Below are 57,671 nucleotides of genomic sequence, written 5' to 3' on the forward strand. Positions count from 1 at the left end.
CGGCGGAGGCAGCAGCGGCGCCACACGCTGCCAGAAGGCGTCGGGAACGAGTTCGCGGACCATGCACTCAAGCTGGGGATGCCCTTCGTCGGTGGCCACCCCAGCCCTGACTTTTGTTAGGTCCTCTAAACCAGAGTTCGTGATTGACGTTCAGGCTGGGGAGCAGGCGGACGAGGCGGGAAGAGGAGTTCGCCTGTGAGGGCGAAGTGGTGCGGCACGTCGACTCCGCGCACGCCCGCACCTGGGACGTCTCAGCGGGCATCGACGTGCAACTGCTGCCCCTCACCCCGGCTGCGGGACTTCCTCGCGCGGGCACGCGCCTCGCGTCACGAGCACGGCCCGACCTCCGAGCCACTCACCGCACGGTGAAGGCGCGCGATGCGCCGTAGTACGGGCGCACGCGCCCATCCCAGCCCGACTTCCATTCGCCTTCATGCAGGATGCGATAGGTGCCTGGCGAGGCATCGCGAGGAATGCGCCACTCCACGAGGACGTGCGAGCACCCCAGCGTGGGCAGACAGTTCTCCCGCTCCCACCGGTAACGCGTCTCCCAATCACTGTCATCCGCCACGTCCACCCAGGCGCCGATGGAGCCCTTGCGCTGCACGCGCAGGTACGAGTCCTCCAGGCGCAGGTCGTTCTTCGGATGCGCACCCCAGAACGTGACGCGCACCGTGTCGCCGCGCGCGTAGGCCGGGCGAGCGTCGGTGAGCACCTCACCGAACTCCACCCAGAGCAGCTTGTCGTCGAACACCACGCCGGGCTGGAGGCTGGCCTGGATGTAGCGCAGGTCCGGAGGCGTGGGGCCGGGTGACACGGGCTGCCCGTCGCGCAGCGCCACGGCGAGCCCGTCGAAGCCCTGCTGGAGCGCGGCGAGCGTCCAGGGCCCAAAGTGCGTGGACGCGCCTTCATAGGACTGGCGGGCATACTCCTCGCGCGTGGCCACATAGCCCGCGTAGTCGTTGGCGAGCCCCGCGATGACGACCTCGGTGACGCCGACGGGCCCCAGCCGCTCCAGCACCGTCTGACGCAGGCGGCGCCCGGCCATCGTCGTCACCTCGAAGGGCACGGCCACCAGCGCGAGCGAGCCCACGGTGACGAGCTGGAGGGGCAGCACGTTGGGCGTCCACGGGTGCGGCAGCATGCTGCCCATCTCCAGGACGATGGGCTTCTCACCCTGGCAGGGCGTGGTGGTGAGCGCGCAGGTGAACTGACTCCAGAGGTCATGGAGGGTGGAGCACGACGCTCCCTCCACCCCATAGCCGGGCCCGTCCTCCGCGCCCGCCAGCATCGACACACCGATGGCGGCGGGACACGTGCGGCGCGGCTGACCATCCGTGTACGCGGGCGCCACGTCCACCGCGTCCATCTTCACGAAGGTGCGTCGGGAGTCCACGCCCCCGGTGAGCGGCGTCGTGGCGAGCGTCCACAGGTGCGCGGCGAAGTCGTGCTGGCGCCGCGCGGACAGCTCCGTGTCCTCGAAGTCGTTGGCCCCGCCGCCATTCGTCCCGCCGAGCACGTTGGGCGTGACGTCCCCTTCGTTGGACTGGGCGAACGCGGCGACGAAGGTGTCACCCGCGTCGTGCGCCTTCTCGAAGAGATAGGAGGCAAGGCCCTTGTTGTCGCCGCTGATGAGGTGGTTGTCGTTGCCCATCGACGTGGCATGGACGGCGAACCAGTTGATGAGCCCCACGTCGCGTCCATCCGTTCGTGTCAGGCGCACCAGCGTCATCCGCGTGTCCACGTCGTGGGCGTAGCGGGCACGCTCGGCGGAGGGGTTGAACCGGTAGGCCTCCGGCGAGCGATTGCGACTGGCGCCAAGCAACTCTCCCGTGGCCAGGCGCAGCGTGCCCGCTCCCAGCCGGGAGTGCGCGCGGGCAATGGAGGTGACGATGCCGGAGACGATGGCGTCGAAGCTCTGCGGCACGAAGCCGAAGGTGCTCAGGTTGTAGAAGGTGTGGTGCGAGAAGCCGCCCGGCCCCGAGTGCGTGTGCGTGGCGCTGATGAGAACGTTCTCGTCGGAGTAGACGTCGCCGAAGCGGGCGCGCAGCTTCTCCACCACCTGCGTCTTCACCGCCTGGAAGACCATGCCCAGGTCCGCGCTCACGAAGGCCACACGCCGCCCGTTGCACGGCGAGACGATGACGAAGGCCCGCGAGCGCAGGCGCTGGTGGATGCCCGCTGTCTGCTGCGAGAGCTGTCCGTAACCCATCATCCCCACCTCGGCGGCGGGGCCGGTGATGTCCCCCATGCCCGCACCGATGAGGAAGCGCGTGTTGCCCGCACAGGTGTCCCCGGACGCACCGCGCAGCGGAGCGACAGCCCCCTGGGCCACCGTCCCCAGGACGAAGCTCAGCGCCAGGACGAGCCGGAACAGATGTGCGCGCATGCCTTCCTCCAAGGCGCATGGGACGCGCCGCTCCAGGATGGAGCCCCTCATAAAGACTCTGCTGGCCCCCCGCACCCGTCCCGTCATCGCTCGTCAGCAGGCCCACACTCCCACCAGGCCCCAGGCACGCACGAAACACACCAGGAGTGCGTCCTCCCTGGGACATCACAGAGCCCCACCAGACGCACTCAAAACCGCCAATGACTGACGCGGTGAGCAGTCCTCGCGGGCCGCGAACCCGGGGCACGTCCTCCACCCAACCCACGGAGTTCGCTGTGATTTTTGAACCAGAACGGGCCTCCAGTGCCACCTTCGTCACGGTCTGGATTACCCGTGTTCACAGCAAATCAATTGCACCCAACATTTCAGTCAGGGATTCCCACTAGATGTCGATTTACACTTTACCCAGAGTGAACCCGGGTATATCCAGTTTCCTCGCAAAACAAAGCACTCCCATCAGCCTTCCGGAGCAAGCCATGAAGCGACTGTCGTATCTGGTTGTCCTTGCGTGCGCGGTGCTTTCCACGACGGCGTCGGCGCAGTTGTCCACGCGTTGCTTCACGGATGATCAACTCACCACCTACACGCTGTCGCAGGGGCGCAACAACTGGGCCTACAACTGCGGCTACATCACCGCGGCGAAGCGCGACTTCCTGAACTCCGAAGGCGAGTACCAGGTGTTCTCCGGCGGCTGTTTCTCCTTCACCGCGACGGGGCCCACCGCCACCTGCACCTTCTACATTCCCGCCGACACCGCCGCGCCCTGCATCCCCAACCTGGTCAAGCTCGGCACCTGCGTGACGGGCTGCTACACGGCGAAGGAGAAGGTCTCCTTCGGCGGTGAGTACTGGCCCATCTCGGACGCCTACGCCGCGGGCGTGCGCACGGTGACGGCGCTCACCCAGGACGCGTCGCTCGTCGCTCCGACGACGGGAGAGCAGACCATCCGCGCCTTCGTGGCCGGAGACACCGTGGAGGACGTGTTCGCGCTCGAGACGGTGGACGGCCGCCGCGTCGAAGTCACGTCCGAGCACCCCATGGTCACCGCCTCCGGTGAAATGGTGAAGGCCAAGACGCTGCAGAAGGGCGACCTGCTGCTGGGCACCACGGGCGAGAAGGTGGAACTGCGCGACGTCACCGTGTTCCGATACGAGGGGAAGACCTGGAACGTGCAGCCGGTCAGCCACGAGAAGATTGAGAACGTGCTCGACGTGGAGGGCCTGTTGACGGGCTCGGTGCGCTTCCAGAACGAGTGGGCGGACGACCACTACCGCCTGTCGCTGCGTGACGAGGCCAGCGTCGACGGCCTCTAAAGCAGCCTGCTTGAACCGACGCGAGAGCCCGCAGGGGGCATGGGCTCTCGCGTCCCACCGCGCTCGTCACTTCACGACAAGGACGCCATGCGAAGCATCCCAGGATGGTTTGCGAAGAAGGTGGCACGCGGTCTCGCGGTGGTGGCGCTGACCTGGAGTCCCCTGGTGCTCACGGGGACCGGGTGCGGCCCGACGGAGGACGCCTCCGAGCAGGAGGCGCCGCTCGACACCCGGGCGCACTCCTTCACGCCGATGGCGCCCTCGGGCGACTTCACCGCCCAGGTGACGCGCTACGAATACGAATTCGCGACGCAGACGGGCGCGGCGAAGTCCACGCTGTTGATGGACGTCTACCCCCCGGGCGGTGACTGCTTCGTGGTGAAGGCCCCCCAGGGCCTCACCGAGGTCCACTGGAATGGGAACCCCCCGCTGCGGTCCGAGTCCGTCGAGGACGGCATCCGCGTGTGTGGGCCGGGACTCTTCGCGGGCCAGGTGAAGCTGGAGGCGCGCTTCACCGTGCCCCTCCAGACGTATGACTTCACGCAGGTCGGCTTCTCCCGCCGCACGGACAAGGCGGGCAACACGTTCTCCTACCTGCTCAACTGGGTGGAGGGCTGCGACAGGTTCGGCCCCTGTGACGACCGCACGGACCAGCTCGCGCAGTATGTCTTCACCATCAAGCACGCGCAGAACGAGCGCGTGGTGTGCCCGGGCCAGCGCACCCGTCCGGACAACACCACGACGAAGTGCACGCTGACCGGGCTCACCAAGGCGCCCACGTACTCGTCCTTCGCCGTGGCATCCAACCCCGCCTGGGTCCCCAGCACGTTCACGGAGGTGTCCAACAAGTTCAAGCTGGTGTTCTACGAGGTGCCCGGCGGGAAGCTGGCGGCCTCGCTCAACGCCAACGACGTGAAGGCGTACCTGCACTGGATTATCGGTGAGTTGGGGCCACTGCCCTACGGCACGGAACTGCGCGTCGCGGGCGCGCCCACCGAGTGGCTGGGCGTGGAGCACCCCGCCAACCTCATCCTCCGCGAGGACCTGCCGGACCTGCGGCGCGACTACGCGAACATGACGATGCACACGCTGATGCACGAGGTCGTGCACCAGTGGGCGGGCAATCGCACCACGCTGTCGCGGCCCTTCGACTTCGTGTGGAAGGAAGCCATCGCCGAATACCTCACGTACCTGTACGAGCTGCGCGCGCGCCCCTCGGGCGAGGCGGAGCAGACGCGCGCGTACTGGGACCGGCTGGCGCGCACCGCGGCGTACTACCCGCAGCCGCAAGACGACCCGCCGCCCGTCTTCCTCTCGCTCGCGTCGGACGTCTACGGCACCGGGCCCATGATTCTCTTCCTCCAGTTGGAGCCGCTGCTCGGCCAGGACGCCGTCCTCCGGGGCATCAAGGGCTTCCTCGCCCAGCCCGGGGACCGGAGCGTCGACGACCTGCGCGCCGCGCTGGAGCAGGCATCAGGCAAGAACCTGGGCCCGTACTTCGACGCCTGGGTCCACGGCGCGGGTGACCCGGACTGGCCCTACTTCGAGGTGAGCACCGAGGAGGACGACGGCGACGTCACCCTCACCGCCATCCAACGCTCGGTCTCCGGAACGCACTACCCGGTCTCCGTGGACGTGCTGCTCGAGGGCGCCACGCAATCCAAGCTCGTCACGCTCAACTACGGCCTGGAGCCCGAGTCGGACACCCTCCACGTGACGGTGCCCTTCCCCGAGCCCGTGCTGCAGGTGACGGTGGACCCGGAGAACCGGGTGGTCAACCGCAGGTTCCTCGGAGTCTCCGACGAGCCGCCTCCGCCGCGCTGGCTGTTCTAACCCCTCTCATCGAATCGCGTCGTCATCGACAAGGAGCGCAGGCCCCATGAACGGACATCCCCCCGAGAGCGCCAAGCCAAAGCCTCCCAGACGCTGGCGGATGATGGGACCCGGGCTCGCGTTGCTCGTCCTCGGAGGCACGGGACTCTACGGACTCGTCACCCTGAAGGGCGCCGACACACCCTCCACCCCGCCGCCTCCCGCCGACACGGCGTCCCAGGCGCACAAGCCCACGAGTTCTCCACAGCCCACCGCGGCGCTCCCGCGACGCCCGGGCGCGCCCGCTCCCACGCCATCCGAGGCCGCGCCAGCCACCGACGAGGCCCGGGTGGCGAAGGAGCAGCGAGAGGCCGCGCGGGTGTCCGCGAGGGAGTACCGGGCCGGACGCTTCAACGCGTTCTTCCGCAAGGAGGTCTTCGTCGAGGAGCTCACGCGGGAAGGCGGCGCGCGCATCATCGGCTTGAGGAACGAGCTGGCGGACCCCACGGCGCTCCAGCAACTGCCGGCCGGCGCCCAGTTCCTGGAGACCAAGCCCGAGCCGGTGCTGGAGCGCATGGCGATGATTGACCTGCTCTTCGAGCTGGCACCCCAGGAGCCCACCGCCCGCGAGGCGATGACGTCGCTGGCGCTGTCGCCCATCGACAGCGCGCTGCCGGACTCGGTGAAGAAGGGGCTCGTCGGAGAGAAGTACGACCTGCTGTTCCGGCTCGCGCAGGTGGACCGGCAGCTGGCCGTCGACACGTACTCGAAGCTGGAGAACCCCCGGCTCAAGAACCTGCTGCGCGAGGCGCTCGTCGCCGGACTGGCGGAGTCGGGGGCAAGCCCCGACGAAGTCCAGCGGATGACAGCACACCTCTAATCCGCGGCCGTGATGGGCCCAGGAGCACCCTGTCCGCCGAGGGCGGAGGGGGCCTCGTGTGTCCCGAAGTGCCAGCGAGGAGGGCTCGCCCACCCATCCGGAGCCGGGTGGTCGCGCCCGCGCTGGAGCCGTGAAGCAACACCCACCAGAAGACAGGAGCGCGTCGTGACTCGGACTTGGAAACAGGGATTGATTGGAGCGTGCTGTGCCGTCGTGGGCGTCGCGTGCGGCGACGTCCCGGCGGACCCGGCCGAGGCGCGGGACAGCACCCGGCAAGCTCGGCAGACTCGGCAGGACGCCCTCGCCGCGCTGGGCCGCGTGGAAGTGGTCGACGTGGGGAAGGACGGCACCCCCAGCTTCATCCGGGGCCGGTTGGGCACGGCGGACACCGCGCTCGCGGCGCTCAGGGCCGGTGACGCGCTCGGGCCCGCGCTGCGCGCCATCGCCCCGGTGTTCGGGCTGCGCGCGGAGGAGCTGACGGTGCGCTCCAGCCGCGTGGATGACCTGGGCTTCACGCACATCCGCTATGACCAGACGCGCCAGGGCATCCGCGTCGTGGGGGGCGAGCTGGTGCTGCACGTCAACACGGCGGGCCTGGTGTACGCGGCCAATGGCTCGGCCCGAGGCGCTGGTGAGCCCGCGACGCTCGCGCGGTTCCCCATCGACGACGTGAAGCGCGCGGCGCTGGAGGGGCTCGACACGCTCGTCGTCGAGGGCGAGCCCCGCTTCGTCTACTTCCTGGGCGCCGAGGGCTCGCTGGCCTCCGCCTGGGAGGTGACGCGCGCGGGCACTCGCGAGGACTCGCCCGCCAGGGACCGCGTCTACGTGGACGCGGCGTCGGGCCGGGTGCTCGACGTGCAGCCGCTCATCCACTCCGCCCAGAATCGTCGAATCCACTCGGCCAACAACCAGTGGACCACGCCCGGCACCCTGCGCCGCATCGAGCTCGGCGCGGCCACGGGCGACAACCATGTCGACGTGAACTACGACCACGTCGGCACGACGTACGCCTGCTACGAGACGATTTTCGGTCGCGACTCGTTCGATGACCGGGGCGCCACCATCACCAGCACCGTGCACTACGGCGCCTCGTACGTGAATGCGTACTGGGACGGCATTCAAATCGTGTTCGGCGATGGCGACGGAGTGAACTCCGGTCAGCTCGGCCTGGATTTGGACGTGGTGTCCCACGAAATCACCCACGCCGTGACGCAGTACGAGTCGGGGCTCGTGTACCGCAACGAGTCCGGCGCGCTCAACGAGAGCCTGTCGGACATCGCCGCCGCCATCTGCGAGAGCTGGGCTCGCGGCGGCGCCATCGACGCGGACGTCTGGAAGATTGGCGAGGACATCTGGACGCCGAACATCGGCGGGGATGCGCTCCGCTACATGGACAACCCCACGCGGGACGGCTCGTCCAAGGACTACTACCCCGAGCGCTACACGGGCACCGCGGACAACGGCGGTGTGCACTGGAACTCGGGCATCCAGAACCTGGTCTTCAAGCTGCTCGTGACGGGCGGCACGCACCCGCGCGGCAAGACCCCCATCAACGTGGCGGGCGTGGGCATGAACCGCGCGGCGCAGACCTTCTACTTCGCCGCGACGAACTACTACACGTCCACCACGACGATGTCCCAGGCCAAGGCCTACACCGTCCAGGCCGCCCAGGACCGCTACGACGCCTCCGTCGTGAACGCGGTGCGCGACGCCTGGGGCGCCGCGGGCGTGCCGTAGGCGACTCCAAGCGCAGTCCATTCCCAATCACCTCAAGGAGAACCCATGAAGAATGCCTTCATCGCCGTCGCAGTCTTCTCTGTCTGTCTTTCGAGCACCGCCCTGGCGCAGCTGTCCACGCGCTGCTTCCAGGATGACCAGCTCACCACGATTGACCTCGCGCGGGGCCGCAACGCCTGGGCCCGCAGGTGCGGCCTCATCACCGCCACGCGCGAGGCGTACCTGAACACGGAGAACGAGTACCAGGTCTTCACCAACGGCTGCTTCGCGTACCCGGCCGTGCCCGCGGGCTCGTCCTGTACGTTCTTCGTCCCCGCCGTCGAGTCCGCGGAGTGCATCACCGGCCTGAACAAGCTGGGCACCTGCGTCGCCGGCTGCACCACGCCCAGCCAGAAGGTCGCCTTCGGTGGGCGGATGCTGCCGGTGCCGGAGGCGTACGCGTCCGGCCTCACCACCGTGACGGCCCTGAGCCCTGACTCAGAGGCGGGCTTCCTGCGTTATGGCGAGCAGACCATCCGCAGCTTCGTCGCGGGCGACACGCAGGAGGACATCTTCACCCTGGAGACCCAGGAGGGTCGCCGCCTGGAAGTGACGGCGGAGCACCCGATGGTCCTGGAGGACGGGACGATGGTGAAGGCCCGCACGCTGCAGGCCGGCGACACGCTGCTGGGCGCCGACGGCGTGAAGCTGCACCTGAGCCGCGTCACCGTCTTCAACTTCAAGGGCCAGGTCTGGAACGTCCGGCCGGAGAGCCAGGTGAAGCTCGAGAACGTGATGAACGCGGAGGGCTTCCTCACCGGCTCCGTGCGCTTCCAGAACGAGTGGGCCCAGGACGACTACCGCCTGTCCCTGCGTGACGACGTGGACGTCAGCGGCCTGTAGGCCCGCGCGTTGAGCCCTCGGGTTGGGACTCCGGCTGTGTGAATCGCCGGAGTCCCAGCCTCCCCTCAGCGGGGCGCGTCGGGGGTGAGCGGCTGAAGGGGGCACTGCTCGACGGGCAGGAGGCACGGGTAGGAGTAGCCGCAGTCCTGGCTGCACGAGTAGCGCGTCTCCGAGCCGGCGCAGTAGCCGTCACCGCAGTAACCGCAGTCCGCGGCGCAGCTGTACACGCTCTCCGTCCCATTGCAGGCGCCGTCTCCACACGCCGAGCCGCAATCTCCGGGACAGGTGGCCGTGGACTCGCCCGCGCCGCACGTCCCGTTGCCGCAGGGATTGGGGCAGCCGCAGTCGACCGGGCACGAGTAGACCGACTCGCCATTGCACCAGCCGTCTCCGCAGTAGCAGTCGGCGGGACACGTCCCCTCGCTCTCGCCGAAGTCACACGTGCCGTTTCCGCACACGGTGGGCGCGCCGCAGTCCCAGGAGCAGCTCCACGAGTCCTCGAGCGGGCCGCAGTACCCGTCGCCGCAGGAGTTCTCGCACTCGTAATAGGGGCACTGGGGCTGCAGCGGATCCACCACCTCGCCCGGCCGGAGGTACTGCAACGGGCACTGGCAGATAGGGAGCGCCTGGGAGGACTCACCGAGCGCTTCGCGCGAGTCCTCGGGGTCCACGGGATTGCAGGCCACCCACGTCAGGCAGGCCACGACCACCGAGAGACGCTGGACGAAGCGGCCAGGGGCCGCCGCGCTCATGTAGGGCCCGCCGTGTCACGCGGGGCGTGCTGGAGCCACGTGGGCCACGCGGGCTCGGAGTCGTCCAGGTACGCCAGCACGGAGTCCCGCGGGAGCGACACGGTGCTCGCCGCCACACACGAGCCGAGCATGACGAGCCCCGCCACACAGGGCGCGCTCGCGGAGACGGGCACGAAGAACTGACAGCTGTTCGTGGAGCACGGGTACTGGAAACAGCCGTTGGCGAAGACCTGGTACTCGCTGTCCGCGTTGAGGATGGCCTCCTTCGCGGCGGAGATGTAGCCGCACTTGCGCGCCCACGCGTTGCGCCCCGGGACTTGCTGCGGCGTGAGGTTGTCATCCCCGCCGCACCGGCCGCTGAGCTGCGCCCAGGAGGGGCTCGCGAAGCCGACAAAGACCAGACCAACGACGAGCCAGAGCTGCTTCATGCCAACCTCCACGAGGGGTGCATCTCAAGGTGCCGCGAAAAACCGACGTCGCTCCCGAGTGCCGCGCGGCTAGGGCTCACCACGAGTCGTGGAGCCCAGGAGGACCTCCACGGAGTCCGGCGTCGTCCACGCCAGGTCGGGGAAGCCATCCGCGTCCAGGTCCTCGGCGACCAGGGACGTGGGCGTCACACTGGACGCCACGCGCATCGGAGCCCCCAGCTGTCCGTCCGCCGCTCCGAGCAGCAGGTAGACGCCCCCGGACATCCCGGCGTGGGCGATGTCGCTGCGCCCGTCCTGGTTGAAGTCCGCGACCACCACCTCTCCTGGCTCGTTGGCGAGGATGGATTGGGTGGAGGTGAAGCCGCCCTTGCCGTCGCCCAGGTGCAGGGAGAGGTAGCCGCTGTCCGACAGGCCATGGGTGATGACGAGGTCCAGCTTGCCGTCGCCATTCACCTCCACGGGAGCGAGCCGGAAGGGCTCGTCGTCCGCGGACCCGCTGAGCTTGAGCGGAGGGACGGCGGTCAGCTTCTCGTCCTTCCTGGCGAGCAGGATGTCCACGGTGAAGCTGTTGGTGTTGAGCACCAGGACGTCGGGCAGCGCGTCGTCGTTCACGTCCGCGACCACCAAATCCCGGGGCAGTCCGGTGACGGAATGCGGCACGGCCTCACCGAAGGAGCCGTCGCCCCGGCCCTTGAGGGAGGTGATGTTCCAGAAGCCCGCCGAGCCCGCGTTCTTGGTTATCGCGTCGAGGTGCCCGTCCCCATCCAGGTCCGCCACCCGCACCTGCTGCGAGTGATTGCCCAGCGAGTAGGGGATTCCCGCCAGGAACGCGCCATCCGCTGTGCCCAGGCGCACCGTGAGGGCGTTGGAGAAGTGGCCGACGATGAGCAGGTCCTGGCGGCCGTCACCATTCACGTCGCTGACGGCCACGTCCATGGGCGTGGTCCCCGCGGCGAGGCACCGGGGCGCCGCGAAGCCTCCCCTCCCCACACCCTGGTGGATGCAGACCTGCTCCTCCTGCGAGGCCACGAGGACCAGGTCCTTCACGCCGTCGCCGTCCACGTCCGCGACGTGCAGCCCTCTCGCCTTGGAGCCTCCCGCCGACAGCGTCACGCGGGCCTCCGGGAAGCCGAGCCATTGGGCTTCCGCGAGGACTCTCGGGGAGATGGTGGAGGACGTACACGCCAGCCCCGCGCAGCAACCCAGCAGGAGGTGGTGAAAGCGGAACATGGTGCGTCCTAGGGCTGGAGGAGGGGAACCGCGAAGGGGTCCCCAAGGGCGCGGGAACATGAAGGGTCCGACGATGGACAGGCCGCGGTGAGCCCACCGGGACACCCACAGTCCACGGGGCAGGTGTTCACCGTCTCCGCGGTGCAGATTCCGTCACCGCACCAGCAGTCGCCCGGACAGGTGGCCTCCGTCTCCGCGCCCGCCTGACAGAAGCCGTCCCCGCACCCCAGATGGCAGGAGCCCATGCAGGAGTCGGACAGCGAGGAGACCTGGGCGACAGGGCACGTGCGGACGGCCTGGCCTTGCGTGCCGAGCGCGCCAGGCGGCGGGAGGTCTTCCCTAGCGCCACAGGCCGCGAGCAACGCCAGCGAGAACCCCACCAGCCAGCGCCACGGCCCCGGATGCGAAGCACGTCGAGCCTCGCACACTCCGGGTATGAGATGACGAAAGCGGAGTCGATTCAGCATGTCAGCCCCACGATAAGGGGTTTCGCTATATTCTCGGAACGCTGGCGTTCCCAGTCATTCAATGACAAGCGTGGTTTGGGACACACACCCCTGTCAAGGAAGCGTCCTCGGGAGACTCCATGCGCCGCAAGCGGCTGCACGTTGTCGGGTTGGCTGCGTTCCTGCTCCTGTTGGGGCTGGGAGCCGTGTGGTGGAAGCAAGCGGGGGAAGCATCTTCCGCCCCGGTGGGAAACGCGGCGCCGATGGTGCGGGCTTCCACGAGCCCACCACCCGCCGAGACCGTCCCGGACGCGCGCGACGAGGCCGGAAGACGCGCCTGGGTGCCGGGCACGCTCCACCGTCACGCGTTGAGCCTGGGGCTGACAGTGTCCTTTGGCCAACAGAAGACCCCGGCCGTGGCCACGGCGCAGGGCATGCGCTTCGCCCTCCAGGGTGAGTGGGACGTGGGCATCGTCTCCGCCGAGGCAGACACCGTCCTCGTCCGCCTCCACCTGAGACCGGCGAGCTTCGGGCTGGAGGTGGAAGGGCAAGGGGCGCTGTCGCCCGAGACACGGCAGGCGATGGTGGCGGCGCTGTCGCTGCCCTTCTTCGCGACGCTGGACAGGACGGGCGCGGTGTCGCTGACACACTTCGAGCAGGGCGTGGACGAGCTGGCGCGCGGGCTGCTGCGCTCGGTGTTGGCGTCCTCCCAGTTCGTGGTGAACGGCGTCCCCGGGACGACGTGGCGAACCGAGGAGCAGGACACCTCCGGCCAGTACGTCGCGGAGTACCAGCGCCAGGGGACGAGCCGCTTCGACAAGCGCAAGCGGGCCTATACCTTCGTGGCCACGCCGCAGGGACTCCAGCCGCCAGGCACGGAGCTGCGCATGAGCGTCAGCGGCGGCTCCACGTTCGAGCTGGGCGAGGGCGCGTGGCTCCAGAGCCTCCAGACGCGCGAGCAGCTCACGGTGGAGCCGGGCGAGGGACTGCCCACGGTGACGAACGCGACGGAGCTGACGTTGCGCCTGATGGAGCGTCGGCAGGAGCCCTCATTGCGCGACGCCTTCGCCGCGCGAGCGGGCTTCTTGAACACCGCCGCGCTGGCCACCTTCCAGGGGCAGGCGACGGACCCGCTCGCCCATCATCGACAGGTGCTCGGCTCGCGTCGCTTCGAGGACATCCTCGCGGACCTGCTCGCGCTGCCCACCGACGAGAAGGCCCGCGACGACGCACGGACGCGGGCCCTGGAGCAACTGCGCGCCCTGCTGCTGCTCCACCCCGAGGAGGCCGCGCGAATCCCCGCGCTGCTGCGCTCGAAGGACCTGTCCCCATTGGCCGCGAGCGCCATGCTGGGCGCGCTCTCCGCGGCGAGCACGCCCGAGTCCCTGCGCGCCCTGGCGTCGGCCACCGTCGACGCCGCGCTGACGACGGACGTGCGCATGGACGCGGTCTCCGCGCTGGGCATGGCGGACAACCCCATCCGCGAAGGCGTGGACACGCTGCGCCAGTTGTCGCGGAGCGAGGACCCGAGGCTGCGGGGCACGGCGACGCTGGCCCTGGGCAACTCCGCGCTCCAGCTGAACGACACCGACGCGCGCGGCTCGGAGGCGCTGGTGCAGGAGTTGAAGAACGACTACCGCGCCGCGACGAACGCGGAGCAGCGGGCCCTGTTGCTGCGCTCGCTGGGCAACACGCGGGCTCCGGGCGCGCTCGAGTCCATCGCGGACGCGCTGCGCTCCGACTCCGTGAAGGTCCGCGAGGCGGCCATGGTGGCGCTGCGGGGGATTCCCGGCCCGGAGGCGGACCGCCTGCTGCTGGAGCGTCTGGTGAACGACCCTGTCTCGGAGGTTCGCCGGGGCGCGGTCTTCGCCTGCGGCTTCCGTCCCCTGGAGCCCCTGCTGCTGCCCGTGCTGGGACAGGCGCTGCGCGAGGACGTGTCCGACGGCGTGCGCTCCGATATCATCCAGCTTCTGGGCCAGCACCGGGGCAACACACCCGGCGCCCTGGCCCTGCTGCGCTGGGCAAGCCAGCATGAGCGCAATCCCGACATCCGTCGCATGGCCACCACGTACGTGGAAACCCCCACCACACCTGTTCCCTCTCAGTCAGCGCCCTGAAGTTGACGCGACGGACCGTGGAAAGTCAGACATACCGACCCGGCTCGCACCGTGTTTTCACGAACCAATCACATCCAACGACTTCACCCGGAGTAAATAATCGGCCTTCCACCCATCCCCCGGAGGCCCACATGAACAGGGCACTGTCGCGCTTCGTCGCGATGATGCTGGCCGTGGTTCCAGGACTCGGCGCAGCGCAGAGCTACGTCGACCCGAACCCCTACGTCGTCCAGCCCTCGAAGTATCCCTTCGCCGTCTACGCCCCGGGCTACACGCTCAACAACAAGGTGGCGTGGGAGTCGCAGGTCGCGCCGTTCGTCCCGGGTGCCAGCTACACGACGACCCAGGAGTACGCCATCCTCCAGGACGAGACGAACCGGACGGGAGGCCAGCTCCAGTACGACGCGTCGGATTTCACGCACAACATCGACGTCCAGCAGGCGGTCATCCCGGAGGCGTTCCAGCACCAGGTCCCTCCTCCGACGGAAATCATGCCGTGGACCAACCCGTCGCAGACGTTCAACAAGTCCTATGTGCGCACGGAGAAGTTCGGCAACAGCCTCTTCGGCGCGGGCTACCACCTCAACGCGCTGCTCACGGCCGAGACGGCGACCATCAACGCGGACAAGAAAGTCGTGGCGGTGGCGGACGGCAGGCTCTTCGCCGCAGTGTTCTCCTCGGAGCACGACGTGGTGCGCGGGCGCGCCCAGGTGGTGGGGCAGAACGGCGGCGACAACAGCGGCACGGCGGCGCTCTACGTGCTGGGCCAGGAGGTCTGGTCCACCAGCCTCTACGCCACGTACTCCCCGCCTCCCATCAACTGGAGCCGGACGTTCTTCTCCGCCTCCAAGACGTTCATGGTGGGGCCGGTGCCCATCACCGTGAAGGCGTCGCTCTCCGGCGGCGTGAAGCTGGCGGTGCAGGGGCTCATCGGCCCCACGGTGGCGCGGCTGTCGGCGATACCGGGCGGCTGGTCCAACGTCGCCGCGTCCGCGTCGGTGGACGTCATCATCGTCGCCTTCGGCGTGGAGGGCAGCCTGGCGCTCATCAACGCCACCCTGCCCGCCTCGGGCGAGGTGTTCTGGCCCGTCTGCACGCTCGACTGGAAGCTGAAGACGGACCTGGACCTGAACACGCTCTCGGGGACCCTGAAGGCCTTCGCCCGCGTCCGCATCCTCTTCTTCAAGAAGACCTGGTGGGTGACGATTGCCCAGTGGGCCGGCATCACCCACAAACGGACGCTGCTGGGAGTCGAGGGCTCACAGCCCCTGGGCATCTGTAGCTGACGCGCTGAAAGAAGACGCTCCACCTCGCGGGCCAGTCACGCGCGCGAGGTGGAGTCAGTCGCCGCCCGGGCTCACAGGCCGTGACGGGCGACGGTGTCCAGCGGGGACGAGGCGTGCAGGGCCACGCGGAAGGTGGTGCCCACGCCCACGGACGACTCCACGGAGATGTGGCCGCCCAGCGCGGTGACGATGGTGTCGCAGATGGACAGGCCCAGGCCCGTGCCCAGGCCCGCGGACTTGGTGGTGAAGAACGGGTCGAAGATGCGGCGCAGGTGCTCCGGAGGGATGCCGCCCCCCGTGTCGCGCACCTCCACCAGGACACGGTCGCCGTCTTCCGGCCGCGTGGTGATGCGAATCTCGTTCGTCTCCGACTGGCCTTCTTCAATCGCGTGCGCGGCGTTGATGACCAGGTTGAGGAACACCTGGAACAGCTTGCCCTCGTTGCCACGCACCGGAGGCACCACGCCGTAGCTCTTCACCAGCCGCGCCCGGGGACGCACCTCGCTGGCCGCCATCTGCGCCACCGAGTCGAGCACCCGGTGCACGTCCACCGGCTCCTCGCGGTTGTCCTCCACGCGGGAGAAGACGCGCAGCTGGCGGACAATCTGCCGCATCCGCTCGGCGCCCTCGCGTGCGTCGTCCAGCACCTGGCGGCACTCCACCAGGTCATCGGGCGTCAGCGGACGCGCGCGCGGGCCCACCGTGGCGTGCAGGAAGTCCAGGTTGGAGAGCACGTAGGCCAGCGGGTTGTTCAGCTCGTGCGCGATGCCGGCGGCGAGCAGGCCCATGGAGGCCATGCGGTCGGCGAGGATGAGCTGCGCCTGGGAGCGCTTCCGCTCCGTGAAGTCGCGCGCCATCGTCACCCAGGCGGGAGCCCCGTCGAAGACGACGGCCAGCGTCACCAGGTCCGCCACCACCGTCTCGCCGTCGCGGCGCACCAGCGGCACCTCCACCGCGCGCGCCGCCCGTTTTCCCTCCAGCGCCTGGCCCAGGTAGAGCTGCGCCGCGCTCCGGTCCTCCTCGCGCACCAGCTCCAATACGTGCCGGCCCACCAGCTCCGACGCGTCCCGGTAACCCAGGTACTGCACCAGCGCCGGGTTCACCGACAGCAGCACGCCGTCCCCCACGTGCACCATGACGGGGTCCGGGAAGGCTTCGATGAGCAGGTGGACGCCGGCCTCGGTGCGCCGCAGCGTCGTCTCCGTGCGCACGCGCAGCGCCTTGTCCGTGCGCTGCTCCAGCGCGAGCGACAGCGTGCCCGCGGCGCCCGACAGGAGGTTGACCTCGATGGGCCCCCAGGGCCGCGCCTCGCGACAGTTGTCGAAGCCGATGACACCGAAGAGCTGCCCATGCACGTGCAGCGGCAGGAGCAGCACCGAGCGCACGCCCTGCGCCTCCAGCATCGGCCTCAGCACGGGCGTGAAGCTCCAGGGCAGGCCCTGCACCGGCTCGCCGCGAATCAGCGCGGAGGCCTGCTCGGGCAGCAGCGCCTCCAGGAGCGGCAGGCCGTGCATGTTCGGGTCCTCCAGGTTGGGAGGAATCCCCGGCTCGCACCACTCCGCGCGCTGCGAGGCGAGCGGCGCGCCTTCCGCGCTGCGGTGCATCTCGAAGACGTAGACGCGGCTGGCGGCGGACACGCGGCCCAGCGGCTCCACCACGGAGGCGTACAGGTCCACGGGGAGCTGGTGCGGCATCATCCGCCGCTGCACCTCCACCATCGTCTCCAGGTAGCGCTCGCGCGTGGCGACGGCCTCCTCGGCCCGACGGCGGGAGTCGATGTCCAGCAGCGTGCCCACCACCTCGCCAGGCAGGCCCGGCACGCTCCGGGCGGCCAGCACCACCCACCGCGCCTCATCGCCCACGGACAGGCGCAGCTCCTGGCGCGCGTCGGGCAACCGCTGCGTGGCCACCGCCTCCAGCAGGGTCCTCGCCGCCTCGCGGTCCGGGGGGTGTACGGCCTCCAGCAGCGGATGGCCCTGGAACACCGCGCCGAGCGTCCCGGTCAGCTTCTCCCAACCGGGCCCCAGGTAGGCGACGCGGCCGTGGGCGTCGAGCTGGAACACCACCTCGCTGAGCAGCCCCTCCAGCACCTGGAGACGCCGCGCCATCGCGGCCCCGCTGTCTGGGGATGACGAGGGTGCTCGGGAGGAATGGCCACCCGCGCTCGCCTCGGGAACCGGTACCGGGGCCTCGACACGCCCCACGTCCCGCCGCTCGTCTGCCACTTCGGCCTCCTGCGCCCTCGGCGGGGGTCCAGCGTCCAGGCAGCGCACATGGCTGCCAGAAGCCTGTCCAACACCCTGTGCCCCTCCCGGTGGCGACGTCTTCTCCAGCATAGAGCCGGCGAATGTCGGGAAGTCAATGAAGGCGGAGAAGGTTCACTCCTGGTCGCCCGGTTCCCACCCGCCCGGAGCCCCCGAGCGGTGGCGCTGGCGACGGTCCCCGAGCACACGGGCGGGCACCCCACCGACGACGGCCCAGGCAGGCACGTCGCGAGTGACGACGGCGCCCATGGCCACCACGGCGTGGTCCCCCACCGTGACGCCATCCGTCACGCCCGCGTTGGCACCTATCCACACATCCGCGCCCAGGGTGATGCCCTGGGAGGTGACGGGCTGGTCTCGCACGGGGCGGTCCGGGGCGAGGCCGTGGTCGAAGGCATAGAGGGTGGCGCCGGTGGCGATGCGGGTGCCCTCGCCGATGCGGATGCCGCCGGCGCCGCCGTCCAGGCTCACGCGGGCGTTGAGGCTCACCCGGGGCCCGAGGACGACGGGGCCGTGGACGAAGGCATCCGCGGCGATGCTGCACCCGGGGCCGATGACGACCGCGCGGCCGGGCTCGGCGAAGATGCGCGCCTCCGGGGCGATGAAGCAGCCCTCGGCGATTTCGACGGTCTCCAGCTCACGCAGGCGCTCCTGCACCTCGCGCTGCCACGCGTCCGCCCACTCGCGGTGGCGCGGCTTGAGGGAGAAATAGAGCCACGGCATCCACGAGAGCCGGAGCTTGTGCTGCTCACGGCGGAGCGCGTCCAGGTCCACGCCCCCTGCCTACCATGAGCCCCGGGGGTTCGGGGTGGGCGAGCAGGCGGGGGCTCAACCGTGCCGGGACTCCACGGTGAAGTGGCAGCGCTCGCGCTCGGCGGCGATGACGTCGGTGTCGACGGGGACGGGCTCCAGGCGCAGGACGACGTCATCCGGCTCCCAGCGGTAGGGCTCGCCGTTGAGCGACACGCGGCCCTCGGCCACGGCGCGCGTGGCTTCGAGCAGGGGCAGGTGGGCCAAGTCTCTCATCATCGCCTCGAAGCGGCCCTGACGCGCGGGGTCCACGAAGCGGAAGCGGGCCCGGGCGACCACGGCGAGGTGGTACCACATGGGCCGTGAGGCCACGCCGGCGAGGCCGAGTCGTTTGGCCATCAGCACGAACATCTCGGTGGCCTCGCGCGCGAGGCCGAGGCCGGGGACGTCCTGGCCTGGGAGCTGGGGGCGACGCTCGCTGAAGCGCGCGCGGGGATGGCGCAGGCTCAGCCAGTTGACGAAGAAGAAGGGCTCGCCCGCGATGGTGCGCCGCTCCACGACGGCGTCGACGAGCAGGTGCTCCTGTCCGCCCGCGCGGCCCAGGACCTTGATGCGGTCTCCGACGCCGGTGGAGCCCACCTCGACACGCGGCCGGCTGTAGCCCAGGCGCTCCACCTGCCACAGCAGGCCATAGCGGAAGAGGGCGTACTCCAGTGACTGCGCGGTGTAGTAGCCGAGCACGCGGGGCTGCAACGTGCCGCCCAGGCCGAGCGAGCCCTCCAGGTCCTCCAGCGTGAGCGGCTCATCGAGCGGCTCGCCTTCCTGCGAGAGCAACCGGGAGATGCGCTGATAGCGGGCGCTCAGCGGGTCATAGCGCGCCTTGATGCGGCGGCCGCCCATGCCGGACAGCACGAGCACGGTGCCAGCGAAGACCTTCCAGGACTCGGCATGGTAGCCGCCGCCGGGGAGCCACACGCTGGGCACACCGCGCAGCGTGCGCGCCAGGAGCTGGTCTCGTCGTCGCGCGCCTTGCACGGTGAGGCCCACGCGTCCGAAGCGATCACCCGCGAGCACGTCGCAGCCGGCGATGACGAAGGCGAGGTCGGGCTTGGGCATGCGCGACAGCGTGGCCTCGAGCAGCGCGAGGTAGCCGTCGTCGGTGATGCCCTCGGGCACGCGCGTCTCGTCGACGCCTTCGGGCAGCGAGCCCCAGTCGCTGCCGGACAGCGAGCCAATCCAGACCTTCGGATGTCCGGCCAGACATTCCGCCGTGCCGTCGGGAGGGTGGGCGTCGAGGTCGAGGACGACAGTCTGCCCTTCGTAGCCATCCGCGTTGAGGGAGGCGAGCGCGATGGCGATGTCGTTGACGGCGCAGAAGCCGCCGCCGCGACTGGGGGCGGCGTGGTGGAAGCCGCCGGACATGTTCACCACGGGGCCACGGCGGCCGAAGGCGAGGCGCGCGGCGCCGAGGGTGCCGCCACAGACGAGACGCACGTTGGACAGGAGGGTGTCCACGGGCACTTCGGACGGGTCCACGGCGTAGATGCGAGCCAGGGTCTCCGGGAGGCTGAGTGACTCCAGGTAGGTCGCGTCGTGGACGCGGGACATCTCCGCGTAGCTCACGGGCCTGGGCCGGTAGACGTCCGAGGGGCGGACGACGTGCTTCTCCAGCAGGTACCAGGTGGTGAAGTCGACGCCGCGGGGTTCGACGCCGACGGTGGACTCGATGCCGGTGAGGGGGAGTCGGTAGTCCTCTTCGTAGAAGATGGGGACGTGCTCGCTGCGCAGCGAGGGGAACCACCGACCCAGCCAACTCCAGACGCTCATGCCGCGAACCTCGCGGAAGAGGGGAACGGTCGCGGTGGGGAGGGACGGGAGAGACAGCGCACGGGGCCGTGACTTTCGCCCAGAGGGCGCCTCGTGGGGGCTTTTTCGTGAGGCACAGGGTGGGGCGCGTTCATGCCCGACGCTGGGACCGACGCCCTCTCGGTCTCCTGGAGGCCGAGCAGCCCCGCTGGACGAGTCGTTGGCCTACTTCTGCACGGAGAGGATGAGCCACCGGCCGACATCCACGGCGTAGACGATGGGCGTGTCCGAGAGGCTGGGTCCTTGAAGGTCGCGACACGCATCCGCGCGAACCGCGAAGCTGACGAAGACGATCTTCTCAGGACCAGGAACAGCGGTCACGTCGTAGGACTCACGGCGCAAGGCGCAAAGCTCGGTGGGGGTCGCGTCTCGCGGAGGCTTGGTTCCCAGGGGAAGAAAGTCCTCCATGGCGAAGGCAATGGCCGCCGCGATGGGACCAGGGAGCACGTGTTGCCCTTCCGTGGGCAGGACGACGGGGAACTTGTAGTGCGCTGCTTCCTCAGGCGTGACCTTCGCGGGTCGAGGGCTTGAGCGAAACAGCGCGCACCCCGACAACAGAATCAGCCCGAGCGATACCAGCGACATGCGACCCATGCGTCCACCACTACAACATCTGCGCCCTTCGAGGACTCAATTACCTGTCATTCCACCTCGCGCCGCGTCTCTTCACGCAAGGCCGGGCTGCGGCGGCGCAGTCCGCGCGCCACGAGCGCCGTCAGCAGCGCCCACGCGAGCCCCGCCACCCAGCCGCCCAGCACGTCCGTGGGGTAGTGCACCCCCAAGTACACCCGTGTCAGCCCCACCAGCAGCGGGAGCAGCAGCGCCACCATGAGGATGTATGCCTTCACGCGCCTGCTCTCCGCGAGCTGCGCCAGCAGCGCTCCCAGCGTGAGGTACACGATGGCCGACAACATCGTGTGTCCGCTCGGGAAGCTCGTGGTCATCACCTGCTTCAGGTGCGGCACCACCGAGGGTCGCGGCCGGGAGAAGAACTGCTTCAGCGCCCCGTTCAGCAGCGTCCCACCCACCGTCGCCACGAGCACCAGCAGCAACGTCCGATAGCGCCGCACCAACACCAGGAAGCCGCACACCGCCAGCGTCACCAGGAACAACACCGGCGCGCCCCCCAGTGACGTCACGTCCTCCGCCGTGAGCCGCAACCACCACGGCCCCCTCGGCACCAGCGGGTCCTCCGGACTTCGCAGCGCACGCAACACCCGCTCGTCGAAGTCCTGCGTCTCCCCCTCCGACACCTCGTCCGACAACGCGATGAACCCGAGGCAGCACACGCCCAGCAACAGCAGCATCCCGAAGAGCCGCGTCACCGCCACGTTCTGCTGGGACATCCTCGCCCACAAGCCACGCCACATATCCGTGGCACTATGCCTGGGCTCACGCACGGAGGCCCGCGTGACTTACGGACTGTCGTCTCGTGGGCTCCGGCCCCATCACCGGAACCCACGGACACGCATCAGGGCTCCAACGGAAACGGCATACCGGAACTCGCCTCTCCCTCGGGCTTCACCACCGCGAGCGACACCCGCTCCGCTCCGGAGCCCTTCGCCAGTTGCATCACCTTCTTCACGTCCCCATACGTGAGCGACTGGTCCGCCTTGAGCAGCAGGCGCCGCCCAGGTTCCTGCCGCAGCACAGCCTTGAGCTTCTCCTGGAAGACACGCTCGTCCGGATAGGCGTCGGACTCCACGAACAGCTTCCGGTCCGGCGTCACCGAGAGGACCAACGGGTCGGGCCCGTCCTCTTTCTCGATGTGCTCCGCCTGCGGAAGCACCACGTCCTTGCCTCGCGTCATCATGGGCGTCACCACCATGAAGATGATGAGGAGGACGAGCACCACGTCGACGAGGGGCGTGACGTTGATGTCACTCTTCACTCCACCCCGGCCACCACCGATGGACATGCCCATGCGCGACTGCTCCTTGCAGGAAGGGACAGCCTCATGGGTACACGGGCACGAAGACCCGTTGGCGGGCGGACGTCCCGCGTCGGGTCATCGTTCCGTCACGACATGGGAGAACTTCTACCTGCCCAGCCGGAGCCGGTCCTGCCCCGCGCTGCCCAGGGCCGCGCCGAACACGCAGAAGAAGTGCAGCACGAGGCCCGGAAAGATGAAGAACCAGTACCCCGCGCCGACGAAGCAGAACCACAGGATGGCCCGGAACAACTGGCCCTTGTAGAGCTGGCCCAGGCCCGGGATGAAGAACGACAACACCCCGGCAATCAGGGAGTTGAAGCGGCGCTCGCGGATGATGTCGGTGGTCATGACGGCCTCCAGTCCTCCGCTCTTAAAAGCGGGCTCCCCGAAACGAAAATCCCGCCCGTCCCTCAGGGCACCGGGCGAGCAGACGGGGCCGGCGTCAACACCATCCCATCCAGGACACCATACGCATACGCCGCCGCGAAGACATAGGCCCCCACCAGGTACGTCACGTTGAGCGTCCGCGCCGTCCCCGCGTCACTCGCGCTGTAGCGTCCGTCCGCCCCCCGCATCGAGAGCGAGGTCCCCAGCGAGACTCCCGCCACCACGAGCCCCAACCCCTGCGTCACCGCCAGCGCCGCCCCCATCCCCGAGCGCCCGTGCTTGAAGTGCCCCACACCAAAGGGCGCCAGATACCAGGCGCGAGTCAGCGTCGGCGAGGCAGGCACCTCGACCCGTTGCACGGCCTCGACGATGGGTGTCGGCGGCGGGAGCAGCCGAGGACGCCGCTCCGCGCTCAGCTCCGCGATGCGCGTCTGGTGCTGAGCACGCGCGTGCTCCACGAACGCAAGGAAGTCCGGCGGATACAGCAACGGGTCCAGCACCGAGTCACCGTGCACGGCCAACCCTCGCACCACCTCATCCTCCGCGCGGGCGAGCTCTTCTTGCGCGTGGAAGGTGGCCGCGAGCAGCAGGTGCGCCTCCGCCTCCAGCACGTCCCCATCGAGCCGCAGCGGATAGAGCAGGGACTCCAGCTCGGCACGGGCCCGCGGCAGCTCGCCGGACTGGTAGGCACCGCGCGCGCCGTCGAGCGGGGACGCCGCGAGCACCATCATCACCAGGGCCGCGCTCATCACGGCGTCACGTCCAGCGCCACTTCGAGACGACGACCCGCGACCACGTCCACCTCTCGCTGCAAGGGCAGCGCACCCGCGCGGCGCGCCGTCACCGTGTGTCGCCCATGCTCGACCGGCACCGGACCCGAGAGAGGCGCGACGCCCACCTCCCGGCCGTCCACGAAGAGTCGCGCACCCTCGGGAGCGAGGATGAACACCTCCGCCTTGCGCAATGACAACACCACGTCACGCGTCACCGTCTCCCCGGGAGCGAGCGTCACCTCCACGTCGACCTCGTCACACAGGGAGTTGACGAAGCGCAACTGGTAGGTCCCCGCTGGCAGCGAGAGTTCACGCACGCGAGGCGTGTAGCCCCGACTCTCGCCGTTCACGAACACCTCCGCCCACGGGCGCGCCGTCACCTTCAGCACCGCGGGACGCGCGGGGACCGAGGTTCCCACGCCAGGACCTGTTGTCGTCGGCACCGGCGACGGAGAGGCTTCAGCGCCGAGGGGTCCCTCGTCCGGGCTTTTCGTCGGCACTGGGGACTGGGAGGCATCAACGGCCTCCCTTCTCGTCGAACGTCTCGTCGGCGCGGGCTTCGCGGAAGCCACTTCCCCCGAACGACCCCGTGCTCGCCAGGCCTCTCGTATCTGGCGCTCTGAGTTCGGAGCAGGCACCTCATCGTCCGTAGGCGCGCCAGGCAGCGTGGCGGCGGAAGTGGAGGAGGCATCAACGGGCCGCTGCTCTGGAGCCACCTGCCCTGACGGAGACTCCGCTCCACGCGACGGCGTCTCACCTTCGACTCCCTGGGGCGCCCCCGTCGCGATGGGGTCATCATCGGCCCGAGGCGCAGACCTCGCGCGCTCGCCAGGCACGGTGACGCCCGCCACCTCCACACCGAAGGGCTCAACCCCGCTCCGTCGAGCGAGCGTCCATCCACCCCACCCCACCGTCGCGCAGAGCACGAGCCCCACGCCCACGGCACCAGTCCTCCACCCGGAGCGCCTCGGCCGCTCGCGCAGCAACGCCACCACCTCGGCGGAAGTCGGCTCCAGCACCAGCGCGGCGTTGAGCACCTTCGCGGCCCGCGCACCCTCGCCGCGCGCCAGCAGTCCGCGCCCTTCCCCCAGCAACCGCTCGAAGCGCGCCCGGCGCCACTTCGTGACACCTGCCACCGGATTCCCGAAGAACTCCCGAGCCACATCCGCGGGAGGTCCCACCCTTCGCTGGAGCAACTCCTCCAACTCCGACGCCAGCACAGCCCCGTCACGAGGCCTGTCCCGCACGTCCTTCGCCAGACACCGTGCCACCAGTGACGCCAGCGGCTCGGGCGTTCCCGGCACCACCTCCGTCAACGACGGCGCCTCCTTCGTCATCACCGACGCGGCCAGGTGCGCCGCGCCCTTGCCCGCGTGCGGCGTCGTGCCCGAGCACAGCTCGAACAGGATGACACCCACCGCATACACATCCGAGGCGGGCGAGTACGCGCCCGTGTCGATGCGCTCGGGCGCCATGTACGGCAGCGAGCCCGTCACCGCGCCGGTACTCGTGAGTCGCTCCTGGTCCTCCAGCGCGGCGAGGCCGAAGTCCGCCAGCTTCAGCGGCCCTCCCTCCGCCACCAGCACGTTGTCCGGCTTCACGTCGCGGTGGACGATGCCGTGCGCGTGCGCCGCCGCCAGCGCCCGGGCGAGCTCCCAGCCCAGCACCATCACCGCCTCGGGCGGCACCGGCGAAAGCCTCCCCGCCAGCGCGCGCAGGTCCTCGCCCCGCACCCACTCGCAGACGAGGAACGGACCATGGGCGCCATCCTCGCCGTAGTCGTGGACCTCCAGGACGTTGGGATGGTGGAGGGAAGCCGCAAGCTCCGCTTCCCTGCGGAAGCGCTCCGCGCGACCCGTGCCGCCTCCCGGATGCATCCGCTTCAATGCCACCGGGCGCGACAGCCGCAGGTCCGTGGCCAGGAAGACCGTGGCCATTCCCCCACGCCCCAACTCCCGATCGAGTCGGTAGCGGCCCGCAAGCACCTCACCCGTCATCACCCGGGCATTCTCGGGGAGCGGGCCCCCGCGAGCAACTCGGGGATCACAGCGACAGCCGACAGGCCTTCGTGTCCCCCGCCTGCTCGCAGGCCCCCACCGCGCCCCCAGGACAATCCCGGTCCAGCCGGCAGGGCTGCCGACACCGCAAGGCCGCCCCCGACGACAGGCACACTCTACACGGCGAGCAGTCCATCGAGTTCTCGCAGACCTCCCCCACCGACGCCGGCGCGCCCGAGCACGCCTGCACGCACAGCCCGTCCGGAGCGCACTGGTAGCCCGGCTCGCAGAGGCCGCCACCTGCATTCGGGTTGCACTTCTCCTCGCACCGCAGCCGCTCCCTGGGACACCCCGCGAAGGTGGGACATTCGAGCGAGTCCACGCACGCCTCCCCCAGTCGAGGCCCCACGACACACTCCTCGTTCGCGCACCGTCGCCCAGCCCGACACGTGAAGTCCGACGCACACGTCAGGGTGCACTTCGAGTCCTCGCAGGCCGCGGCCGAATCCGCGCACTCACACGCCCGCGAGCACGCACCGCCCACCGCCACCGTGCTCGAACACCCCGCGTCCGGCGTCCCACACCCCGTGCCCGTGCAGCCCGCGTCCGGCACCTCGCACCCCGTGCCCGTGCAGCCTCCGTCTCCGGACGTCGTCACCGGCACACAAGCAGTCAGCGGCTCGGCAGCCTGGGGCACCGCGCCACAGCCGTACCCCGGACGAGCACAGTCCTCGCCACAGGCCCGCAGGCACTGCCCCAGCTCCGTCGCGCACACGGTGCCTCGCGGACAGTCCCGCGCCTCGGAGCACTCCCGCAGGCAATACCCGCCCGGAAAGCCCAGGCCACAGGACAGCCCGTCGCCACACTCCGAATCCGCGCCACAGGCCTCCCCCACCCGCTCCGAGTCCACGGGCTCACAGCCACCCCGCACACAGACCTGTCCCTGGGAACAACCCTGGGACTCGTCGCAGCGGATGCGGATGTCGAGCGGACAGCCCGGCGCGACGAGCAACACGAGCGCGGGCAGCAATAAGAGCAGGAGGAGGCGGCGCATCACCAAGGCCCGGTCGACTCTACGCGGAGGGAGGCTCGAAGCGCAGCCCCCCACACCGAAGGGCCCCGTGCTCCCGACGCGGGAACACAGGGCCGCTTCCGCTCACTACATGCAGGTACCGAGGACGCCCGGCGCGGAGAAGCACTGGCCGCTCTTGCAGTGCGCGTTCTCCGAGCACGGGAAGCCAAAGGCACCCGGGCTGCAGAAACCGAGGACCGCGCCCGTGAAGGGCTTCACGCAGCTCCACGACGAGGGGCAGTTCGAGTTGTCACGGCAAATCCCCTGCATGCAGAAGCGGCCCTTGTTGGCCAGGTAGCCGTCGTTGCACACCGCGCCGCCCAGGCCCGTGGGGCACGCACCGTCCTCGGCGCACGGCGCGAAGCTGGCGCAGTACGGCTGCCGCGAGCCGTCGTCATCCGGGTCCAGACAGACGGAGTAGTTGTCGCAGCCATCCTTGAAGTCGCTCGTCTCCGGGTTGCACGAAGGCGGGTTGGCCGGAGGCGCCAGACTGCACAGGCCCTCGATGCAGACCTGGTTGCTCAGGCACTGGCTGTTGGAGGTGCACGTCGGCACGTTCTTGCTCTTGCAGTAGGAGGCCAGGGTGCCCGTGTCCTCGGCGTCGCAGTACTGGTCCGCCGCGCAGTTGGCGTTCGACTGACAGCCAAGCGCACACAGGCCGTTGAAGCAGAACTGCCCGGAGGGACAGGACTTGCTCGCGCTGCACAGCGCGCCACTCTGCTCGCTGGGGTTCTCGTCGGGCCCCCCGCCGTCATCGTCCTTCGTGCTGCCACAGCCCACGACCGCCAACGCCAGGAACAGCCCCATCACGAAATGCTTCATGTTCGTCTCCCCGAGGTTCGGTTGCACCGTGGCGGCCCTCCGCCAGCGTGCGATGACGACCCCCATCGCAACGGGCGTGCCGCGGCCTCGCGAGACACCGAATCGCCCCGATTCCACGGGGTTGCATGACGGCCCCGGCCCTCGGAGGACCCGGCGCCGGGGGAAACGTGCCAGGACTGGCACGCGGACAGGGCCTCCCGAGGAGGCGGCCTGTCAGTCCCCCTCGCCCAGGTAGCGGAACAGCGAGCGCAGGCCGATGCCCAGCGCCGCCGCGGCGTCCTTCTTGCTGCCGCCACAGCGGGCAATCGCCTCGCGCACGTAGCGCTGGACGAACGCCTCCCGCGCGTCCTCCAGGGGAACCATCGGCGTGGCGTCACCGCCCAGCTCCAGGTCCTCGGGCCTCAGCAGTTCGTCCGTCGCCAGCACCGCCGCGCGACGCACCCGGGACGCCAGCTCCCGCACGTTGCCGGGAAAGGGATGCCCACGCAGCGCCTCCGTGGCCTTCTGCGTGAAGCCTCGCGCCTTGCGCGACTCCTGCGTCAGCACGTGGTGGGCGATGAGCAACACGTCGTCACCGCGCTCTCGCAGCGGCGGCACATCCACTCGCACTTCCTCCAGCCGGAACCGCAGGTCCGCGCGGAAGCCGCCGCGTCGCACCGCCTCCTCCAGCGCCACGTGCGTCGCCGACACCACGCGCACGTCCACCTTGCGCGGCTGGTGCTCACCCAACCTCGTCACCTCGCGCTCCTGCACCACGCGCAAGAGGCGCGTCTGGAGCGACAGCGGCATGTCCCCAATCTCATCCAGGAAGAGGGTGCCTCCGTCGGCCGCCTCCACCAGTCCCGCCCGCTCCGAGCCCGCGCCGGTGAAGGCGCCACGCGCATGGCCGAACAGCTCGCGCTCGATGAGGCTCTCCGGCAGCGCCGCGCAGTTGATGGCCACCAGCCGTCCGCGCCGCCCGCTGCGCCGATGGAGCGCCCGCGCCACCAGCTCCTTGCCTGTCCCCGTCTCGCCTTCGATGAGGACGTTGAGCGGGGTGGGCCCCAGTCGCTCCACCTGACGGTACAGCGCGCGCATCGCCGGGGACTCGCCGATGAGCCCTTCGAACGTCGCGGCTTCGATGCGACGGGTGAGGCCGTCCACTTGCGCGCGCAGCTCCGTCAATTCGCGCCGGGTCGACAGGAGCAGCGCCGTCAGCGAGCAGAGCGCCATGGCCTCCTCCAGCTCCACCGACGAGAAGGCCGGCGCACCGAGTCGTCGCCCCAGGTACACCACCGACAGCGGCACCGACTCCACGCGCAGCGGCACCACCAGCGCGGAGCCCAGCCGCAGGGCCTCCAGGCTCGGCGCCCTCGCCAGCGCCGCGTCCGCTTCCACGTCCGCCACCCGCACCGGCGCGCCCGACGTCAGCACCCGGTCCACCAGGCTGTCCACCACCGCCGCATCGGGGCTGGTGCCCGTGGCGCACAGCACGCGCCGGGGCCCCTCGCGAGAGTCCGCGGTGACGAGGAAGCCCACGTCCGCGCCCACCACGTCGGCGAGCCCCCGCATCGCCACCTCCAGCAGCTCCAGAGGAGGGCGCTGCACGAGCAGCCGCGAGGACAGCTCCGCCAGCACCGCCACCAGCCGGCCGTCCCGCCGAGGTGCCACCTCCACCGCGTCGCGTGCGACGGGCTCCACCGCGTCGACGAGTTCCAGCTCCACCGTGCCCACGCGGAAGCGGTCCCCGGGTTCCAGCGGCGCCAGGTCCACGCGCTTGCCTCGGACCTTGATGTCGCAGCCCTTGCCCGCCGGGGACACGCTCCAACCTCGCGCGTCGCGGAACAGCAGCGCGTGGCTCGGCTTCACGCCGGGCGCGCTGAGCACGGCGTCGCAGGTGGCATCAGAGCCCACGGAGACGACGGGCTTGTCCAGCGGGAGACGGCGGCCGTCGGGGAGGACCAGGAGCTGGGGCATGGCGGGAGCGGAGCGACTCTGTCGCATATCAGGAATGTGGGAGGCGGGCGCGTGCGGGGCCTGACGCTCCCTCCAGCGAGGCATTGTCCGGACGCATCCGGCTGCTATCACAGGGCCCCCGGAAGGAGCTTCCCATGGCCATCGCCACCATCGACCCGACGACGGGCAAGACGCTGCGCACGTTCAACGCCCTCACCCCGGCCGAGCTGGAGTTGAAGCTCCAGCTGTCCGCGGACACGTTCCGCGACTATCGCCAGACGTCCTTCGCCGAGCGCGCCCGATGGATGCGCCGCGCCGCGGAGTTGCTGGACGCGGAGGCGGAGCGCTTCGGCCGCATCATGACGGAGGAGATGGGCAAGCCGCTGGAGGCCGCGAAGGCCGAGGCTCGCAAGTGCGCCACCGCCTGCCGCTACTACGTGGCCAAGGCGGAGGGGCTGCTCAAGGACCGGCCCATCGAAGTGGGCGGCGACACCGCCTTCGTCCGCTACCAGCCGCTGGGCCCGGTGCTGGCCATCATGCCGTGGAACTTCCCCTTCTGGCAGGTGGTGCGCTTCGCCGCCCCCGCGCTGATGGCGGGCAACGTGGGCCTGCTCAAGCACGCGCACAACGTCCCCCAATGCGCGCTCGCGCTGGAGGAGGTCTTCCTGCAGGCGGGCTTCCCGGCCGGCTCCTTCCAGACACTGCTCATCGAGACGGCGGACGTGAATCGCGTCATCGAGGACCCGCGCGTGCGAGCCGTGACGCTCACCGGCAGCGAGGCCGCGGGCCGCTCGGTGGGGGCGTCCGCGGGCAGGTCCCTCAAGAAGGTGGTGCTGGAGCTGGGCGGCAGCGACCCGTTCGTCGTCATGCCCAGCGCGGACCTGGACAAGGCCGTGGAGACCGCGGTGTCCGCGCGCCTCATCAACAACGGCCAGTCCTGCATCGCCGCCAAGCGCTTCATCGTCGCCGAGCCCATCGCCGCCGAGTTCGAGCGCCGCTTCGTGGAGCGCATGAAGCGCGTCACCGTGGGCGACCCCACGGACCCGAAGACGGACGTGGGTCCCCTGGCGACGGAGGGCATCCTCAAGGGCCTGCACGCGCAGGTGGAGCAGAGCGTGAAGGCCGGGGCGCGCCTGCTGCTCGGCGGCAAGCCGCTGGAGCGTCCGGGGAACTTCTACCCGCCCACCGTGCTCGCGGACCCGCCCCCCAACGCGCCCGCCTTCCATGACGAGCTGTTCGGCCCGGTGGCCACGTTGCTGCGAGCGCGCGACGTGAAACACGCCATCGAGCTGGCCAACGCGACGCCCTTCGGCCTGGGCGCCAGCGTGTGGACGAAGGACGCGGCGGAGCAGCGCCAGTTCATCGACGGCGTCGAGGCGGGCATGGTGTTCGTCAACGAGATGGTCGTCTCGGACGCGCGGCTGCCCTTCGGCGGCGTGAAGAACTCCGGCCACGGGCGCGAGCTGGCCGACCTGGGCATCCACGAGTTCCTCAACGCCAAGACGGTGCGCGTGGCCAGCACGTCCGGAGGCGAGTCGTCGCCCAGGGGCCGCGCCCTCAGCGAGTAACCCTCAGCGCGTGCGCACCCGGTCATCGGGCGGGCGGTGGACCTCCTCCAGCGCCTGCGTCACGGCCTCCACTTCAGAGCCCAGTTGCTCCACGCTCTGGCGCAGGCCCAACCCGGCGATGTCCTCGCCGGCCGCGTCCGCCGAGCGCACCCGCAGCACCTGCGCGTACAGCCCCTCCAGCGTGTAGTAGAGCCGCGTGTGCTCGGCCTCCAGGCGGTCCGCCGCCGTGGCCAGCTCCGCGCGCTGTTCCCGCTGGGCGTCGAGCGCCGTCAGCGCGCCTCGCAGCCGCTCGCGCACCACCGCGTCCTTCTCCGCCTCCATCCGCGCCGCCAGGGCCTGCCGCTCCTCCTCCAGCCGACGCGCCTCCTCTGGCGTCGCGAGCGCTCGCAGCTCCCGCTCCCGGCGCGCCAGCGCGTGACACCCCTGGCGCAGCGCCTCCACCGTGCGCTCCGGCGCATGCACCACCTCGCGCAGCACCGCGGGCCCCTGGCCCAACTCCGCGAGCAGTCGCGAACACAACGCGTCCACCCGGGCCGTCCTCGGGTCCTCGGGGGCTCCTGAGACCTCGGCCTGCTTCTCCGGTGCCTGCTCCGGCAGCCGGGGCCCCTGCTCATCCGAAGGGCGCTTCAGGTACTTCGCCGCGACGAGGAAGAAGCCCAGCGCCACGAAGACGAGCCACCACAACCGCCGGGGCTGCCCCATCGCCAGGAACAGGCACGTGGTCGCCACCGCGATGAAGGCCGCGGCCTTCCCCGGGTCCCTGGAGCGCTGGGAGGAACGCCGGGTCCGCACCGCGTTGCTCGCGGCCCGCCGGGCCTCCTTCCGCCACTGCTTCTCCCACTGCCGTCGCACCTTGCGAGGAGGCAGGCGACCCGTCTTCCGGACCCACGCCTCCACGGCCGCATCCTCGCGTGCACGCCCTTCCGACAGGGCACCCTCCAACCTGCGCAGGCGCTCGTCCTGAAGCTGCGGGGAGGGAGGCGGAGGTGACTCAGGAATGCGGGGCACACGGTACGATAACGACTTCACCTCGCGACGAGGGAGGGTGAGACTTCGGGGCTAATCCGGGGAAATGCTCAATCGTTTGCATTCTCCCTGGAAAAGGCCCATGAGATTGCGTCCGCGGGGGGCACAAGGGGTTCGGTGTCGTGGAGAGCATGGAGGAAAAGGGGGAGCGCGGGGAGTTGGGCCCTGACGCCATCCGCGCCCTGCGTGGAGGGCACAGTCGTGCTGCCTTCGCCCGCATGCTCGGTGTCACCCCGCTCACCGTGTACCGCTGGGAGCTGCCGGAGTCGGCGCCCCAGGCGCGCAAGCCCCGAGGTCGGGTGGCCCAGTCACTGCGCCAGCTGCTGGGCGCCGGTGGCCTGTCTGGTGTGTCCCGGCTCCCCTCCCTGTCCCGTCAGCCCCTGCGTCCCGAGGAGAGCGTCCGGCTCCAGCCCTGTCTGGAGCGCCTGAAGCGGGCGGAGTGGCGCGCGGCGGAGGAGGAGCTGCTGGAGCTGGGGGCCTCGGGCGTGTTGAAGACGCCGGGCGCGCGGGCCCTGGCGGCGGTGGGACTCGCCCACCTTCAACGCTGGGGACGCGAGGACAGCCGGGGCGCCTTCGCCACGCTGCTGCCGCACCTGGGCGAGGCCGAGACGGGCCTGTTGCCGGAGTGGGTGGAGCTGCAGGTCCACGCGCTCGCGGCCAACCTCTACGCGTCACCGGACGGCAAGCTGTTCGACGCCACCAGGTCCGATGCGCACGTCGCTCGCGCCGAGGCGTTGATGGCGGAGCATCCGGACGCGGACGCGCGCTGCCTGTTGCGCATGGCGCAGATGGCGGGCGCCTTCTACCTGGGTGAAGCCGAGCGGGTGGCGCGCTACTCCGGCCGCGTGGCGGAAGCGCTCGCGGGTGTGACGGACCCGGCGCTGCGCCTGCTGGCCGAGGACATCTGCGCGCACGAGGAGGCCATCCGGGGCGAGGCCACGCAGGCCACGCGGCGCTTCCGCGAGGTGGCACAGGGCGCGGCGCGGCTGGGCTATGCCTTCCTGGAGGCGCGCAACCTCGCCTTCCTCGCGCAGCGCCGCCTGGATGAGGCGTGCGAGCCGGAAGAGGCGCTCCTGCTGGTGCGCCGCACGCGCGAGGCCGCGTACGGCGGACGCATGGCGCGGGGCTTCTCCTTCATCTTCGCCGCGCGCGCGGAGGCCGAGGCGCTCCTGCGCCTGGCCCGCTTCACGGAAGCCGAAGCGGTGCTGGACGAGGCCGACGCGGTGGTGGCCGAGCTGAGCTGGACGCCGCTGCACCTCGCGGTGACACGCGCGCGGCTGTGGCTGACGACGAGCAAGCCCGCGGAGCTGCGCCGGCTGGCGGCGAAGCTGTCCGCGTATGACGGCTCCATCCAGCGCTCCCTCACCGGAGCCTATGCCCTCTTCGTGGAGGCCATGGCGGACCTCTCCAGTGGCCCCGCCGAGCACGCCGCCGCGGGCTTCGCCGCCGCCGGTGCGCGAAGCATGGAGCTGGGTGGCTGGCCCTACCTGCGTCGCGAGTGTCTGCTGTACGAGACGGCCGCGCGCGTCTACGCGGGCCACCGCGAGGAGGGCCGCGTGGTGCTGCGCCGCACGCGCGCCTTCCTGGAGCGGATGCCGTCCGCGTGGCACTCGGCGCTGCTGCACCGCTTCGAGGCCTTGTTGCTGGTGTTGGAGGGTCGCACCCGCGAGGCCCGCGAGTTGCTGGAGGCGTCGCTGGGCACGTTCCGCCTCTCCGGCGACGTGTGCATGGCGGCCTACACGCGCAACCTCCTGGCGTGGCTGGCGAAGCACGAGGGAGACCCCGCCGCCGACGAGCTGCTGGCCGCCAGCGAGGCGGAGTTGCGCCGCCTGGGAGGCATGACGCCGCCACCCAACTTCATTCCCCCCTCGGTGCGTCCCCCCAGCGCGAGCGCTCCGGGCACCGACAGCACCCCCCCGACGCGACTGGGCGCGGAGGCGCTGGTGGTGCCCTTCGAGCGGCTGTCCGTGCGCGGCATGGGCGCGCCCCTCATCCAGCGTGAGCTGCTGGGCGTGCTGGAGGGCCTGTTCCCCGGCTGCGCGCCGCGCCTGGAGGAAGTGGACTCCCAGGGCCGCATCACCCTGCTGGCGGGGCTGGGCACCGTGCCGAGCACGGACGAAGTGGAGTTCGGTGACGGCTGCGGACGCAGGCTGCGGCTGGGCGTCGCCGGGCCCCTGCCCGCGGATGGCCGCGCGCTGCTCACCGCGCTGTCACGGCTGGGCGGCTTCGCGCTGGAGGTGGCGACCCTGCGCGGCTTCGCGACGGTGGACGTGGAGGCGCCGGGCCCCAACGAGTCTGCGGCGGAGGAGACGGCCCGGGACGCGGAGCTGCCGGGCTTCATCGCCGCCTCGCCCTCCATGAAGCGGATGCGCGTGGAGCTGGCGCGCCTGTCCGCCAGCCGCTCCACTGTCATCGTCACCGGCGAGTCCGGCGCGGGGAAGGAAGTCGTCGCGCGAGCGCTGCACGTGCTGTCCACCCGCTCGCAGCGCCCCTACGTCGCCTTCAACTGCGCCGCAGTCCCCAAGGAGCTCTTCGAGGGACAGCTGTTCGGCTACCGGCGCGGCTCCTTCACCGGCGCGGCGTCGGACCACCCGGGAGTGCTGCGCGCGGCCCACGGCGGCACCCTCTTCCTGGACGAGATTGGCGAGCTGCCGCTGGACGTGCAGCCCAAGCTCCTGCGCGTGCTGGAGAACGGGGAGGTGTTCCCCCTGGGCGAGACACGGCCGGTGGAGGTGGACGTGCGCGTGGTGGCGGCCACGCACCGTGACTTGAGCCAGCTGGTGCGCGAGGGCCGCTTCCGCGAGGACCTCTACTACCGGTTGCAAGTGGTGCCGGTGCGAGTGCCGCCGCTGCGCGAGCGCCGCGAGGACGTGGTGGCGCTGGCCAGGCACTTCGTCCGGCAGCTCACGCCCGAGGGGCAGACACCGCCGAGGCTGGGACCGGATGCCCTGGCGACGCTGATGGCCCACTCCTGGCCCGGCAACGTGCGCGAGCTGCGCAACGTCATCGAGCGCTCCATGGCCTACGGGCCGCTGCCGACGGTGCTGGGGGCAAAGCAGATGCGCATCGCGGGCTGAGGGTTGAGGAATCATCCCCAACCCGCGATGCGCCCCGCCCTGTTTCCCCACACCCCTGTGGGAACCCTACGAAGGCTCTGGAAGAGGTCACGCTCCGGGCCGAGGAGGGGGGGAACCGCGGCCCGAAGCGCAGTGCTGCTTCCAACGTAGCCTCTAAAAGAACACACCCACGGGCCAAAGAGGGGGGAAGCTTCGACCCCGGGTGCCGGGACCACTCGAGAGCGGTCACCTGTTCAAATCGTGTGTCGCCAGCCTCCGAAGAGGTCCGTCGCTCACTGACCATTCGTTAAGCACCATACGTGCCAGCCCTTAGGCCAATGGATCTGCTCAATGGAAATCATCCGATCGGGTAGGCAAAGGGAGCAGGTATATCCAATGGGGCGGGTGGGACATCCGTCCGGCCCTATCCGGATATGGCCTGACGCCCTGCGAGCGGGGAGGCGAGCAGGCCGGCTGATGGCCCGGTTGAAACTGGATGAGGGGGCTCGGGCAGCGGGTGGGGTCGAAGTGGGTTAAGGGGACCGCGATGACTCACGCCGCCTCGTCACGTCGGTTCCAGGCCTTCAGCGTCGGAGTGCTGCTCTTCACGTTGGGGGTGATTCTGTGGGGGGCCTTCGTCCGGGCGACGGGCTCCGGCGCGGGCTGCGGTGACCACTGGCCGCACTGCAACGGCGAGGTGGTGCCCCGCGAGCCCACGGTGCAGACGCTCATCGAGTACACCCACCGGGTGACGAGCGGCCTCGTCATGCTGCTCGCGGTGGCCCTGTGCGTGTGGGCCCTTCGAGCACATGCGAAGGGGCACCCGGTGCGCAAGGCGGCGAGCTGGGCGCTGTTCTTCATGCTGACGGAGGCCCTCGTGGGCGCCGGCATCGTGTTGCTCAAGTACGTGGCGGACAACGCGTCCCTGGGCCGCGCGGTGTGGATGGGCGTGCACCTGGTGAACACGTTCCTGCTGGTGGGCGCGCAGACGCTGGTCATCTGGTTCGCCCGGGGGCGCGCGCCGCTGACGTTCCGGGGCCAGGGGTGGGTGGGCGTGCTGGTGGGCACGAGCGTGGCGGGCATGTTGCTGCTCGGCGTGAGCGGCGCGGTGGCGGCGCTGGGCGACACGCTGTTCCCCTCGGAGACACTGATGGAGGGGCTGCGCCAGGACGTGTCCGACACGGCGCATGTCTTCATCCGCCGGCGAATCCTGCACCCGGTGCTCGCGGTGTCCATGGGCGCGTTGCTGGTGCTCATCGGACGGTGGATGGCACGGCTGCGGCCGTCGGCCGAGGTGAAGCGGGCCGCGCTGGCCATCAGCATCCTCTACTCGGTGCAGCTCATGGCGGGCCTGGTCAACGTGGTGTTGCTGGCGCCGGTGTGGCTGCAGTTGGTGCACCTGCTGCTGGCGGACTTCGTGTGGATGGCCGTGGTGAGCCTGTGCGCGGCGGGGCTCGCGGCCGATGCGCCGAGGACGGAGCCTGTGGTGGAGACGGTGTCGACGCACGCGTCGCCCGTATAGCGGCTCAGCGCGACTCCGACTCCGCGCGCAGCCGCAGGCCCTTGGGAACGAGGACGCGGCCCACGGCCTCGAACGCGCCGCTGACGAGCAGGGCGAGCACGGCGGCGGGGATGGCGCCTTCGAGGATGAGGCGCGTGTCGTCCAGGCGGATGCCGGTGAGGATGGGCTGGCCATAGCCGCCCGCGCCCACGAGCGCGCCGAGCGTGGCGGTGCCCACGTTGATGACGGCGGCCGTCTGGATGCCCGCGAGGATGGAGGGCGAGGCCATGGGCAGGTCGATGCGCCACAGCCGCGCGAGCGGAGGCAGACCCAGCGCCTCCGCGGACTCGCGCACCTCCAGGGGAATGCCCGTGAGCCCCGAGGCCGTGTTCCGGACGATGGGCAGCAGGCTGTAGAGGAACAGCGCGGCGATGGCCGGCCGTGAGCCGATGCCCAGGAGCGGAATCATCACCACGAGCAGCGCCAGCGAGGGGATGGTCTGGATGACGCCGGCGAGGCCGAGCACGCCCTGCCCGAGCCGGGGACTGCGCGCGGCCAGCACGCCCAGCGGCACCGCGAGGGCCAGGGCCGCGAGCAGCGAGACGCCGACGAGGAACAGGTGCTCCCGGGTTCGAAGCCAGACGCGGGAGGCGAGCCCCTCGCCGCGAACCACGGTGGAGACGCCCAGTGTTCGCGAGAGGAAGTCGGAGGCCACCTGCGCCTCGGGCACACGCTCCAGTCGCGCGCGGGCATTGAGCTTCACCATCTTCTCTTCCGACAACGTGCCCGAGAGTCGCAGGATGGCCGCCAGGGCCTCCGGAGCGCGCGACTCAAAGTCCGCGCGGTAGAGGAGCACGGCGTCGTACGCGGGGAAGTGGTGCACGTCGTCCACGAGGACGCGCAGGCCATAGGCGGCGATTTCAGCGTCCGTGGAGTACAGGTCCGTCACCTGGACGGAGCCCGCATCCAGGCCGCGATAGGCGAGGTCATGGTCCAGGCCGCGCACGTCGCGCTGCGGGAGGCGGTAGCTGTCTCGCAGCGCGGGCCAGCCGTCACCGCGCTCCATGAACTCGTTGCTGAAACCGAAGCGCAGCTCGGGGTGGGCGCGCAGGTCGGAGATGGTGCGGATGCCCAGGCGTTCGGCCTCGGCCTCCTTCATGCCCAGCGCATAGGTGTTGTTGAAGCCAAGCGGCGCGCTCATGCGCAGGCCCTCTTCGGCCAGCGCGACGCGAAGGGCCGCGTCGTCGGGCAACTTGCGCCCGGAGAGCAGCTCCTGTCGCAGCGTGCCGGTGTACTCGGGATACACGTCCAGCTCGCCTCGGCGCAGCGCTTCCCAGAGGACGGCGGTGCCACCGAGTTCGCGCCGATGCCGCACGCTCGCGCCAGTGCTCCGCGCGAGCTGCGTCACCATCTCTCCGAGGATGACGGACTCGGTGAACTTCTTGGAGCCCACGCGCACGTTGGGCTCGCCGTGGGTCGTGCTCGCGCGCTCGCAGGAGGTCAGCACCAGCGAGAACATGAGCAGCAGCACGAGCCCCATCGGTGCGCTCCATACCGTGGAGCATGCTCTCCGCGCGCTCATGCCGAGGCCCCGTTCCCCGGAGCCAGCCGCTGGGCCTGGATGAACCGCGTGACGAACGGGTCCGTGGGACGGGTCTCCAGGTCCACGAGGCTCCCCTGTTGCACCACGCGCCCTTCACGCATGAGCACGATGTCGTCGCCCAGGAACCCCGCCTCCGCGAGGTCATGCGTCACCAGGACCACCGTCTTGCGCAGCCGCGCGAAGATGGCGCGCAGGTCCGCTTGCAGCTCGTGCCGCACCAGTGGGTCCAGCGCCCCCAGCGGCTCGTCGAGCAGCAACACCTCCGGGTCCAGCATGAGCGCGCGCATCAACGCCACCCGCTGACGCTGTCCCCCCGAAAGCTGCGCCGGATAACGCGCGAGCGCCTCGGCGGGAAACCGCGTCAACTCCACCAGCACGTCCCTCCGCTCGCGAGTCCGCGCGGCGGACCAGCGCAGGTGCTGGGCCATGAGCGTGACGTTCTCCTCCCCCGTCAGGTGCGGAAAGAGCCCGCCCCCTTGAAGCGCGTAGCCCACCCGATGACGCAGCGACAGCAACGCCTTCGCATCCGTGGGCAGGGGCTTGCCCGCGTAGAGCACCTGGCCCGTGTCCGCGTGCAACAGCCCGTTGAGCAGGCGGACCAGCGTGGACTTCCCGCAGCCGCTCGGCCCCAGCAGCACCGTGGTCCGCCCCGTGGGCAGCGTGAGGTTCAGCGAGTGCAGCGCCTGCGTGGTGCCAAAGCGCTTGGAGACATCCTGCAAGGCGTACACGAGGCGGCCCCTTCGCGCGAGACGGTGGAGTCAGGGTACGGAGAAGGCACCATTGCAGACCGCGGGAAACGCGGGCTCGGCGGATGCCAGGAAGCTGCACGCGGCGAACAGCGCCCGGTCATCCCACTGCATGGCGCCCGTCCAGACGACGACCGGCCCACGGGGAGAAGGCGCCGTGAAGCGCATGCACCGCGAGGGCCGCTCCTCCAGGAGACACGCCACCTCCTCCACGGCGCTCGAGCCGGGCAGCGCCGCCCTCAGCTCCGCCACGCTCTGGTCCCTCCAGCGCGCCGTCACCTCGTCTCGCGCGGGCCGGTACACACTCCACACGAGCGATGCGTCGTCACAGCGGATGCGGCCCGCGCGACTGGTGGACAGGGAGGGCTGGCAGCCTTCGGGCACCGCGAGCGTGCGCCACGGCAGGCGGGGCGGAAGCAGCAGCGCCGCCTCATCCAGCGACTCACCCTCCGGATTGCCGTGCGCCGCGAGATACTCCAAGAGTTCCAGACACCGCGTCAGCGCCGGCTGGGCGTTGTTCTTCGCGACACACCCCAGCTCGCGCTGACGGCCCAGCGACCCCGCCACCGAGACGAGGTAGCCCCCCGCGCGACACGAGGCCGGACCCTCCAGGCCCGCGTCCCCCACGTCACACAGGGCGAAGCGGGCCGCCGGCCACGAGCGCTCCGCGAGCGGCAGCGCCCCTTCCGCCACCACCACGCCCTCCCCCAGTCGCTCCACCAGACGCGCCCTGGCGAGCGTGAGCACTCGCGCGGCGGGCACGTCCTTGCGCTCGACGAGCCACACCGTCGCGTCACCACACGGATAGATGCGCGAGCTGGCGCTGTCGGGGACGGGCGTGCACCCCGCGAAGAGCGCGCGGGCATCCGGCAGGAAGGGGCCCGCGGGAGTGGCTCCTTCGGGCGACACGGGCGGCACATGCGGCGCGGGTGTCGTGCACGCGCCCAGCACCATGAACCCCGAGACCATCATCCACTTCCAGGCATTCGCCATGCGTCGGGATAGGCACCCGCCGACCGCTGCGTCAACCCAGGAGAGTTCCCGGCGCCCGGCGTCGCACACACGTCCGAGCACATCCGCCGCCCGAGCTGAAACACCGGCGCGGTGACACCGGGCCCCCCGAGTCACCGCGCCCATGGTTTTCGAGAGCCCGTGCGGCTGTCAGCGGCGCAGGGTCTTCTCGAGCTCCTTGGCCATCGTCTCGTTGCTCGCGATGCCCTGGCGCGTCTTGCTCAAGAGGGCGCTGAAGGCGGCGTCGGTCTTGTATTTGTCCATCCCGTCCTTGGCCAGGTCCTGTCCCTTCTTGCCGTCATCGGCGACGCGCGTGAGGAAGCCCTTGTCGAACTCCTTGCCATTCTTCTCGCGGAGCTTGTCCAGCTCCTTCTCCGCCTCGGTGATGGCCTTGTTCAGGCGCTCGTCGACGCCCTCCATCTTCTTGTCGTAGCCCTCCTGCATGCCGGGGGTGACACCGGAGCCGCCGGTGCCGGGAGGCCCGGCCAGGTCGACCGTCGCCACCTCGATGGACTTGCTGTCGGCCCACGCCTTGAGGTCGGACAGGTGCTGCTTGTGGTCCGTCACCAGCTTCTGCGCGAACTGACGCACCTGCGGGTCCTGCGTCTTCTCCAGAGCCATGTTGCCCAGCGCGATTTGCTTGGCGTCGAAGAGGGCCAGCTTGCCGACGTACAGCTCCTTCTCGGCCGCCGCCTCACCAACGCGCTTGTCTTCCTTGTGGGCCTTCTTGGCCTCGTCTTCCGCGAGCGCGGTGCCCGTCATCGAGCCGAACACCAGCGCCGCCGCCAGGGCCGCCACACCACCACCACGAATCCTTCGAGCCATGCCGTCCTCCTGGACAGGGAATGCCGGAAGCTGGGTCAGCCCCCCTGCCTCGGCAATCGCCGCTCGCAAGCACGCCCCTCCCTGGAGCAGCACGCTTCCGTGCGCTGCCCGAAGTCGGGGCCTGGCTTCGTACCGGAGTGGACACGACGGCCTCGCCCGGGACGCGGACGCCCGACACACCTTCGTGCCGGACGCCGCGCTCCGTTGAGACGCCCTTCGACTCAGGCGCCGATGCGCACCGAGCCGAAGAACAGCTCCGCCACCGCCCGGGTGTAGGCGATGCGGTCCGCGCGCTGCGTGTACGTGAAGGTGTAGGCCTGCTTGTCCTTCACGCAATAGAACTGGAGCTGCGCGATTTTCAGCGCGCCCGCCTGGCAGGTGTACTCGCGCGTGAGGCCCTGCCGCCCGCCGAACGTCGCGGGCTTCTCACTCACGAGCGCGAAGCCCTGGGCGGACCGCTGCAGCTGCGGCAGCGCGCGTGCCGCCAGGTCCTTCGCCGTCTCCTGTCCCTGCCTGGGCTCGGCGGAGACCACGACGCTGGCCCGGAAACCTTCCTCCACCGGGCCCATGGCGACGACCTGACTGGCATCCGCCCAACCGTCGGGCAGGGGCATCGTGAGGTCGCCGTGTCGAATGGTGTTCGTGCTCATATCGTAGGGCCTAGATCTCCACGCCGGCGATCTGGTGCTCCTTGTCACCCTCACTCATCTTGTCGAACAGCTTCCCCACGCCGTAGACGCCCACGCCGATGAGCAGACCGACGCCAGCGCCCACCGGGCCGCCGATGGCGCCCACCGCCACGCCGGCGCCAATCGCTCCCGCGATGCTGACGCCGCCCTTGGCGATCTGCCACCCATCCCCTGCCTGGATGCCGCCGACGATATCCAGTCCGCCGGAGACGACGCCGAGCCCCGTGCCGATGGCTCCGAGCTTGCCGCCCACCGCGAGCGCTTCACGGAACCCCGAGGCCGTGGTGGACGCCGCGCGCAGACCCGCCAGCCCTCCCACTTCGTTGCCCGCGCCAGCGATACCCGTCGCCAGCTCGGAGCCACCACGAATGCCGGCGACGCCCTGGACGATGCCGCCGACGCCCCCGCCGATATCCGCCACGTTCTGCGCCGCGGCCACGTAGTTGCCCTGGCTGATGTTGTTCACCAGGTCCGCGCCCGAGGACAGCGCGCCCAGCGTGTTGCCGACGATGCCCAGGCTCTCCGCGCCCACCTGGACGCCGCGCGCGAACTTCGCCAGGCGCGCCGTCTCCGAGTCATTCGTGCCCGTGTCACCGTCCGGAGTGCCAGAGGAGTCCGCGTCGCCCGTGGCGGGCGGAGTCGTCGTGTCGTCCGTGGCGGGCGGGGCCGCGGGGTCCGTCTGCCCCGAGGCGGGCGGGGCCGCCGGGTCCCCCGGGGGGGGAGCCGCCGGGTCCGTCTGCCCCGAAGCGGGCGGGTCCGCCGGGTCCGTCGGAGGGGTGGTTTCCTGCATGAGGGTGTTGAGCGCGTCCTGCTCAATCAACCCCAGCACATCCTTGTTGATGGAGAGCGCCGTCGTCACGTCGCCCGTGGACTCGGGCTTGCTGATGGGGCCTTCGCTTTCTTCCTTGGCGGTCCCGGGCTCCGGCGTCATGGCGAGGTTGTAGAGCTCCTTCGCCATCTCGCCCCGCGTGACGTCCAGCAGGGCCCGCTCCTTCGTGTCCAGCTTGCCGAGGTCCCCTTCCGGAACGGGCTTGCCGTTGACGGACAGCTCCGTCTTCTCCGGGGTGACACGCACCTGCGAGGAGCCATCCGGCCCCGTGACGTTCTTGGACGCATTGACGAGCTGGAGCACGCCCGCGTCCGACTCGCGGCGCTGGCGCTCCGACGTCACCGTCGTGGGCTGTCCCCCGGGCGGCGTGCGCGTGCTGCTGCTGCGCTCGTCCACCTGGAGCCGACCGTCCGGGCCGACCGTGTCGGTCCGTTGGTAGTCCTGCTTCGTGGTGACGCCGTCAGCGCCCTTCGTCTCGCTCTTGGCGTTGGTGAGGATGCCCTTGTCGTCATAGGCATGGCTGGACGTGGAGCTGATGTCGACGGGCTCGCCCTTCTTGTCACCCTCGGTGCCGTAGACCTTGCCCTTCACCGTCTCCTCGACGGTGTTGCCCTTGGCGGTGCGCTCGGTGACGACCGAGATGTCCGGGTGGCCCTCGATGAAGGTCTGGCTGCTGTACTTGCGGCCGTCGGTCTTCTCGAGCACCCACTGCTTGGGGTTGTCCTTGTCGCCGTCGAAGGCCTCGCCCTTCTCGCCGTCCTCCGACTTGAGCTTGCCGGACAGGCTCGACAGGTCGCCCGCGTTGCGCGGCCCCTTGTCCACGTTGAAGCCATCCTCCGCCGTGAGCGCCTTGCTCATGGTGGCCGTGGCCTGCACCTCGTTCACGCCCTCGCCCTGCGAGAACGTCTGCGTGCGCGTGTAGGAGGGCTCCAGGTCCTTGCCATCAGGCCCCTTCGTACCCGGAGGAGGAATCGAGTAGCTCTTCGTCTCCGTCCGGTCGATGGGCTGGTCTTCGTTGAACTTGTCCTTGAAGTTGTCGTCGAGCCCGCCCTCACCCTCCTGCTGGCTGAAGCGCGTCTCCGAACCCTCGACGCCACCACCCCCCTGCTTGTAGGTCGTGGTGAGCAGGTCGCCGTTGTCGCGGGAGACCTTGCTCTCCTCCACGGCCACGGCCGGGTCGCGGCTCTTCTTCAGGTCCTCGATGGACGGAGGGTTGCGGATGTCCTGGCCCTTGGCGGGCGTCCACGTCGCCGTCTGGCTGGTGGTGGTGCCCTCCGGCCCGTTGCTCGTCACGACCTCGCGAGTGACCTGCTTGCTCTGGGGGTCGACGGTGCTGGTGTCCAGGGTGACGTTGTTCTTGTCGTCGCGCGTCGCGGAGATGCGCGCGGTGACCTCTCCCGCCGGGTCCTTCTGGACGAACTCGACGCGGTGGGGGTCCTTCGTGTCCACCGCCTCGAAGCCCTCGGGCGGCTTCTGGTCCTTGGAGGCCGTGAAGAGCTCGTCGACCTGGCCCCGCGTGGCCTCATCCAGTTGCTTCTGCTGCGTGGCGACGGTGTCCTTGCCCTCCTTCGCGCTCTGGACGTCCAGTTCGGCGCGGGCCTTCGTCTGGCCAGCGTTCTGCGGGGAGACCTTCTCCAGCTCCGGGGACTGGCGGGTGATGACATCCGCCAGGTCGTACTTGCCGTCCGCACGGAGGCCGTCCACCAGGCCCTTGGCGACGTTCGTCACCGCCGGGTCCTTCGCGCCCGCCTTCAGCGCGGGGGTGAGCTTCTCCTCCACCTTGTGGCCGTAGCCCGCTTCGGTCTCGGCGCGGCGGAAGCTGTCCGCCACGTCGCGGGACGCCTGAGGGCTGGTCTGCTCCGCGGCGTGGCTCAGGTCGCTCACGATCTGGTTCGCCTGGTCCTGGGTCACCTCGGGACGCCCCAGGCTGGAGGTCATGAGGTTGATGGCGCCCCTGGACTCCTTCATCAGGGCCTCGCGGTAGGCGGGGTCCGGGTTCGCCTCTACCTGGCGGCGCAGCTCCTTGGCGCCATCGGCCGGGCTGCGAATGGAGGCGTCACCCACCGCCTTCGCATCCGCGCGAACCGCCTCCTCCGGAGAGACCACCGACTTCGTTCCGAACAGCCGCTCCTGGGCCTTGGGGTCCAGGCTGCCGGCGTCGAAGACGTCACGCACCTGGTTGGCGTCCGCGTACGGGGGCGGCTCGCCCACCGCCTTCGCCGAGGTGTTGGCGGACTTCTGCGTCTGGATGGCTTTGTTGCCCTCTTCAATCGCCTTGTTGTGCGATGTGTCGGAAAGCTGCCGGGCGGCGGTGGCGTCCTTCTGCGCCTGCAGGAACGTGTCGTTGGCCTTGGTGGCCGCGGCCTTCGTGTCCTTGGCGACCTTCGTCGCCGCGTCCAGGTCCTTGCGCGCCTGGTCACTCAGGTTCGGGCCCTTGCCCAACGTGTCGACCTTGGCCTGGGCCTCATTGGCCTTCGTCTGGGCCGTCTCCTTCGCGGCCTTCGCGGACTTCTCCTTGTCCGCCGCGACCTTGGCCTGGCTGGCGTCCGTCCGTGCCTTCTGCTGGGCCTCGGAGGCCTTCTTCTTTTGCGTCTCGGCGGCCTTCTTCTGGGCCTCGGCGGCGGCTTTCTTCTGGTTTTCCGCGGCCTTGCGCGCTTCCTCCGCGCGACGACGGGCCTCTTCGGCCTGACGGCGTTGGGCCTCAGCGGCGGCGATCTGAGCGGCGTTGTTGCCGTTGTTACTGACGGGGGGAGACATGCGGAGACCTCTCAGAAGCGGGGCGGACCGAGGAGAGCGGCAGAGGAAATCCGGGCTGTTCCGGAATCCAGTCATGGATTCTCGCCATCTGAGAGAAAGAGTTGCTCAGGAAAGGTGGGATTTTTCCGGACCTATCTGGTGACGCGGCACGTCACGGAGGTGGGCCCTGGGAACCCACCCATCCCGACAAGGCGGCGTCTGGAGCAAGCCCAGACATACCCAGGCGACTCCGGGGGTGAGCCGAGACAATGAAAGACATTTTACAATCGCCCCTCCCGAGTGGAGCATTTCTGTCTCATCCGCCCCGGAGTGCGGCGTCGGGCGCACCCCGGGGATTGCCCACGGATTGTCTCAAGGTGACATTGACTCTCGCTGTTTCATTCAGCTATTCATTGAATCTCCATCTTCCCTGGAGATGACAATGATTGGCAGCGTCGCGAAGAGGAATGGTCGTCTGGCCGTGCTTGCGGGTGCCCTGATGAGCCTTGCCGCCTGTAAGGGCGAGGAGGCCGCGGAGGCCCCGTCGCCGGCGGACCCGGCGGTGGAGCAGACGTCGTTGCACCGCGGCTGCGCGACGGTGGAGCCCTCGGTGGAGGAGCGCGCGGCCATCGACGCCTTCCTGGCCGAGCAGAAGACGGCGATGCGCGCGGTGGGCTCGGTGACGGTGCCCACGTACTTCCACGTCATCAACAAGGGCTCGGGCCTCGCGAACGGCGACATCCCGGACTCGCAGATCACCGCGCAGATGAACGTGCTGAACGCGGCCTATGCCAACACGCCGTTCCGCTTCGTGCTCCAGGGCACGGACCGTACGACGAACTCGAAGTGGTTCGCGCTCAAGAGCGGCAGTGCCAACGAGCGGGCGATGAAGAAGGCCCTGCGCAAGGGTGGCAAGGAGAGCCTCAACATCTACTCCGCCAACCTGAGCGGCGGGCTGCTGGGTTGGGCGACGTTCCCCTCCAGCTACACCGCGCAGCCGCAGCAGGACGGCGTGGTCATCCTCTACAGCAGCGTGCCGGGTGGCACCGCGGTGCCCTACAACGAGGGCGACACGGGCACGCACGAGGTCGGCCACTGGCTGGGCCTGTACCACACGTTCCAGGGCGGCTGCACCGGCGCGGGTGACTCGGTCAGCGACACCTCGGCCGAGGCCTCTCCGGCGTACGGCTGCCCCTCCGGCCGCGACACCTGCGCGGGTGGCGGTGCGGACCCCATCACCAACTTCATGGACTACACCGACGACAACTGCATGAACACGTTCAGCGCGGGCCAGTCGGAGCGCGCGGACCAGCTGACGGCGACCTACCGCTAGGAAGTCTCTCGACAGCACGAACTGTCGGCTCGGCGCCGGGGTCTCCCACGAGGAGGCTCCGGCGTCGTTGTTTTCAGCGATGCCCGTGCGCCCCAGGCCGTGATGGACGCCGACCAGGTGCTCGGCGTCCCACGGCGTCACGGTGACTCAGGGACTGCGCGGACAGACGGGCGTCTCGGAGGGGCAGCGTCCGTCACGGTCCTTCGGCACCGTCTCCGTACACTCGGCGATGCGCGCGAAGGTGGTGCTCGTCGCGAGGCTGAGGTCCGAGCCATTCCACCCGCGCAGGATGCCGTGCCCCGCGCTGTCCTCGATGCGCGAGTTCGCGATGAACGGCGACGTCGGCTCGTCGAACACGAGGATGGCCGAGCTGACGTCGAACCCGGGCGGCAGGTAGTTGCACCCAAAGCTGGAGCACTGGCACGGCCCACCCGCGTACCTCACCACCGCCGACTCCAGCCGGTTGGCCGCGTTCATCCCGTCGAAGCGGATGCCCGCCCAGTCACCCGGCCGGTGATTCCTCAGGTTCGACGTGAAGATGACGGGACTGGAGGGCGTCCCCGCCACGATGAGCGCGCTCGTCTCGTCGTAGACGCGCAGCGTCGTCCCCGGCTCGAAGCGCAGCTCCGTGCCCGCTTCGATGGTGAGCGTCGCCGAAGCCCCCGGTCCCCCCACCTGGAGCCCCTGTACTTGATAGGGTACGCCCAGGTTCTTCAGGGTGGCGCTGGAGCCCAGGTAGAACACCGAGGCCGCTGCGATGGACGGCCCTATGTGAATGGCGTCCTCGAGATTCCCCGTGTACGTGCCCGACGGCAGCGTCCCCAGCGCATTGGGATTGATGACCAGGGGCTGCCGACCAAACTCGCCGCCCGTCCCTCGAATGGTCAAATCGGAGGAGCCCTCGGCGAAGCCCGCCGTTCCATTGAGAATGATGCCAGGCCCCCGTGAGTCCTCGATGGTGACGTGACTGACGAACAGCGGCCTCGGGCCAGGGAGCTCCGCGCCGGCATTCACACGCACGATGGAGTCCATCGTCGACGAGAGTCCACCTCCCGACAGCACCGTCCACTCCAGTCGCGCCGAACCTCCCGTCCCGATGAGCAACTGCCCCCACGGCCAGTCAGCGTGAGGCTCGAAACGCACCACCTGGTCCTGCTTCCCCTCCGCGCGAAGCACGCCCCCGCTGTCGACCTGGATGGAGGTGGCCTTCGCGAGACGCACCGTCGCGCAGGCCTCCACCGTGACCTGCCCCCGGATGGTGAGGTTGCTGGTGATGACATGGGGGCTGCCCGCGGCCCAGGTCTCCGAGGTGGAGACGATGCCCTGATGCTCGATGACCGCGCCGGTGACGGCGGGGCACTTGGACTCCGTGTCGGGCCCTTCATGCGGCGTTTGCGAGTCCTCGGAGCAACCGGAGAACAGTGAGGCACTCAAGAGCAACGAAAGCGCGAACCGGCGCGATGCGACGTGCATGTCATCTTCCCCAAAGCAAATGGACCAACCCCTCTGACCAGGACCATCGCTGATTCTCGGAGAGGTGCCAATGAACTCGCCCGAATCAGCGGCCCGTTACAATCGTTTACATTCCGCACATCCTCCCGCGACATGGAGGCGTTGAACTGCGCAGCATCCAATGGACCCCGAGGTCCTGGCCCTGGGAGGTTCGATGTCTCCGCACCCCACTCGCCGTTTCCGCGCAGTCGCCCCACTCCTCATCCAAGCCCTGTTGCTGCTCGCCTTCGCGTCGAGGGCCGCGATGACGCCGAGCCTCGATGCCATGTCCGCCAGCCGACCGCGAGACCTGCTGGAGTTGGGACAACTCCTGGTGGACGGTGGCGTGTGGCAGACGCGCCGGCTGATGCCGCAGGAGTGGGTGAAGCAGCTCATGGCACCGGATGACGGCGTCACTTCCGTGATGGGTGTGCCCCTGCGCGACTGGAAGAGCCTGCTCGCGGTGCCCACGCTCGTGGGGAGCTGCGAGTCCTACACTGCCACGCCGCACTAGACTGGGGACATGATGGGACCCGCCACACCGTCACCCGGCATCGAGGTGCTCCTCATCGAGGACGACGCGCACCTGGCCCGCCTCACGGCCGAGTACCTGGAGCGACAAGGCGTGCGCACCTGTCTCGCTCGGGACGGGGAGCAGGGCCTGGTCGAGGCCTCGCGCCGCGCCTTCGATGCCATCCTCATCGACATCATGCTGCCCCGGAAGGATGGGCTCACCGTCTGCCGCGAGCTGCGGGAGCGCTCGGCGGTGCCCATCCTCATGCTCACCGCGCGCGGCGAGGAGGCGGACCGGGTGATGGGACTGGAGCTGGGCGCGGACGACTACCTGCCCAAGCCCTACTCCTCTCGGGAGCTGCTGGCGCGAATCCAGGCGCTGGTGCGGCGCAGCCGGGGCTTGCTGGGTCCCTCGCGCGAGGTGGTGCGCGTGGGCGCGCTCACGCTGAACCGGAGTGACTTCCGGGCATCGCTGAATGGACAGGTGTTGCCGCTGACACGGCACGAGTTCGCCTTGCTCCTCGGACTCGCGGAGCGGGCGGGACGGGTGCTGTCGCGCGAGCAGTTGCTGGAGCTGGCGAAGGGCAACGACCCGGACGGCCCGGTGGACCGCGCCATCGACGTGCATGTGTCCCGGCTGCGCCAGAAGCTGGGGGACGACGCGCGCAACCCCCGGATGCTCAAGACGGTGCGAGGCGTGGGGTATGTGCTGGAGCGAGGTGAGGAGTCATGAAGCTCGGTGAGCGGCTCCGTCCCCGAAGGATGTTCTGGCGCATCTATCTGTATGGTCTGTTGATGCTGGGGGGCGCCGTCGTGTCCTTCGCGGTCATCGCCAGCCTCGTGGAGTCACAGATCGTAGGACAGGACACGGAAAAGACATACGAGCGACTGGTGGAGCTGGCCGCCGCGGAGTCTCCCGAGCTCGCCCCCCTGATGGAGTCCCTCGCCGCGCAAGGAAAGCTCCGGGCCACGCTGTATGACCTTCAGGGCACCGTGAAGGCCTCATCAGCGCGACCTCCCCTGAGGGTGCTCGATGACGCCGAGTGGCGCGAGCTTCGCACCGGCAAGAGCTGGTTCAAACGTGACGGGCAGAACCATTGGGCCACCCCCACGTGGCGAGGCAACACCGTGGTGGGCTATCTGCTGCATGAGGCCAACAATCGTCGGACGTACACGGTGCTGGGCGGCGTGCTGGCCCTGGTCCTGGTCGTGCTGGCGGGACTCTCGGTGCCCCTGGCGTGGGCGCTGGCTTCCCCGCTGGAGCGGCTGACGAAGGTGGTGGGCGAGTTCGGTCAGGGGCGCCTGTCCGCGCGCGTGCGGCTGAAGGGCCGGAACGAAGTGGCGGTGCTGGGGCACACCTTCGACACGATGGCCGAGCGAACGGAGTCACTCATCCGAGGCCAGAAGGAGCTGCTGGCCAACGTGTCCCACGAGCTGCGCACGCCCCTGGCGCGCCTGGGTGTGACGCTGGACCTCGTCGAGGACGGACAACCGGAGGAGCTGGCGGCTCGACTGCCGGAGCTGCGCCGGGACATCGGCGAGCTTCAGCAGTTGGTGGATGGCGTGTTGCAGATGGCGCGGCTCGACCTGGAGGCGAACCAGGCGGGACAGCCGGGGCCTCGCCTCCAGCGGGCGACGCTGCGGCTGACGGAGTTCCTGAAAGACGCCGCCGAGCGCTTCCAGAAGAGCGCCCCCGAGTGTCGCCTCCAACTGGATGTGGCCGAGAACCTGCCCACGCTGGAGGCCGACCCGGTGCTGGTGCGGCGCGCGCTGCACAACCTGCTCGACAACGCGCGCAAGTACTCGGAGCCCGGCAGTCCGGTGACGCTGCGGGCACAGGTGGACGCGCAGGCGGTGCACCTGGACGTGGAGGACCGGGGCATCGGCATCAGCGACGAGGACCTGCCCAAGCTCACCACGCCCTTCTTCCGCACCGACCGCAGCCGCGCGCGGGAGACAGGGGGCACGGGCCTGGGGCTGACGCTGGTGCGCCGCATCGTCGAGGCCCACGGAGGAACCCTGTCCCTCCAGGGCGTCACCGAGGGAGGAATCCGCGCCCGGCTCGTGCTTCCCCTCACGACGACCTAGTCCACGTCCCGGGGCTCGGGGCGAGAGCGTCCGTAGGCCCCTTCGAGAATCGCGTCGCTGCGGAGTCTGCTCGCCTTCGCCGCCTCGACGTCCAGGCCTTCACCGTGTCCTCGCCCGCGTCCCTCGAACACGAGCGTGTCCCCATTGAACGACGCCGTGCGCGGACAGGACGGCAGCTTCAAGCCCGAGCGCAACAGCTCACACGCCAGTGAGCGCCCGCTCTCGAAGGTCGACGCGCCCTCCTTCTCCGTGAGCAGGTATTGAACGCGGCCCGCCTCGAAACGCAGCGACACCAGGCCCTTGCCCAGGAGCCGCTCCACGTCCACACGCGGCCGCTCCTGCGTCCAGGGCTCCTGTCCTCCCTGCGAGAACAACAACCACTCGCTCCACTTGAGCGCCGGAAGTCTCAGCGCCTTCGCGTCGTCTCGCTGCACCCGCACCGTGCCTCGAAAGGCCTGACAGTGCGTCGTGTCGCAGACCGCCCGGCCCGGATGACGACTGTGCCGCTCGTTGTGCGCCACCACGCGCGCCAACGCCAGCCGCGCCTCGCCCTTCAGTGTCACGTCCTCCGCCGCCACCACGCCCGACGTGTACTGCAACCGCGTCGTGCGGAACACGAAGTCCGAGCCCCGCCGCGCCTTCAGCGCGCTCGGTGACGTGGGCACTCCCACGGGCGGCCGATACGCCGGCGGTGGCGACCACGTAAAAACTCCCGCGTAATCCCTCCCCTCCTCCGGCCCCTTCGGAAAGCGCACCCGCCACGGCGCGCCCAGACACACCGCCGCCCCGCGCGTCGTCAGTCCCTCCAGCCGCGCCCACTCCACCGGAGCGAGCTTCGGCATCCCCGCGTCCACCGTGAAGCCCACGCCCGCGCACCGCGCCTCCACCTCGCGCGCCGGCACCAGCCCCAACACCTGCACCCGCGCCGCCTCCACGCCCGCCTGCTTGCGCGCCTTCGCCAGGGCCGCGGGAATCTCCTCCGCGAACTGGCGAGGCATCTTCCCCGGCCGCACCGCCACCACCACCAGGTCCCCGTCCACCGCCGCAATCCAGCCGTACTGCGGACGGCTCGCCGCGTCCCGCACCGTGCCCGTCTTCGTCGCCACGCCCACCAGCGCCTTCGACGCGGGCAGCTCCGCCAGCGTCCCTCGCGCCGCGTTGTCCGCCAGCAGCGCCACCACGTCCGGCCGCGCCTCCGCCAGCAGCCGATACGCCTGCGCCATCCCCCACGCAGACAGCGCCAGCGTGGAGCGCAGGCCCACCGCATCCGCCATGTCCACCGGTGTCCCCGTGAGCCCCAGCGCCGACAGCACCGGCTCCCACGCGCCAAACCCCTTGGGCGCCGAGCCCGCTGTCTCCCAGTCCAGGAAGTACCCGTTGCATGAGCGCAGGAGCGCCGTGCGCGCGTCCACCTTCGCCGGCAACCCCGGGCCACATGCCCACTCCTGCACGTCCACGCGCGGCGCCAGCACCGGATGCTCCGCGCCCGCCGCGTATACGAAGGGCTTCAGCACCGAGCCATACGGCAGCGCGCGGCGCACCTCGCCCTCCGACAACAACACCTCCCCCGAGTGCCGACTCACCACCACCGTGGCCGGCCCCGCCGCGCGCACCTGCACGTCCGCCAGCTCGTCGATGGACAGCGGCACCACCCACCGCGCCCCGTCGTGACACTGGCGCAGCCGACGCGACAGCGCCTTGGGAAACCCCACCGTCTCACTCAGGAGCCGCGCCAGCGCGCGACGCGCCTTCGACGAGTCCACCGCGGGCGCCGCCGCCAGCTCCGACGCCGCGCGTGACAGGGATTGATAGGCCCCCTCGCGCCACGCCGGCAGCTCGCCGCTCAGCGCCACCGCGAAGGCTTCGTGGAAGAGCCGGTCCTCGCTCGACTGGGGACACGCCCACCACAGGAGCTGGTGCGCCAGCTCGTGCCGCAGCGCCACGCGCAGCCGCTCATCCAGCACGCCCGGCGTGTTCTGCCGCAGCTCCACGAGGCCCGGCCGGCCCTGCGCGTTGCGCTCGGGCGACAGGGCCACGCCGCGCTGGAGGACGATGGAGACCGGGGCCCTCACCGGCGCCCCGCCCGCCTCCGCCGCATACACCGACTCCAGCGCCGCCCAGCCGGCCTCCGCCTCGCGGCGAAGGTCCGACTCGGGCGTCACGTCACCTCGCGTGACGAAGGTGGGGGTGGCCGTCAGCAACACGGCCACCACGGAGGCCCACCCCATCGACTACAGGTCTCCCGTGCCCTTCTTCGACGGCACCACCTTCAGCGAGTCCGCGGCCGTGCGGCCGTGGATGCTCGCGGCGTACATGTCCTCGATGCTCGCGGGAGGCGCGGAGAACGTGCCGGGGAACTGCGCGCGCAGCACGTAGCCCACCGTGCGCGGGCTGTCGCTCCACCACGCCGGCTCCTCGAAGAAGAACGTCGCCCGCTCCGGGCTCAGCACCCGGCGCTTGAGCGCCTCCGGCACCAGCGGCAGCGAGTGCGGAGGACCGCGGAACGCCTTGTCCTCCTGGAGCGCCACGAAGCCCGCGGGCACCGCGTCCTCCACCACGTAGTACGCCGAACGCACCTTGTTGCTCCCGCGCGCGTCCATCGTCAGCTCCACGTAGACCTCTTCGCCCTGGGACACCGTGTCCCCCGCGCCGAGCTTCACCTTCCCGCCCTCGCGCAGCGCGTAGTACGCACGCGAAATCGACATGCCCTCCGCCTGCGCACGCACCGCGGACAGCGGCGTGAGCGCGGTGGCCTGCAACGTCGCCACGCCGTCGAAGCCGCCCACGTCCACCGTGCGCGTCCCCGGAGCCAGCGTCGCGACGAGCCCCATGCCGCGCGGCGAGAACTTCACCCCGCCCTGGATGCCCTTCACCTCTGGGGGCGTCATGCCCTTGAACGCCTTCGCGTCGCGCTCCAGCAGCCACAGCGAGTGCAGGAGCGCGGTGCTCCGGTCGAACGTCGACAGGTCCGGCTCCGACAGCATCTCCAGGATGCGCTTGCGAGCGCGGGTGACATCCAGCGTGCCGAACGACGCCGCGTGCGCGGCAATCGCCGTCATGCCCACGCGCCGCAGCGGGAAGCGGAAGAACGCCTCCGACATCTCCAGCTCCTGGCCCGGCTTGTACGCGGCCAACGTGGTGAAGCCCTCCGAGCTGCGCTTCACCAGCGCGTTGATGCGAGCCTGGAGCGCCGGCTCCTTGATGACGCCCGCCTTCTCCGCCGCGAGCACCGCCAGCGCCAGCGGGTACAGCTCACCGGACTCGGAAGCCTCCACCAGCGCACGCACACGCGCCGCCTGCTTCGGCCCCTCCAGCCGCGCCAGCACGTAGGCCCGCGTGGCCTCGTACTCGGGCGGCAGGCCCTCCTGCGCCTCCAGCCAGCGCGCGCTCTCCACCAGGCGCGGGTCCGCGCGGTCCACCAGGCCCGCCTCCGCCGCGTACGCCAGACCGTCCAGCGCGATGAGCGTCAGCGGCAGGCTCGGCGTGTTGTAGCCACCGAACCACGTGAAGCCACCGCCCTTCACCGACAGGTTGAGGATGCGCGCGGTGCCCTGCACCGAACGGCTGCGCGCCTCCGCGAGCAGCGCCTGCGTGTCCGTGTCCAGCTTCGCCAGCGCACCCGCCTGCTGGAGCACCTGGTACACCGCCACGTTGGGCACCGTCGTCGACACGAGCTGCTCCAGGCACCCGTACGGGTACGTCAGGAGCTCGCGCACGTTGGACAGCGCCGCGTCGACGATGGACGGCTGGAGCACCAGCTCCACGCGCGTCAGCGTCGCCTCCTTCGCCGCCGGCACCTCCAGCGCGCCACCGCCCCAGGCGCTCACCTTGACGACGTCTTCCACCGCCGCCGGCTCCACCTGGAACAGCTTGCGGTCCTTCAGCGGGTCCTTGCCTCCGGACACGTCCACCGCGAGCTGCGCGTCACCCGTCGAGGAAGCGCGCAGCGTCAGCGGCACCACCTGCTCGCCGCCCTTCGCCAGCTCCACCTTGTGCTGCGACTGGTCCGCCTTCAGCGCACCCAGCGACGCGAGCTTCACCTCCAGCAACTGGCTGGCCGGCGACTTCTCACCCGCAGACAGGCGGATGGAGGCCAGCGCCTCGTCACCCTCGCGCAGGAACTGCGGCAGCGACGCGTAGAGGTTGAGACCGCCGCGCGTGGCGAACTCGGACGTCCCCTCGCCGAAGCGACCGGACGTGTCCGCCGCCACCGCCGTCACCACCCACAACGTCTGGTTGGACGGCAGCGTGAAGCGCACCGTGGCGCGGCCATCGCGGTCCGTCACCACCGTCGGGTCCCAGTGCGCCGTGTCCTTCTCCATGTCCTTGGCCTGACGGCTGGGAGGCTTGATGGACGCGAAGGCATGGTCCGGCAGCCCCGCCATCTTCCGCGCCAGCGCCTCGCCGTACCCGTACCCCTGGAACTCCGAGGAGTAGAAGTTGGACACGTTGTTGCGCGTCGGCGGGTAGAAGAAGTCGAGCACCTTGGGACGGAACTCGGACTGGATGGCGTAGACGGCCTTGTCCACCACGCCCAGCGACAGCTGCGCGACGACACCCTTGCCCTGGTGGTCCACCACACGCACGTCGATGGTCTGCTCGGTCAGCGGCGTGGCCTCGGCACGACGCGGTTGCAGCTCCACGGTGAGCGTGCGCTCGCGCGGAATCACGCGGAACGCCACCGTGCGCTCCTCCCAGCGGCCCGTCGCCGTGGGGTACGCCACGGACGCATACACCGCGCCGCCGAACCGCTTCTCCACGCTGAAGCTGTGCACCAGCGTGCGGCCCGTCAGCTCCACCACCTGCGTGTCATGAATGCTGGCGCCCGCCAGCGTCACCCACACCGGGCCCGCGTCACGGCCGCCCGCGCCCCAGCCATCCGGCATCAGCGCCACCATCCGCGCCGAGTCCCCCGGCTCCAGCGTGCCCGACAGCGACGCCAGCGTGAGGTTGGGCACCTGGGCCACCGCCTCGTCCGCCGAGCCGATGACGAGCAGCGACTCCTCGCCCTGCCACGTCTCGCCGCGCTTGTCCTTCACCACCACGCGCGCCAGCACCGCGCCCACATCCGACGTGGGCGCCTTCTCGCGGTGCGTCCCGTCCGCCGCCGTGGTGAACGAGCGCTTGCCCAGGCTCTTCTCCGCGCCGTCCGCCTTGCGCAGCACGAACTCCACCTCGCCCTGCGTGACGCCGTAGGCCTTGCCCGACAGCGTCGTCGCGCGCACCGACAGCAGCGCCTCGCCACCCTTGGCCACCACCGCGTCCGAGTAGCGCGCCGTGCCCAGCACCTCCACCTTCGACAGGAAGAACGACGTCGTCGAGTTGGCGAACGTCTCCTGGTCATCCCGCGCGCGCACGGTGAGCGAGTAGCGATACGGCAGCCGCTCCTCCCCCGCCTTCAGCTCCGGCACCGCGACCTCAATCGCCGCCTCGCCGCTCGCGTCGAAGCCGGTGGCGCTGGCCCACGGGTCCTCGGTCACTCCGCGCTCCGCCACGGAGGAGTACAGCCGCTCCGGCACGCTCAGCTTGCCCTCGTTGCTGGACTGCGAGCCGTACGTCACGTCGCTGCCCTGGCCACCCTTGCCGGCGTCATCCACCCACGCGGGCGCGTCCAGCAGGCTGCGGTACAGGAACACCTCATACTTCGCGCCAGCGGGCACGCCGCCCGCGTAGCGACGCGCGCGAACCTTCACGCGCAGCGACTGGCCGGGCACCACCGTCTCCGACTCGGGCTCCGCCTCCAGGTAGAAGGTCGGCTTCACGTAGTCCTGCACGCGCGCCTCGCCCTGGTGCGGCTGACCGTCCAGCTCCGCCTCCACACGCAGCACGCCCGTGCCCAAGTCGTCAGGAACCTTGAGCGTGCCGTGGAAGGCGCCGAACTCGTCCACCGACACTCGCGTGGTGAGCGCGCGGCCCTCCTGGGACACGAGCTTCACCGTCACGTCCTTCTTCTTCGGCGTGAACAGGCGCGCCAGGAAGGTGTCCGGCTGGCGCAGCACGCCGCGGAACTTCACCTCGTGGCCCGGCTTGTAGATGGGCCGGTCGCTGTAGATGAACACGTCCGGCGCCACCGCCAGCGTGGAGTAGAAGTCCGTGTCGACAATCGCCGTGTCGGCACCCACCGACGCGGTGGCGATGATGCGCGGCTCCGTCACGTCCAGCCGCACCTCGCCCTTGGCGTCCGTCTTCCCCGCGGGGCCCTTGCCCTTGGGCAGGTACACCTGCACCTGCGCGCCCACCGCCGGCTTCTGGTCCTTGCCGGCCACGCGCACCAGCACCTCGCCATCCGTCTGCTTCAGCTGCACCGTCAAGTCACTGACGACGAGCACCACCTGGCCTTCGACGAGCCCCTGCACCAGTTGGAGGACGTAGGTGCCGGCCGGCAGCGGCGCCAGCAGCACGCGGCGCTCCTGGAAGCCGTAGCCACCGCTCGAGTTGAAGCCGGGCACGTTGAAGTCACGCTCGGCGCCCCCCAGGTCCAGGTTGAGCCACTGGCTGCGAGTCACGGTGAAGCCCGGCGGCACGCCCACCAGCTTCTTGGCGCCCTCGGCCACCTTGGCCAACGGCTCGTTGGAGCCGGGCACGTTGGGCGCGGGCGGCAGGACGGTCAGCATGTCCTCGCGGAAGTTCTGGTTGAGCCCGTCGAGCAACCACCGGCCCGGCAGGCCCACCGCGTTGACGCCGCGGCTGAGCGCGCGGCCCGGGTTGTTCATCGTCGGCGGCGTCTGGTACGCGCGCCGCAGGTCGCCCTGGGCGCGGATGAACGCATCCACGTTGTCGGGCTTGAGGACGCGCAGCTCCACCGGCCCCTTGTCCTCGAAGGCCACGTCCACCGCCACCGGCTCGCCGCTGCCATACGAGCGCGGCACGGTGATGTAGAGCGGCTTGGCCATCGCCACGCCGGACAGCGCCACCGCCGTCAGTACCGCGAGTCGAGCTACCATCCTCATGACCCGAAACCTCCAGGAACCAGCGAATCGCCCTGCACGGTGCCGCGCAGGCCCAGGTACGGCAGCGACTCCAGGTCGCGCCGCGCCGCTTCGATTTCAGGGGGCGCCGCCTTCGGAATCGGCGCGTTGCGCCCCACTCGGGACTCGGACAGGAAACCGTCCATGGTGAGGCCGCTGAGCAGCCGTCCCAGATTCACCCCGAAAGCCAACGAGCCCGGCTCACGCAGCCCCGCCAGCACCGGCCCCGGCGCGGCGAGCATGCTCGGCTTGCTGCCCGCGCACGACATGCGCAGCGCGTTCAGCTCCGCCTCGCTCGACGCCAGCACCACGTGGTTGCACAGCGTGGCCTGCCGCAGCCTGCCGCCGGAGAAGAAGCCCTCCAGCGCGGTCCCATCCTCGGGCCGACCCCACAGCACCGCCACCTCCTGAGGCAGCGCCGAGTCCCCGCGCGGCGTCCACACCACCGCCACCTGCCGCGTGCGCGTCGCACCCTCGCCGCCCGACTTCCAGAACGCCTTCAGCGTCTCCGCCGACAGCGTCTCCGGCAGCTTCAGCTGCATGGCCAGCAGCACCGGCGTCTCCTCCGGCACCAGCTTCAGCAGCTCGTCGGACAGCGCCGCCTTGTCCAGGCGCAC

41 protein-coding genes (1 of these 41 running past the window's edge) are annotated in these 57,671 nt (G+C 70.1%); 14 read left to right on the top strand and 27 right to left on the bottom strand.

Features of this window, described 5'->3' with window-relative positions; genetic code table 11:
• Positions 1 to 355: 355 nt before the first annotated feature.
• The gene (locus HUA74_RS27050; protein WP_174456871.1) at positions 356 to 2,389 is read right to left on the bottom strand and encodes a neutral/alkaline ceramidase; all 2,034 of its coding nucleotides are present in this window, start codon (positions 2,387 to 2,389) and stop codon (positions 356 to 358) included.
• Positions 2,390 to 2,865: 476 nt separating this feature from the next.
• On the opposite strand from HUA74_RS27050, the gene HUA74_RS27055 reads away from it, so the two are divergent.
• The 5 genes from HUA74_RS27055 (at position 2,866) to HUA74_RS27075 (ending at position 9,013) form a co-directional block, all read left to right on the top strand.
• Positions 2,866 to 3,702, top strand: coding sequence for a Hint domain-containing protein (locus HUA74_RS27055; RefSeq protein WP_141643440.1), 837 nt, complete (start codon positions 2,866 to 2,868; stop codon positions 3,700 to 3,702).
• 120 nt (positions 3,703 to 3,822) lie between these two features.
• On the top strand, positions 3,823 to 5,535 hold the full coding sequence (locus HUA74_RS46895; protein ID WP_174456872.1) for a M1 family aminopeptidase: 1,713 nt from the start codon (positions 3,823 to 3,825) through the stop codon (positions 5,533 to 5,535).
• Between the two features lie 46 nt (positions 5,536 to 5,581).
• Positions 5,582 to 6,394 (top strand): hypothetical protein, encoded by an 813-nt coding sequence (locus tag HUA74_RS27065; RefSeq protein WP_174456873.1) that lies wholly within the window; start codon positions 5,582 to 5,584, stop codon positions 6,392 to 6,394.
• 165 nt (positions 6,395 to 6,559) lie between these two features.
• Positions 6,560 to 8,131: a M4 family metallopeptidase gene (locus HUA74_RS27070; protein ID WP_371817312.1), complete on the top strand. Its 1,572-nt coding sequence runs from the start codon at positions 6,560 to 6,562 to the stop codon at positions 8,129 to 8,131.
• Between the two features lie 45 nt (positions 8,132 to 8,176).
• Positions 8,177 to 9,013, top strand: coding sequence for a Hint domain-containing protein (locus HUA74_RS27075; protein WP_174456874.1), 837 nt, complete (start codon positions 8,177 to 8,179; stop codon positions 9,011 to 9,013).
• 65 nt (positions 9,014 to 9,078) lie between these two features.
• Here HUA74_RS27075 and HUA74_RS27080 read toward each other — a convergent pair whose 3' ends face one another.
• The 3 genes from HUA74_RS27080 to HUA74_RS27090 form a co-directional block, all read right to left on the bottom strand.
• Positions 9,079 to 9,765, bottom strand: coding sequence for a hypothetical protein (locus HUA74_RS27080; RefSeq protein ID WP_174456875.1), 687 nt, complete (start codon positions 9,763 to 9,765; stop codon positions 9,079 to 9,081).
• Positions 9,762 to 10,193, bottom strand: a complete 432-nt coding sequence (locus HUA74_RS27085; protein ID WP_174456876.1) for a hypothetical protein — start codon at positions 10,191 to 10,193, stop codon at positions 9,762 to 9,764. The genes HUA74_RS27080 and HUA74_RS27085 overlap by 4 nt, the downstream gene beginning before the upstream one ends.
• Positions 10,194 to 10,262: 69 nt before the next feature.
• Positions 10,263 to 11,423, bottom strand: coding sequence for a VCBS repeat-containing protein (locus HUA74_RS27090; RefSeq protein ID WP_174456877.1), 1,161 nt, complete (start codon positions 11,421 to 11,423; stop codon positions 10,263 to 10,265).
• Positions 11,424 to 12,009: 586 nt separating this feature from the next.
• On the opposite strand from HUA74_RS27090, the gene HUA74_RS27095 reads away from it, so the two are divergent.
• On the top strand, positions 12,010 to 13,986 hold the full coding sequence (locus HUA74_RS27095; protein ID WP_174456878.1) for a HEAT repeat domain-containing protein: 1,977 nt from the start codon (positions 12,010 to 12,012) through the stop codon (positions 13,984 to 13,986).
• A 131-nt stretch (positions 13,987 to 14,117) separates the two neighbouring features.
• A complete protein-coding gene (locus HUA74_RS27100; RefSeq protein WP_174456879.1) occupies positions 14,118 to 15,272 on the top strand; it encodes a hypothetical protein in 1,155 nt (384 codons plus the stop codon).
• A 71-nt stretch (positions 15,273 to 15,343) separates the two neighbouring features.
• On the opposite strand, the gene HUA74_RS27105 is transcribed toward HUA74_RS27100, so the two are convergent.
• From HUA74_RS27105 to HUA74_RS27160, 12 genes are all read right to left on the bottom strand, one after another.
• Positions 15,344 to 17,380, bottom strand: a complete 2,037-nt coding sequence (locus tag HUA74_RS27105) for an ATP-binding protein (RefSeq protein WP_217443578.1) — start codon at positions 17,378 to 17,380, stop codon at positions 15,344 to 15,346.
• A gap of 270 nt (positions 17,381 to 17,650) precedes the next feature.
• Positions 17,651 to 18,310 (bottom strand): acyltransferase, encoded by a 660-nt coding sequence (locus HUA74_RS27110; protein ID WP_174456881.1) that lies wholly within the window; start codon positions 18,308 to 18,310, stop codon positions 17,651 to 17,653.
• A 54-nt stretch (positions 18,311 to 18,364) separates the two neighbouring features.
• Positions 18,365 to 20,113, bottom strand: coding sequence for a histone deacetylase (locus tag HUA74_RS27115; protein WP_141649322.1), 1,749 nt, complete (start codon positions 20,111 to 20,113; stop codon positions 18,365 to 18,367).
• Between the two features lie 204 nt (positions 20,114 to 20,317).
• Entirely contained in the window at positions 20,318 to 20,746 is a 429-nt protein-coding gene (locus HUA74_RS27120) for a hypothetical protein (protein ID WP_174456882.1), read from the bottom strand.
• A gap of 47 nt (positions 20,747 to 20,793) precedes the next feature.
• Entirely contained in the window at positions 20,794 to 21,498 is a 705-nt protein-coding gene (locus HUA74_RS27125; RefSeq protein ID WP_254625275.1) for a phosphatase PAP2 family protein, read from the bottom strand.
• A gap of 125 nt (positions 21,499 to 21,623) precedes the next feature.
• Positions 21,624 to 22,076 carry a biopolymer transporter ExbD gene (locus HUA74_RS27130; protein WP_174456884.1) on the bottom strand — a complete coding sequence of 151 codons (453 nt, stop codon included), beginning with the start codon at positions 22,074 to 22,076 and terminating at the stop codon, positions 21,624 to 21,626.
• A gap of 114 nt (positions 22,077 to 22,190) precedes the next feature.
• Positions 22,191 to 22,433: a hypothetical protein gene (locus HUA74_RS27135; protein WP_141649318.1), complete on the bottom strand. Its 243-nt coding sequence runs from the start codon at positions 22,431 to 22,433 to the stop codon at positions 22,191 to 22,193.
• A 62-nt stretch (positions 22,434 to 22,495) separates the two neighbouring features.
• Complete coding sequence (locus HUA74_RS27140; protein WP_217443579.1) at positions 22,496 to 23,221, bottom strand: hypothetical protein; 726 nt, start codon at positions 23,219 to 23,221, stop codon at positions 22,496 to 22,498.
• A complete protein-coding gene (locus tag HUA74_RS27145) occupies positions 23,221 to 25,242 on the bottom strand; it encodes a serine/threonine-protein kinase (protein ID WP_174456886.1) in 2,022 nt (673 codons plus the stop codon). Before HUA74_RS27145 ends, HUA74_RS27140 begins: the two co-directional genes overlap by 1 nt.
• Positions 25,243 to 25,288: 46 nt before the next feature.
• Complete coding sequence (locus HUA74_RS45930) at positions 25,289 to 26,296, bottom strand: hypothetical protein (RefSeq protein WP_254625277.1); 1,008 nt, start codon at positions 26,294 to 26,296, stop codon at positions 25,289 to 25,291.
• Between the two features lie 105 nt (positions 26,297 to 26,401).
• Positions 26,402 to 27,136 carry a Dickkopf N-terminal cysteine-rich domain-containing protein gene (locus HUA74_RS27155; protein ID WP_174456887.1) on the bottom strand — a complete coding sequence of 245 codons (735 nt, stop codon included), beginning with the start codon at positions 27,134 to 27,136 and terminating at the stop codon, positions 26,402 to 26,404.
• 213 nt (positions 27,137 to 27,349) lie between these two features.
• Positions 27,350 to 29,092: a sigma 54-interacting transcriptional regulator gene (locus HUA74_RS27160; protein WP_174456888.1), complete on the bottom strand. Its 1,743-nt coding sequence runs from the start codon at positions 29,090 to 29,092 to the stop codon at positions 27,350 to 27,352.
• 134 nt (positions 29,093 to 29,226) lie between these two features.
• Here HUA74_RS27160 and HUA74_RS27165 point away from each other — a divergent pair, with 134 nt between their 5' ends.
• Positions 29,227 to 30,639: an NAD-dependent succinate-semialdehyde dehydrogenase gene (locus HUA74_RS27165; protein WP_141648499.1), complete on the top strand. Its 1,413-nt coding sequence runs from the start codon at positions 29,227 to 29,229 to the stop codon at positions 30,637 to 30,639.
• Positions 30,640 to 30,642: 3 nt separating this feature from the next.
• Here HUA74_RS27165 and HUA74_RS27170 read toward each other — a convergent pair whose 3' ends face one another.
• A complete protein-coding gene (locus tag HUA74_RS27170; RefSeq protein ID WP_371817313.1) occupies positions 30,643 to 31,647 on the bottom strand; it encodes a hypothetical protein in 1,005 nt (334 codons plus the stop codon).
• A gap of 140 nt (positions 31,648 to 31,787) precedes the next feature.
• On the opposite strand from HUA74_RS27170, the gene HUA74_RS27175 reads away from it, so the two are divergent.
• A complete protein-coding gene (locus HUA74_RS27175; RefSeq protein ID WP_174456889.1) occupies positions 31,788 to 34,742 on the top strand; it encodes a sigma-54 dependent transcriptional regulator in 2,955 nt (984 codons plus the stop codon).
• Between the two features lie 526 nt (positions 34,743 to 35,268).
• Positions 35,269 to 36,243 carry a heme A synthase gene (locus HUA74_RS27180; RefSeq protein ID WP_174456890.1) on the top strand — a complete coding sequence of 325 codons (975 nt, stop codon included), beginning with the start codon at positions 35,269 to 35,271 and terminating at the stop codon, positions 36,241 to 36,243.
• 4 nt (positions 36,244 to 36,247) lie between these two features.
• Here HUA74_RS27180 and HUA74_RS27185 read toward each other — a convergent pair whose 3' ends face one another.
• The 6 genes from HUA74_RS27185 to HUA74_RS27210 all read right to left on the bottom strand — a co-directional run bounded on the left by HUA74_RS27185 (position 36,248) and on the right by HUA74_RS27210 (position 44,682).
• A complete protein-coding gene (locus tag HUA74_RS27185) occupies positions 36,248 to 37,741 on the bottom strand; it encodes a glycine betaine ABC transporter substrate-binding protein (RefSeq protein WP_371817318.1) in 1,494 nt (497 codons plus the stop codon).
• A 59-nt stretch (positions 37,742 to 37,800) separates the two neighbouring features.
• Positions 37,801 to 38,553 carry an ATP-binding cassette domain-containing protein gene (locus HUA74_RS27190; protein WP_174456892.1) on the bottom strand — a complete coding sequence of 251 codons (753 nt, stop codon included), beginning with the start codon at positions 38,551 to 38,553 and terminating at the stop codon, positions 37,801 to 37,803.
• Positions 38,554 to 38,583: 30 nt separating this feature from the next.
• Positions 38,584 to 39,564 (bottom strand): hypothetical protein, encoded by a 981-nt coding sequence (locus HUA74_RS27195; RefSeq protein ID WP_174456893.1) that lies wholly within the window; start codon positions 39,562 to 39,564, stop codon positions 38,584 to 38,586.
• Positions 39,565 to 39,732: 168 nt separating this feature from the next.
• The gene (locus HUA74_RS27200) at positions 39,733 to 40,407 is read right to left on the bottom strand and encodes a DUF4142 domain-containing protein (protein ID WP_254613976.1); all 675 of its coding nucleotides are present in this window, start codon (positions 40,405 to 40,407) and stop codon (positions 39,733 to 39,735) included.
• 221 nt (positions 40,408 to 40,628) lie between these two features.
• Positions 40,629 to 41,057: a DcrB-related protein gene (locus tag HUA74_RS27205; protein ID WP_141643105.1), complete on the bottom strand. Its 429-nt coding sequence runs from the start codon at positions 41,055 to 41,057 to the stop codon at positions 40,629 to 40,631.
• A 10-nt stretch (positions 41,058 to 41,067) separates the two neighbouring features.
• The gene (locus HUA74_RS27210) at positions 41,068 to 44,682 is read right to left on the bottom strand and encodes a DUF456 domain-containing protein (protein ID WP_174456894.1); all 3,615 of its coding nucleotides are present in this window, start codon (positions 44,680 to 44,682) and stop codon (positions 41,068 to 41,070) included.
• A gap of 421 nt (positions 44,683 to 45,103) precedes the next feature.
• On the opposite strand from HUA74_RS27210, the gene HUA74_RS27215 reads away from it, so the two are divergent.
• On the top strand, positions 45,104 to 45,994 hold the full coding sequence (locus HUA74_RS27215) for a zinc metalloprotease (protein WP_174456895.1): 891 nt from the start codon (positions 45,104 to 45,106) through the stop codon (positions 45,992 to 45,994).
• Positions 45,995 to 46,141: 147 nt separating this feature from the next.
• Here HUA74_RS27215 and HUA74_RS27220 read toward each other — a convergent pair whose 3' ends face one another.
• On the bottom strand, positions 46,142 to 47,467 hold the full coding sequence (locus tag HUA74_RS27220) for a hypothetical protein (protein ID WP_174456896.1): 1,326 nt from the start codon (positions 47,465 to 47,467) through the stop codon (positions 46,142 to 46,144).
• A gap of 283 nt (positions 47,468 to 47,750) precedes the next feature.
• Here HUA74_RS27220 and HUA74_RS27225 point away from each other — a divergent pair, with 283 nt between their 5' ends.
• The 3 genes from HUA74_RS27225 to HUA74_RS27235 are packed head-to-tail and all read left to right on the top strand — an operon-like array spanning position 47,751 to position 50,086.
• Positions 47,751 to 47,999, top strand: a complete 249-nt coding sequence (locus HUA74_RS27225; RefSeq protein WP_174456897.1) for a hypothetical protein — start codon at positions 47,751 to 47,753, stop codon at positions 47,997 to 47,999.
• A gap of 12 nt (positions 48,000 to 48,011) precedes the next feature.
• Positions 48,012 to 48,731, top strand: coding sequence for a response regulator transcription factor (locus tag HUA74_RS27230; RefSeq protein WP_174457107.1), 720 nt, complete (start codon positions 48,012 to 48,014; stop codon positions 48,729 to 48,731).
• Positions 48,728 to 50,086, top strand: coding sequence for a HAMP domain-containing sensor histidine kinase (locus tag HUA74_RS27235; protein WP_174456898.1), 1,359 nt, complete (start codon positions 48,728 to 48,730; stop codon positions 50,084 to 50,086). Before HUA74_RS27230 ends, HUA74_RS27235 begins: the two co-directional genes overlap by 4 nt.
• On the opposite strand, the gene HUA74_RS27240 is transcribed toward HUA74_RS27235, so the two are convergent.
• The 3 genes in view from HUA74_RS27240 to HUA74_RS27250 are tightly spaced (at most 3 nt apart) and all read right to left on the bottom strand, a layout consistent with a single transcriptional unit that may run on beyond the window.
• Positions 50,083 to 52,314: a hypothetical protein gene (locus HUA74_RS27240; RefSeq protein ID WP_174456899.1), complete on the bottom strand. Its 2,232-nt coding sequence runs from the start codon at positions 52,312 to 52,314 to the stop codon at positions 50,083 to 50,085. The two genes, HUA74_RS27235 and HUA74_RS27240, sit on opposite strands and share 4 nt — an antisense overlap.
• A 3-nt stretch (positions 52,315 to 52,317) precedes the next feature.
• Positions 52,318 to 57,036 carry an alpha-2-macroglobulin gene (locus tag HUA74_RS27245; RefSeq protein WP_174456900.1) on the bottom strand — a complete coding sequence of 1,573 codons (4,719 nt, stop codon included), beginning with the start codon at positions 57,034 to 57,036 and terminating at the stop codon, positions 52,318 to 52,320.
• A protein-coding gene (locus HUA74_RS27250; RefSeq protein WP_217443581.1) for a hypothetical protein crosses the window boundary here: on the bottom strand, positions 57,033 to 57,671 show its end. The gene runs 978 nt beyond the window's last position; only the last 639 of its 1,617 coding nucleotides appear in the window; its start codon lies beyond the right edge, outside the window — the gene reads right to left on this strand; its stop codon occupies positions 57,033 to 57,035. The genes HUA74_RS27245 and HUA74_RS27250 overlap by 4 nt, the downstream gene beginning before the upstream one ends.

Source organism: Myxococcus sp. CA051A (assembly GCF_013336705.1).
GTDB lineage: Bacteria > Myxococcota > Myxococcia > Myxococcales > Myxococcaceae > Myxococcus > Myxococcus llanfairpwllgwyngyllgogerychwyrndrobwllllantysiliogogogochensis.

Coding starts and splice junctions, on each gene's coding strand:
- HUA74_RS27075 (WP_174456874.1), top strand. CDS start 8,177: ATGAAGAATGCCTTCATCGCCGTCGCAGTCTTCTCTGTCTGTCTTTCG.
- HUA74_RS27225 (WP_174456897.1), top strand. CDS start 47,751: ATGACGCCGAGCCTCGATGCCATGTCCGCCAGCCGACCGCGAGACCTG.
- HUA74_RS27155 (WP_174456887.1), bottom strand. CDS start 27,136: ATGAAGCATTTCGTGATGGGGCTGTTCCTGGCGTTGGCGGTCGTGGGC.
- HUA74_RS27125 (WP_254625275.1), bottom strand. CDS start 21,498: ATGTCCCAGCAGAACGTGGCGGTGACGCGGCTCTTCGGGATGCTGCTG.
- HUA74_RS27160 (WP_174456888.1), bottom strand. CDS start 29,092: ATGCCCCAGCTCCTGGTCCTCCCCGACGGCCGCCGTCTCCCGCTGGAC.
- HUA74_RS27245 (WP_174456900.1), bottom strand. CDS start 57,036: ATGAGGATGGTAGCTCGACTCGCGGTACTGACGGCGGTGGCGCTGTCC.
- HUA74_RS27195 (WP_174456893.1), bottom strand. CDS start 39,564: ATGGCGAATGCCTGGAAGTGGATGATGGTCTCGGGGTTCATGGTGCTG.
- HUA74_RS27185 (WP_371817318.1), bottom strand. CDS start 37,741: ATGTTCTCGCTGGTGCTGACCTCCTGCGAGCGCGCGAGCACGACCCAC.
- HUA74_RS27100 (WP_174456879.1), top strand. CDS start 14,118: ATGAACAGGGCACTGTCGCGCTTCGTCGCGATGATGCTGGCCGTGGTT.
- HUA74_RS27230 (WP_174457107.1), top strand. CDS start 48,012: ATGGGACCCGCCACACCGTCACCCGGCATCGAGGTGCTCCTCATCGAG.
- HUA74_RS27210 (WP_174456894.1), bottom strand. CDS start 44,682: ATGTCTCCCCCCGTCAGTAACAACGGCAACAACGCCGCTCAGATCGCC.
- HUA74_RS27220 (WP_174456896.1), bottom strand. CDS start 47,467: ATGCACGTCGCATCGCGCCGGTTCGCGCTTTCGTTGCTCTTGAGTGCC.
- HUA74_RS27120 (WP_174456882.1), bottom strand. CDS start 20,746: ATGGGTCGCATGTCGCTGGTATCGCTCGGGCTGATTCTGTTGTCGGGG.
- HUA74_RS27205 (WP_141643105.1), bottom strand. CDS start 41,057: ATGAGCACGAACACCATTCGACACGGCGACCTCACGATGCCCCTGCCC.
- HUA74_RS27085 (WP_174456876.1), bottom strand. CDS start 10,193: ATGAAGCAGCTCTGGCTCGTCGTTGGTCTGGTCTTTGTCGGCTTCGCG.
- HUA74_RS45930 (WP_254625277.1), bottom strand. CDS start 26,296: ATGCGCCGCCTCCTCCTGCTCTTATTGCTGCCCGCGCTCGTGTTGCTC.
- HUA74_RS27080 (WP_174456875.1), bottom strand. CDS start 9,765: ATGAGCGCGGCGGCCCCTGGCCGCTTCGTCCAGCGTCTCTCGGTGGTC.
- HUA74_RS27065 (WP_174456873.1), top strand. CDS start 5,582: ATGAACGGACATCCCCCCGAGAGCGCCAAGCCAAAGCCTCCCAGACGC.
- HUA74_RS27130 (WP_174456884.1), bottom strand. CDS start 22,076: ATGGGCATGTCCATCGGTGGTGGCCGGGGTGGAGTGAAGAGTGACATC.
- HUA74_RS27055 (WP_141643440.1), top strand. CDS start 2,866: ATGAAGCGACTGTCGTATCTGGTTGTCCTTGCGTGCGCGGTGCTTTCC.
- HUA74_RS27180 (WP_174456890.1), top strand. CDS start 35,269: ATGACTCACGCCGCCTCGTCACGTCGGTTCCAGGCCTTCAGCGTCGGA.
- HUA74_RS27165 (WP_141648499.1), top strand. CDS start 29,227: ATGGCCATCGCCACCATCGACCCGACGACGGGCAAGACGCTGCGCACG.
- HUA74_RS27215 (WP_174456895.1), top strand. CDS start 45,104: ATGATTGGCAGCGTCGCGAAGAGGAATGGTCGTCTGGCCGTGCTTGCG.
- HUA74_RS27090 (WP_174456877.1), bottom strand. CDS start 11,423: ATGTTCCGCTTTCACCACCTCCTGCTGGGTTGCTGCGCGGGGCTGGCG.
- HUA74_RS27115 (WP_141649322.1), bottom strand. CDS start 20,113: ATGAGCGTCTGGAGTTGGCTGGGTCGGTGGTTCCCCTCGCTGCGCAGC.
- HUA74_RS27095 (WP_174456878.1), top strand. CDS start 12,010: ATGCGCCGCAAGCGGCTGCACGTTGTCGGGTTGGCTGCGTTCCTGCTC.
- HUA74_RS27050 (WP_174456871.1), bottom strand. CDS start 2,389: ATGCGCGCACATCTGTTCCGGCTCGTCCTGGCGCTGAGCTTCGTCCTG.
- HUA74_RS27235 (WP_174456898.1), top strand. CDS start 48,728: ATGAAGCTCGGTGAGCGGCTCCGTCCCCGAAGGATGTTCTGGCGCATC.
- HUA74_RS27240 (WP_174456899.1), bottom strand. CDS start 52,314: ATGGGGTGGGCCTCCGTGGTGGCCGTGTTGCTGACGGCCACCCCCACC.
- HUA74_RS27140 (WP_217443579.1), bottom strand. CDS start 23,221: ATGAGCGCGGCCCTGGTGATGATGGTGCTCGCGGCGTCCCCGCTCGAC.
- HUA74_RS27135 (WP_141649318.1), bottom strand. CDS start 22,433: ATGACCACCGACATCATCCGCGAGCGCCGCTTCAACTCCCTGATTGCC.
- HUA74_RS27200 (WP_254613976.1), bottom strand. CDS start 40,407: ATGGCTCGAAGGATTCGTGGTGGTGGTGTGGCGGCCCTGGCGGCGGCG.
- HUA74_RS27145 (WP_174456886.1), bottom strand. CDS start 25,242: ATGACGGGTGAGGTGCTTGCGGGCCGCTACCGACTCGATCGGGAGTTG.
- HUA74_RS27105 (WP_217443578.1), bottom strand. CDS start 17,380: ATGGCGCGGCGTCTCCAGGTGCTGGAGGGGCTGCTCAGCGAGGTGGTG.